Annotated in this window: 48 protein-coding genes and 1 tRNA gene (1 of these 49 running past the window's edge); 23 read left to right on the top strand and 26 right to left on the bottom strand. The window is 52.4% G+C overall.

All coding sequences use genetic code 11. The features are described from left to right. The 3 genes from KO503_RS09105 to KO503_RS09095 all read right to left on the bottom strand — a co-directional run. A protein-coding gene (locus KO503_RS09105; RefSeq protein ID WP_215991244.1) for a branched-chain amino acid ABC transporter permease crosses the window boundary here: on the bottom strand, positions 1–289 show its 5' end (the start). Its footprint begins 935 nt before the window's first position; 289 of the gene's 1224 nt are visible here — the first part of the coding sequence; its start codon is at positions 287–289; the stop codon falls past the left edge of the window. 3 nt (positions 290–292) lie between these two features. Beyond that, on the bottom strand, positions 293–1324 hold the full coding sequence (locus KO503_RS09100; protein ID WP_215991243.1) for a branched-chain amino acid ABC transporter permease: 1032 nt from the start codon (positions 1322–1324) through the stop codon (positions 293–295). Positions 1325–1507: 183 nt separating this feature from the next. Next, the gene (locus tag KO503_RS09095) at positions 1508–2851 is read right to left on the bottom strand and encodes a substrate-binding protein (RefSeq protein ID WP_215991242.1); all 1344 of its coding nucleotides are present in this window, start codon (positions 2849–2851) and stop codon (positions 1508–1510) included. A 271-nt stretch (positions 2852–3122) separates the two neighbouring features. Between KO503_RS09095 and KO503_RS09090 the strand changes: the two genes are divergently transcribed. The 8 genes from KO503_RS09090 (at position 3123) to KO503_RS09055 (ending at position 12379) form a co-directional block, all read left to right on the top strand. Then, positions 3123–4511 carry a short-chain fatty acyl-CoA regulator family protein gene (locus tag KO503_RS09090; protein ID WP_215991241.1) on the top strand — a complete coding sequence of 463 codons (1389 nt, stop codon included), beginning with the start codon at positions 3123–3125 and terminating at the stop codon, positions 4509–4511. 195 nt (positions 4512–4706) lie between these two features. Further along, positions 4707–5117 (top strand): response regulator transcription factor, encoded by a 411-nt coding sequence (locus KO503_RS09085; RefSeq protein ID WP_215991240.1) that lies wholly within the window; start codon positions 4707–4709, stop codon positions 5115–5117. After that, positions 5110–5436: a hypothetical protein gene (locus KO503_RS09080; RefSeq protein ID WP_215991239.1), complete on the top strand. Its 327-nt coding sequence runs from the start codon at positions 5110–5112 to the stop codon at positions 5434–5436. The genes KO503_RS09085 and KO503_RS09080 overlap by 8 nt, the downstream gene beginning before the upstream one ends. Continuing rightward, positions 5437–8142, top strand: a complete 2706-nt coding sequence (locus tag KO503_RS09075) for an ATP-binding protein (protein WP_215991238.1) — start codon at positions 5437–5439, stop codon at positions 8140–8142. Between the two features lie 163 nt (positions 8143–8305). Further along, the gene (locus KO503_RS09070; protein WP_215991237.1) at positions 8306–9451 is read left to right on the top strand and encodes a FliM/FliN family flagellar motor switch protein; all 1146 of its coding nucleotides are present in this window, start codon (positions 8306–8308) and stop codon (positions 9449–9451) included. Between the two features lie 256 nt (positions 9452–9707). Further along, a complete protein-coding gene (locus tag KO503_RS09065; protein WP_215991236.1) occupies positions 9708–9896 on the top strand; it encodes a hypothetical protein in 189 nt (62 codons plus the stop codon). A 36-nt stretch (positions 9897–9932) separates the two neighbouring features. After that, positions 9933–10160 (top strand): hypothetical protein, encoded by a 228-nt coding sequence (locus KO503_RS09060; RefSeq protein WP_215991235.1) that lies wholly within the window; start codon positions 9933–9935, stop codon positions 10158–10160. 113 nt (positions 10161–10273) lie between these two features. Next, the gene (locus KO503_RS09055) at positions 10274–12379 is read left to right on the top strand and encodes an enoyl-CoA hydratase-related protein (protein ID WP_215991234.1); all 2106 of its coding nucleotides are present in this window, start codon (positions 10274–10276) and stop codon (positions 12377–12379) included. Between the two features lie 569 nt (positions 12380–12948). On the opposite strand, the gene infC is transcribed toward KO503_RS09055, so the two are convergent. Next, complete coding sequence (gene infC / locus KO503_RS09050) at positions 12949–13494, bottom strand: translation initiation factor IF-3 (RefSeq protein WP_215943819.1); 546 nt, start codon at positions 13492–13494, stop codon at positions 12949–12951. Positions 13495–13696: 202 nt separating this feature from the next. Here infC and KO503_RS09045 point away from each other — a divergent pair, with 202 nt between their 5' ends. Next, a complete protein-coding gene (locus KO503_RS09045) occupies positions 13697–14524 on the top strand; it encodes a translation initiation factor 3 (RefSeq protein WP_215991233.1) in 828 nt (275 codons plus the stop codon). 163 nt (positions 14525–14687) lie between these two features. Here KO503_RS09045 and KO503_RS09040 read toward each other — a convergent pair whose 3' ends face one another. The 5 genes from KO503_RS09040 to KO503_RS09020 all read right to left on the bottom strand — a co-directional run bounded on the left by KO503_RS09040 (position 14688) and on the right by KO503_RS09020 (position 18768). Then, a complete protein-coding gene (locus KO503_RS09040; protein WP_215991232.1) occupies positions 14688–15521 on the bottom strand; it encodes a ferredoxin--NADP reductase in 834 nt (277 codons plus the stop codon). A gap of 111 nt (positions 15522–15632) precedes the next feature. After that, entirely contained in the window at positions 15633–16016 is a 384-nt protein-coding gene (locus KO503_RS09035) for a DUF934 domain-containing protein (protein WP_215991231.1), read from the bottom strand. Further along, the gene (locus tag KO503_RS09030) at positions 16013–16810 is read right to left on the bottom strand and encodes a phosphoadenylyl-sulfate reductase (RefSeq protein WP_215991230.1); all 798 of its coding nucleotides are present in this window, start codon (positions 16808–16810) and stop codon (positions 16013–16015) included. The genes KO503_RS09035 and KO503_RS09030 overlap by 4 nt, the downstream gene beginning before the upstream one ends. Further along, on the bottom strand, positions 16800–18470 hold the full coding sequence (locus KO503_RS09025) for a nitrite/sulfite reductase (protein WP_215991229.1): 1671 nt from the start codon (positions 18468–18470) through the stop codon (positions 16800–16802). Before KO503_RS09025 ends, KO503_RS09030 begins: the two co-directional genes overlap by 11 nt. A 1-nt stretch (position 18471) precedes the next feature. Beyond that, positions 18472–18768, bottom strand: a complete 297-nt coding sequence (locus tag KO503_RS09020; RefSeq protein WP_215991228.1) for a DUF2849 domain-containing protein — start codon at positions 18766–18768, stop codon at positions 18472–18474. A 142-nt stretch (positions 18769–18910) separates the two neighbouring features. On the opposite strand from KO503_RS09020, the gene KO503_RS09015 reads away from it, so the two are divergent. After that, positions 18911–19372, top strand: a complete 462-nt coding sequence (locus KO503_RS09015; protein WP_215991227.1) for an Lrp/AsnC family transcriptional regulator — start codon at positions 18911–18913, stop codon at positions 19370–19372. 23 nt (positions 19373–19395) lie between these two features. On the opposite strand, the gene trpE is transcribed toward KO503_RS09015, so the two are convergent. The 3 genes from trpE to KO503_RS09000 all read right to left on the bottom strand — a co-directional run bounded on the left by trpE (position 19396) and on the right by KO503_RS09000 (position 24064). Beyond that, a complete protein-coding gene (gene trpE / locus KO503_RS09010; RefSeq protein WP_215991226.1) occupies positions 19396–20910 on the bottom strand; it encodes an anthranilate synthase component I in 1515 nt (504 codons plus the stop codon). 32 nt (positions 20911–20942) lie between these two features. Beyond that, on the bottom strand, positions 20943–22793 hold the full coding sequence (locus KO503_RS09005; RefSeq protein WP_215991225.1) for a peptidyl-prolyl cis-trans isomerase: 1851 nt from the start codon (positions 22791–22793) through the stop codon (positions 20943–20945). A 74-nt stretch (positions 22794–22867) separates the two neighbouring features. After that, positions 22868–24064, bottom strand: a complete 1197-nt coding sequence (locus tag KO503_RS09000) for an aminotransferase (RefSeq protein ID WP_215991224.1) — start codon at positions 24062–24064, stop codon at positions 22868–22870. A 326-nt stretch (positions 24065–24390) separates the two neighbouring features. Between KO503_RS09000 and KO503_RS08995 the strand changes: the two genes are divergently transcribed. Further along, positions 24391–24669: a hypothetical protein gene (locus tag KO503_RS08995; protein WP_215991223.1), complete on the top strand. Its 279-nt coding sequence runs from the start codon at positions 24391–24393 to the stop codon at positions 24667–24669. Between the two features lie 120 nt (positions 24670–24789). Here KO503_RS08995 and gpt read toward each other — a convergent pair whose 3' ends face one another. Genes gpt through fabI form a run of 3 tightly spaced genes read right to left on the bottom strand, consistent with a single transcriptional unit; the run spans position 24790 to position 26728 of the window. Continuing rightward, positions 24790–25293 carry a xanthine phosphoribosyltransferase gene (gene gpt, locus KO503_RS08990; protein ID WP_215991222.1) on the bottom strand — a complete coding sequence of 168 codons (504 nt, stop codon included), beginning with the start codon at positions 25291–25293 and terminating at the stop codon, positions 24790–24792. 10 nt (positions 25294–25303) lie between these two features. Beyond that, on the bottom strand, positions 25304–25921 hold the full coding sequence (locus tag KO503_RS08985) for a LysE family translocator (protein ID WP_215991221.1): 618 nt from the start codon (positions 25919–25921) through the stop codon (positions 25304–25306). Between the two features lie 3 nt (positions 25922–25924). Then, positions 25925–26728 (bottom strand): enoyl-ACP reductase FabI, encoded by an 804-nt coding sequence (gene fabI / locus KO503_RS08980; protein WP_215991220.1) that lies wholly within the window; start codon positions 26726–26728, stop codon positions 25925–25927. A 251-nt stretch (positions 26729–26979) separates the two neighbouring features. Here fabI and pdxH point away from each other — a divergent pair, with 251 nt between their 5' ends. From pdxH to KO503_RS08945, 7 genes are all read left to right on the top strand, one after another. Further along, positions 26980–27588, top strand: a complete 609-nt coding sequence (pdxH, locus tag KO503_RS08975) for a pyridoxamine 5'-phosphate oxidase (protein WP_215991219.1) — start codon at positions 26980–26982, stop codon at positions 27586–27588. A gap of 176 nt (positions 27589–27764) precedes the next feature. Further along, positions 27765–28343: a cold-shock protein gene (locus KO503_RS08970; protein WP_215991218.1), complete on the top strand. Its 579-nt coding sequence runs from the start codon at positions 27765–27767 to the stop codon at positions 28341–28343. Next, on the top strand, positions 28333–28947 hold the full coding sequence (locus KO503_RS08965) for a DUF192 domain-containing protein (RefSeq protein ID WP_215991217.1): 615 nt from the start codon (positions 28333–28335) through the stop codon (positions 28945–28947). Before KO503_RS08970 ends, KO503_RS08965 begins: the two co-directional genes overlap by 11 nt. A gap of 41 nt (positions 28948–28988) precedes the next feature. Beyond that, positions 28989–29065: transfer RNA gene (locus tag KO503_RS08960), tRNA-Pro, on the top strand. A gap of 999 nt (positions 29066–30064) precedes the next feature. Then, positions 30065–33754: a vitamin B12-dependent ribonucleotide reductase gene (locus KO503_RS08955; protein WP_215991216.1), complete on the top strand. Its 3690-nt coding sequence runs from the start codon at positions 30065–30067 to the stop codon at positions 33752–33754. An 11-nt stretch (positions 33755–33765) separates the two neighbouring features. Continuing rightward, the gene (locus tag KO503_RS08950; protein ID WP_215991215.1) at positions 33766–34026 is read left to right on the top strand and encodes a hypothetical protein; all 261 of its coding nucleotides are present in this window, start codon (positions 33766–33768) and stop codon (positions 34024–34026) included. A gap of 812 nt (positions 34027–34838) precedes the next feature. Further along, complete coding sequence (locus KO503_RS08945) at positions 34839–35675, top strand: helix-turn-helix domain-containing protein (protein ID WP_215991214.1); 837 nt, start codon at positions 34839–34841, stop codon at positions 35673–35675. Positions 35676–35778: 103 nt separating this feature from the next. Here the strand turns inward: KO503_RS08945 and ilvN are convergent, their stop codons facing one another. Genes ilvN through KO503_RS08930 form a run of 3 tightly spaced genes read right to left on the bottom strand, consistent with a single transcriptional unit; the run spans position 35779 to position 38399 of the window. Further along, positions 35779–36345, bottom strand: a complete 567-nt coding sequence (gene ilvN / locus KO503_RS08940) for an acetolactate synthase small subunit (RefSeq protein ID WP_215991213.1) — start codon at positions 36343–36345, stop codon at positions 35779–35781. 12 nt (positions 36346–36357) lie between these two features. Then, positions 36358–36648, bottom strand: coding sequence for a hypothetical protein (locus tag KO503_RS08935; RefSeq protein WP_215991212.1), 291 nt, complete (start codon positions 36646–36648; stop codon positions 36358–36360). A gap of 2 nt (positions 36649–36650) precedes the next feature. Next, a complete protein-coding gene (locus tag KO503_RS08930; protein ID WP_215991211.1) occupies positions 36651–38399 on the bottom strand; it encodes an acetolactate synthase 3 large subunit in 1749 nt (582 codons plus the stop codon). A 629-nt stretch (positions 38400–39028) separates the two neighbouring features. On the opposite strand from KO503_RS08930, the gene KO503_RS08925 reads away from it, so the two are divergent. Further along, complete coding sequence (locus KO503_RS08925) at positions 39029–40918, top strand: PhoX family protein (RefSeq protein ID WP_215991210.1); 1890 nt, start codon at positions 39029–39031, stop codon at positions 40916–40918. Positions 40919–41049: 131 nt separating this feature from the next. On the opposite strand, the gene KO503_RS08920 is transcribed toward KO503_RS08925, so the two are convergent. Together KO503_RS08920 and KO503_RS08915 are read right to left on the bottom strand one after the other, a co-directional pair. After that, positions 41050–41697, bottom strand: coding sequence for a response regulator (locus tag KO503_RS08920; protein WP_215991209.1), 648 nt, complete (start codon positions 41695–41697; stop codon positions 41050–41052). Then, complete coding sequence (locus KO503_RS08915) at positions 41687–43132, bottom strand: cache domain-containing protein (RefSeq protein WP_215991208.1); 1446 nt, start codon at positions 43130–43132, stop codon at positions 41687–41689. Before KO503_RS08915 ends, KO503_RS08920 begins: the two co-directional genes overlap by 11 nt. A 309-nt stretch (positions 43133–43441) precedes the next feature. Between KO503_RS08915 and KO503_RS08910 the strand changes: the two genes are divergently transcribed. The 4 genes from KO503_RS08910 (at position 43442) to KO503_RS08895 (ending at position 48653) form a co-directional block, all read left to right on the top strand. Beyond that, entirely contained in the window at positions 43442–44536 is a 1095-nt protein-coding gene (locus KO503_RS08910) for a TRAP transporter substrate-binding protein (RefSeq protein WP_215991207.1), read from the top strand. A 162-nt stretch (positions 44537–44698) separates the two neighbouring features. Next, on the top strand, positions 44699–45628 hold the full coding sequence (locus KO503_RS08905) for a TRAP transporter small permease subunit (RefSeq protein WP_215991206.1): 930 nt from the start codon (positions 44699–44701) through the stop codon (positions 45626–45628). 49 nt (positions 45629–45677) lie between these two features. Then, on the top strand, positions 45678–48032 hold the full coding sequence (locus tag KO503_RS08900; protein WP_215991205.1) for a TRAP transporter large permease: 2355 nt from the start codon (positions 45678–45680) through the stop codon (positions 48030–48032). A 156-nt stretch (positions 48033–48188) separates the two neighbouring features. Then, a complete protein-coding gene (locus tag KO503_RS08895; protein WP_215991204.1) occupies positions 48189–48653 on the top strand; it encodes a hypothetical protein in 465 nt (154 codons plus the stop codon). A 15-nt stretch (positions 48654–48668) separates the two neighbouring features. Here KO503_RS08895 and KO503_RS08890 read toward each other — a convergent pair whose 3' ends face one another. The 6 genes from KO503_RS08890 to gpJ all read right to left on the bottom strand — a co-directional run. Then, positions 48669–49529, bottom strand: a complete 861-nt coding sequence (locus tag KO503_RS08890) for an arginyltransferase (protein WP_215991203.1) — start codon at positions 49527–49529, stop codon at positions 48669–48671. A gap of 150 nt (positions 49530–49679) precedes the next feature. After that, positions 49680–50168 carry an RDD family protein gene (locus KO503_RS08885; RefSeq protein ID WP_252731015.1) on the bottom strand — a complete coding sequence of 163 codons (489 nt, stop codon included), beginning with the start codon at positions 50166–50168 and terminating at the stop codon, positions 49680–49682. Between the two features lie 108 nt (positions 50169–50276). Beyond that, positions 50277–50720: a DUF2852 domain-containing protein gene (locus KO503_RS08880; RefSeq protein ID WP_215991202.1), complete on the bottom strand. Its 444-nt coding sequence runs from the start codon at positions 50718–50720 to the stop codon at positions 50277–50279. A 321-nt stretch (positions 50721–51041) separates the two neighbouring features. After that, positions 51042–52226, bottom strand: a complete 1185-nt coding sequence (locus KO503_RS08875; protein ID WP_215991201.1) for a hypothetical protein — start codon at positions 52224–52226, stop codon at positions 51042–51044. Positions 52227–52717: 491 nt separating this feature from the next. Continuing rightward, the gene (locus tag KO503_RS08870) at positions 52718–55114 is read right to left on the bottom strand and encodes a hypothetical protein (protein WP_215991200.1); all 2397 of its coding nucleotides are present in this window, start codon (positions 55112–55114) and stop codon (positions 52718–52720) included. A gap of 9 nt (positions 55115–55123) precedes the next feature. After that, the coding region (gene gpJ / locus KO503_RS08865; protein WP_215991199.1) for a TipJ family phage tail tip protein at positions 55124–57671 on the bottom strand (2548 nt) is incomplete at its 5' end.

Here is a 57671-nt window from a genome sequence, read left to right as displayed (position 1 = left end):
GGATCACGTTCATGGTCAGCAGTTTGAACATCCACACCGCCGCGTAAGACCCCATGCCCAAAAAGGCAGCGTGACCGAAAGATAGATAGCCTGTGAGGCCAAACAGGATGTTGAATCCAACGGCAAAGATGCCAAAGATCGCAACTTTTTGCATCAAGTCAGGGTAGCCGCCGTTGAACTGGTCAAGGCCAGAATCTGCCGCAAATGGTTGCATCAAGAAGGGGGTAAACAAAGTCAGCAAGATGACAATTAGCAAGAACTTTGAGTCAGTTTTGTTTAATCCAAGCATGGTTTACTCCTCCATCACGCCGCGTTTGCCCATCAAACCGCGGGGGCGGGTCAATAGAATGATGATGGCGACGACGTAGATTACGATTTGGTCGATGCCGGGAAGAATGGATTTCACTTCATTCATGGACGCGAAGCTTTCTAAGATGCCAAGCAAGAACCCTGCGGCCACAGCACCAGGCAATGACCCCATGCCGCCAACAACAACAACCACAAAGGACAGCACCAAAAAGTCCATCCCCATGTGATAGTTGGGCGACAAAATAGGCGCGTACATCACGCCAGCCATACCCGCGACAGCCGCCGCCAAGCCGAACATGATGGTAAACCGACGGTCGATATCGATACCCAGCAAGCCAACGGTTTCGCGGTCTGCCATGCCTGCACGCACAACCATCCCGAAGGTGGTGAAGCGCAGGAATGAAAACACAGCCCCGATCACAACCGCAGCAAACAAGAAATAAACCATGCGCCAGTAGGGATAGATGATCGCGTTCGGATCAAATCCAAACATCACGCCGAAATCGAATGAGCCTTTGAACACCTCAGGGGCAGGGGTGGAAATGGGGTTCGCACCGTAAAAGTATTTGATCACCTCTTGCAAAACGATGGCCAAACCAAAGGTCACAAGGATCTGATCTGCATGGGGGCGTTTGTAGAAATGCTTGATAAGCCCGCGTTCCATGATGAACCCAACAGCGATCATGACAGGAATGGAAAAGAGTATCGCAAGCGGCACAGCCCAGTCGATCATCGCGCTGCCAAATTCAGGGCCAAACCACGCCTCGACATAAGGTGTTTTGATGGTGGCAGGGTTGCCAAGAAAGTCGGTCTTTGTCGGGTCAATCGTTTCAAACGAGAGCGACAAAAGTCGTGACAGTGTCACCGCACAAAAAGCCCCGATCATAAAGATCGCGCCATGCGCAAAGTTGACCACGCCAAGCGTGCCAAAAATAAGTGTAAGCCCAAGCGCAATCAGCGCATAGGCCGAGCCTTTATCAAGCCCGTTTAGGATCTGCAGTAGGATGGCGTCCATCGTCCCCACCTGTTCATTTCTTCTGGCAAAATTCTGTCACATCCGCGCGGAGGCATGCCCCGTGCAGTGCGTGTGAAAAGGCCCAGATTTTGATTGAGTTGCTGTCGTTCGGTCGTTTCTTATTATGTTGGCTGGGCGCGCAGGGCGCGCGTCCAGCCGAAGCTTGGCATAATCCAAAACCCCTTATGCGCCTGGGTTACATGCGCCCAAAGCGCCCCCAGCAAACATCGGGTGATCTGCATCATAAGTCACTTGCGCCGCTGGTGTGACTTCCACAACTTCCAAGAGGTCGAACTCAGATGTTGGGTTTTCTTTACCGCGTACAACCAGAACGTCTTTGAAGCACTGGTGATCGTCTGCACGGTAGAGTGTCTTGCCGTTGCCCAAACCGTCGAATTCGAAACCTTCGAGAGCTTCTGCAACGGAACAGGGGTTGAACGATCCGCCACGTGCCACAGCATCTGCGTAAAGCAATGTCTGACAGTAAACGGTATGGGCCGCCTGAGAGGGTGGGAAACCGTATTTGGTGCCGAAGGATTTAACGAATGCTTTGGACGCATCGTCTTGCAAAGACCAATGCCAGTTCGTCGATCCGTGGATACCTGCCACGTTTTTACCAGCACCGCGTGCCATGAGGCGAGAGTAGAGCGGCACAACGATTTCGAAGTTTTTGCCGTTTACTTGCTTGTCGCGCAGGCCAAATTGTACCGCGTTTGTAAGCGAGTTGACCATGTCGCCGCCGTAGTGGTTCAAGACCAAAACATCTGCGCCAGAGTTCAGCACAGGCGCGATATAGGACGAGAAGTCACCAGCGCCAAGTGGCGTGCGCACTTTCTCTGCTGTTTTCCAGCCCATTGCTTCGGTCGCTGCTGCAATGGATTCTTCTTGGGTCCAGCCCCATGAATAATCAGCCGTCAGGTGGTACGCAGTGCGGTCTGTACCGTAGAGGTTTTTAAGCACAGGGGCCAATGCGGCCGCAGACATGTAGGCGTTAAAGAAGTGGCGGAAGCCATTGGCTTTTTTATCTTTGCCTGTTGTGTCGTTGGAGTGGGTGAGACCAGCCATAAAGATCACGCCAGCTTCTTGGCACAGCCCTTGAACAGCAATCGCCACACCAGAAGACGAGCCGCCAGTGATCATCACTGCGCCGTCTTTTTCGATCATGGATTTGGCAGAGGCACGCGCCGCGTCAGATTTCGTTTGCGTATCGCCAGTGACGTATTCGACTTTTTTGCCAAGAATGCCGTTCCCTTCCAGCGCTTTTGAGCTGAAGGTATTGAGCATACCGCCGTCGCCGCCGCCGTTGAGGTGCTCTACCGCAAGCTCATAGGCGCGCAATTCGTCTGCGCCCTCATCTGCGTAGGCGCCAGACTGTGGCACGTTAAAGCCAAGCGTGACCGTGCCGCCTGTTGGGTCATTGGTGAACGCTCGCGCGCCAGATGTGAAAATCGTGGGCAGGGCTAGGCCTGCGCCAGCAACGGCACTTGTCTTCAGCAAACCGCGCCGCGTTAGAAGTGAATTGGACATGGAAATCCTCCCTTAGGGTTTCAGTCCGCAAGATCTGCGCCTCCTCGCGCCGATGTTGCGTTTCCTGCCTCGCCCTTAACGATTGAGCTGTTAACAGGATGTCCAAGTATTGCGGGTGAAGTGAAAATGACTCAACAAGTGCTTTTGTTTAAAAGGTTTTTTTGTTAACAAATACACAAAGTACATAATTATATTGTAAAATGATTTTCGCGCGATTGCAGCATAGCCGTTTTGCGCTCGCAGAAAGCCATTGAAAGAACACGGGAATACTATGCCACGCTCAGCGCTAACAGGAACACGCATTCGTGAACGCAGGTCTTTGGAGGGTCTGAAACAGGCTGATTTGGCGCGCACTGTTGGCATTTCGCCAGCCTATCTTAACCTTATTGAACACAATCGGCGCAGAATCGGTGGCAAACTGCTTGTTGATTTGGCGCGTGAGCTCAAAGTCGAAGTTTCGGCCCTGACCGAAGGTGCGCAGGCTCCCTTGATTGATGGGTTGAAAAATGCCGTGGCAGAAAGCGGTGCTGTGCAATACCCGATTGAAACAGACCGTATCGAAGAATTCGCAGGGCGGTTTTCAGGTTGGGCTGGGCTTGTTGTGCAGCAACGCGAGCAAATCACCACATTGGAGCGCCGCGTCGAAGCCCTTAGTGACCGATTGGCGCATGACCCGTTCTTGTCTGACGCTTTGCACGAGGTGATTTCAACCGTGACAGCGATCCGGTCCACGGCTGGGATTTTGAACAATGGCGGCGACATTGATCCTGAATGGCAGGTGCGATTTCACCGCAATATGTATGAAGACAGTCAACGGTTGGCCATGGGGTCGCAAGCTTTGGTGCGCTATCTGGACACTGTCGGAAAGGTGGACGAGGCACCAAATGCACCACTGGACGAAGTCGAACGCTGGTTGGCCAGCACAGCTTATGCTTTGCCTGACCTTGATGTAGATACAGATGGCCATGGGGCGGCTGATGCAAACCTTGATGCAGACTTGGTTGGGGCGTCACAAAGCGATCTTTTGACCTCGCCTGCGGCCCGATCTATGGCCGCACGTTGGTTGACGCGTGCCCGTGCCGATGCTGCCATGATGCCGATTGAGACAGTCGAAGAAGTCTTGACCACCCGCGGTCCTGATCCGGCGGCCTTGGCGCAGCGGACAGGCGCTGATCTGGCCGCAGCCATGCGCAGACTTGCGACACTTCCTCCAGCCGAAGGCCGTGCCGATCTGGGGCTGGTGACCTGTGATGGCTCTGGAACCTTAACCTTTCGCAAACCCCTTGATGGTTTTGCGCCGCCGCGGTTTGGCGCGGCTTGTCCGCTTTGGCCTTTGTACCAAGCGCTGTTGCGCCCCTTAGCCCCTGTGCGGCGAGTGATCGAACAAATGGGCCAACCGCCACGTCAATTTCTGGCCTATGCTGTCTGCCAGCCTGTCGCTCAAGCTGGATTTGATGCGCCTGAGGTGGTTGAGGCCACGATGCTTTTTGTTCCTATGGATGCCGCAACGGCAGCTTTGCCAAACGGACACAGCTTGACGGCAGCGCAGGTTTCCGGCGATGTCGTTGAGGTCGGCACGAATTGCCGCGTTTGTGCCCGTGCGGGCTGTCCTGCGCGCCGTGAGCCGTCTCTTTTGGCGATGGAGCATTCCTCGTCATAAACCTGTTTGAAGGGCGCGCTCTAAGTGCAACAGGCTTTGACATGATGCGGTAAGCGCCCTAAGCAGGATGAAATACACATTGTTGTGACCCGATCTTTGGGAGAGGAAAGGGCTCAAGCGCTTAGATTTTAGCGTGAGGACAGGCGATTTTAAAAGATGGCTAATCTTTTAATCGTATAGGAGAGGGACAGTCAGATGAGCAAACGTGTCTTGCTGATCGAAGATGAACCAAACATTATTGAGGCGATAAGATTTATCTTGTCGCGCGACGGTTGGATTGTGGAAACGCATTCTGATGGGGCCACGGCTGTGGCGGCGGTGGGCAAAAAGCGCCCTGACATCGTCATCTTAGATGTGATGTTGCCCGGAAAATCAGGTTTTGATATTTTGCGCGAACTGCGCTGTGATGCCGATCATGCAAATTTGCCCATTTTGATGCTCACTGCACGTGGACAGAAAAAAGATCGCGATATGGCACAGGCCGCAGGTGTTTCGGCCTTTATGACAAAACCGTTTTCCAACTCCGATATGCTGGATGCCGTGAATGCTTTGGTGTCAGAGCAACGGGTGGATTTAACGGTTGCGGATGCGCCGCGCGATGAGTGAACATCGGCGTTCTCCGCTGTATTTGGCGCGTGCGTCTTATCGCAGGCGACGTTTGATTGATGCGCAAAGACTTTTGCCGATCTTTTTGTTTTTACTCTATTTAGTTCCGTTGCTTTGGGGCGGTGCAGGCAGCGACGAGCCTATCGGCGGCGGCGTGCGTGGTTATGTGCATATTTTTACCGTTTGGATTGGTGCCATTGTGGCTGCTGGGTTGATTGCACGGGCATTGATGCGGGATGACGCGCTTGACAGTGACACGGCGCAGGAAAATCCCGTTGAACCTGCGGGCAAAAGCCCTTTTGGTGACGGGTCGTCTTAGATGTTATCGTTTAACCTTCTTGTCTTGGCTTGCCTGAGCTACGCGTTGTTTTTGTTTGCTGTCGCGTTCTGGGCAGAAAAACGCGCCGAGCGGGGGCAGCTTGGATGGTTGCGCTCCCCTGTCATCTATACGCTGTCTTTGTCGATTTACTGCACAGCTTGGACGTTTTATGGCGCTGTCGGTTATGCCGCGCGTTCGGGGATTGAATTCGCGACGATCTACATGGGGCCGACCATGGTGATGATCGGCTGGTGGTGGATTTTACGCAAACTTGTGCGCATCGGGCGCACTCAGCGGATCACTTCGGTGGCGGATTTGATCTCATCGCGTTACGGCAAATCAACCACTTTGGGGGTATTGGTGACCGTTCTGGCTGTGGTCGGGACGACGCCCTATATTGCGCTGCAACTTCAATCCGTTGCCTTATCTTTTGCTGTGTTTGGTGTGGCCAATCCAGGTGGTCTTGTGGAGCCAGATCTGAATCACACAGCCTTATGGGTGGCCGCAGGCCTGGTCTTGTTCACCATATTATTTGGGACACGGAACCTGGATGCCAACGAGCGTCACCACGGCGTTGTGACTGCCATCGCGCTGGAAGCTGTGGTCAAGTTTTTGGGTCTTGTCGGGGTCGGTATTTTCGTTGTCTGGGGCATTGGTGACGGGGTGGGTGATATGTTGGCGCGGATCGATGCCTCGCCTGTATCTAAAGTCAACATCGATGGTACTCGGTTTATCACGTTGACGATCCTATCTGGTGCCGCGTTTTTGACCTTGCCACGCATGTTCCAAGTCTTGGTGGTTGAGAACGCCGAAGAGCGGCATTTGTTCACGGCAGGCTGGGCTTTTCCGCTGTATCTTTTTGGCATGTCTTTGTTTGTAATCCCCATCGCAGTGGTGGGGCTGGACGTGCTGCCTGCGACATCCAACCCTGATATGTTCGTTCTGACTTTGCCGTTGAAGTATGATCAGCAAGGTCTTGCAACAATTAGCTTTTTGGGTGGATTTTCATCGGCCACATCCATGGTTATTGTCGCTGCAATTGCGCTGTCAACCATGGTATCAAACCATATCGTGATGCCCATTTGGCTGTCGTTTCGCAAAGACGGTGCCACTGTCTCGGGCGATGTGCGGTCTGTCGTGTTGCTGTCACGTCGCTTGTCTATCGCGGGCGTTTTGGCGCTGGGATATTTCTATTTTCGCCTCTCTGGCGGGTCCGAAGCTTTGGCCGCGATTGGGATGATTTCGTTCACGGGGATCGCGCAGGTGTTGCCAGCCATGCTTGGAGGGATTTTCTGGCGCGGAGCCACGCGTACAGGGGCCATCGCAGGAATTTTGGTTGGCTTTGCGGTTTGGGCCTATACGATGTTTTTGCCGTCATTCGGCGAGGCAGCGGGCTATAGCGCAGATCTTTTGGCGCATGGGCCTTGGGGCGTAAATCTATTGCGCCCACAAGCCTTGTTTGGAGTGATCGGCGTTGATCCCGTTGTTCACGCCGTTGTCTGGTCCTTGGCCTTGAACACGGGGGTGTTTTTACTGGGGTCACTTGTATCATTTCCCCGTCCTGTTGAACGTTTGCAAGGGGCGCAATTCGTCAATGTGTTCGAGCACACGGGCTCCACGCGCAGCTGGGCACAAGGCACAGCCGAGGCCGAAGATTTATTGGTGATGGCGCAGCGCATTATTGGCGCGTCTGAAGCGCAGACCTTGTTTCATGTCGAGGCTGAAGCGCAAGGAAAGCAAGGCTACCTGCCAGATGCCACGCCGCAGTTTTTGGAACGGTTGGAACGCGAATTGGCTGGATCTGTGGGGGCGGCGACAGCCCATGCGATGTTGGGGCAAATCGCGGGCGGCATTGTTGTGTCAGTTGAGGATTTGATGGCCGTGGCTGATGAAACGGCGCAGATGTTGGAACATTCCAGCCAGCTTGAACTGCAATCCGAAGAACTGGCGCGTACGGCGCGTAAGTTGCGTGAAGCCAATGAAAAACTCACAGAGTTATCTATTCAAAAAGACGCATTTCTAAGTCAAATTTCGCATGAATTGCGCACGCCGATGACCTCTATTCGCGCCTTTTCGGAAATTCTGCGCGATGGTGGTCAGTCGAACGAGCCAATGGACCCGACAAGCCTGACTCGGTTTTCAGGCATTATCCACGACGAGGCGCGGCGATTGACGCGGCTGTTGGATGACCTGTTGGACCTGTCTGTTTTGGAAAATGGTCAGGTTTCGCTCAACTGGTCGCGCACCAATTTGCATGATGTGATCGAGCGGGCTTTAGACACTACGGCACAGGGGCTTGAGGGACAAGATTTGGGTATCGAACGTAATGCCATAAGCGAACATATTGCGATTGAAACAGATACTGATCGTCTGGCTCAGGTCTTTATCAATCTCATCGCAAACGCCCGCAAATACTGTGATGCCGATGTACCGGTTTTGCGTATCACGGCGCGACGTTTGGTCAATGATCATATCCAAATCGACTTTGTGGATAACGGTTCAGGCATTCCTAAGCACAAGCAGAACATGATTTTTGAGAAGTTTTCCAGATTGACGGATCAGGCAAAAGCGGGCGGCGCGGGCTTGGGGCTGGCGATTTGTCGCGAAATCGTGGCCAATTTGGGTGGCAGTATTTCCTATCTGCCAGGTCAAGGCGGGGCGGCCTTTCGCATTGATGTGCCACGGGTGCATCACAAAGGGCGTTGACCTTGGGCAAAGATGTTGCCGTTTTGTGTTAAAATGACGCGATGAAAATATAATACGCTTCAATCAACGATTTATTTACCTCGTCTGGTCAAAAGTGAAAGAAACCCATTCGGGGATCTTAAATTGAGCCAAGACCACTTCAACACGCTAAAGATGCAGCGCAATGTCTGACGATGATCTCATTTCCGCAATGCGTCGCAAGGCTGGCGTTGGGCGTCCTCCGCCTGAGGTCACATCTATGTCTTCTGCAAAAGCCTTGCGCTTGGCTGCAGCCAAAGCGGCTGAATACTGCACGGGCATGGTGATGCAGGTGACTGATGTGATGGAAAAACTTACATCGACCAGTCGCCTGCCAGATCAAATCTCTGACAATTCCCTCTTGGCCTTGCTTGAAGGACCTGAAAATGCTTACGGTTTGGCTGTGTTTAGCCTCGCTGTCACGACCTCTGTTGTGGAACAGATGACCACCGGCAACGTGCAAAAACACATGCCTGAAGAACGCAAACCCACCTCCACAGATTCCGTGATGTGTTTTGAGCTGATTGACCAAATGCTCGCACATTTCGAACATATCGTTCAAGAGGCTGCTGACCCACCAGACATTGAGGGTTATCGTACTGCCGCGCAATTGTCTGAGACGCGGTCCATTCCTATCGCCTTTGATGACATTCGCTACCGCATGTTCCATATGACCGTCGACTTGGGGCAGGGCCTGCGCAGCGGTGAAATTATGTTCATCTACCCTGCGTCTCGCCCAAAACCAAAACCTGAACTAGGGTCGCAATCGGATTGGCAAAGAGACTTCAAGACCTCGGTGATGAGGACTGAGGCCAATCTTGATACCGTGTTGCACCGTGTCTCATTGCCTTTGTTGGATGCGGCAAACTTGGGCGTTGGCATGACCATCCCAATCCCGCATAAGGCGTTGATGCGTGTTGAACTTGTCGCAGACGGGCGTCGCGTTTCATTTGGTCGGTTGGGGCAGGTGGACGGCCACCGCGCCATTCGTGTGGATATGGATGCACCTGCCAGTCTTGATGGTCATCATGACACGGGCGATGGCTTGAGTGGCCTTGGAAAGGCTGGCATGGGGGGCACGGATTTCCCTGCACTCGAGGCGGATGGCATGCCTGATAATTTAAAGGCTGACATGCAAAGTGCAGACGCTTTTCCTGCGATGAAAAGTATGTCCGATGATTTTCCATCGCTCGGCGACATGGGAGGCGATCTGCCGCCGCTTGGTGATATTGGCGATCTCGGGGATCTGTCTGATTTTTCCGCCTTGGGCGATTTACCCTCGATTGATTGACCTGCATCAAGGCAGTCCACGTCAGTTTGCGCGATCCTTTTGACGAAGGGGGCCGCTTATGATGGATAACGACAACATGCGTCCACGCCGTCGAGATGCTGTGTTTCGAGATCGGATCGCGTTTGGGTGTCCGATTTTATCACGATGATATGGATAAGACGCGCCATGAGGCTCTGTCTTATGTGCCCAGTACCTGTGCCGCCGCATGAACCCTTATGAAACGTTCACTTTAATCTGCACACCTCAGGAGGATCATATGTACACCAAAACCGATACTAAAATTGATCAAATCGTCGATGACCTTGTGGTCGATGATGTCGTTGCCAAGCAGCTGAAGACCAAATTGCACGAGCAGATCGACCCCAGATTTGGCGAGATCACGCAAGCGCAACCTCAAGATGATGACGATACCGGAGACGATTTGTGGGATAATATCCCAGTTTAGACGACAGCATATTTATAATATGAAAGGGAGGCCGACATGGCATTCGAAGCGCTTAAAATCCAAGCTTATATGATCCTTGACGAAATTGCAGCGCGTCCCGCGGATCGACATATCTTACAAGAGAGTTTGCGCGAAAAACTGTCTGAATTGCGCGCTATGGGCTTGCCCTTGCCGCAAGATCTTGTCGACTTGGAGCGCGTATTGAAGCAAAACGAGGCAGATGCCGCGTATCCAATTGCCTCTCAAGGTCGCACAAGCGATTGATCCAAATGGTAAATTTGGCACAGAGCCACTTGACTTTTCACTGAACTCAAAGGGGTCTTGCTTTTTGATGCCACTCTCCGCAAAGATGTAAAAAACCGACCCGCGGAGAGGATATGACCACATCCGATGCCAAGTCTGCCGCAGAGCAGACACAGCCCCCCTTAGTTGATACGCGCCACGATGGCGGCGTTGCCTATATCGTTCTTTGCAACCCACCTATGAACGCTCTGACACTTGATGTGCGGCGGTCATTGCTGAGCAGTTTGCAGATCGCGCAAGATGATCCAAATGTCAAAGTTATATGTTTGCGCGGGCAGGGGGCAGGGTTTTCAACAGGGTTGGTGGCCGCAGAATTGGCCGACCTTAAGGCCGGATCATTAGAGGCTACTCCATCTCTTGACGACCTGTGTCGCACCATCGAAAATAGCCCCAAACCCGTTGTCGCGGCCTTGCGTGGAGCGGTGCTTGAGGGCGGGCTGGCTTTGGCCTTGGCCGCGCATTATCGTGTGTGTGGCCCAAAAGCGCGACTTGGCGCTCCTGAAATCACCTTTGGCATGGTGCCAGGGGGCGGCGTGACCCAACGGTTGCCGCGTTTGATTGGGGCTGCCGCGGCTCTTGAAATGATGCTGTCTGGCAAATCCGTGGCGGGGCAACATGCACAATTACTTGGTATTTGTGATGAGCTTGTCGATATGCGCGACCTGCGTGGAGTGAATGCGTTCTGCCAAGCTTTGATCAATGATGATCTTGGTGTGCGGCGCACCTGTGATGTCATGACGGGGCTGTCTGATGGGGCAGCCTATATGGATGCCGTAACCAAACATCGCGCGCGTGCGGGCCAGTCCCATATCAAAGCTTTTGGCTACATTGTTGACTGTGTTGAAGCGGCTCTGTTGCTGCCGTTTGAAGCTGGCGTGTTTCGTGAAAACGCAGCGCGTTTGGATGCTTTGGGATCAAAGCAAGTGCGTGCGATGCGTCACGCCTATTTGGCCGAGCGCCGCGCTGCACGTCCCGCTGGCCTGAACCTTAACCAATCCCGCGCCGTGTCCACCATAGGCATCGCGGGGGTCTCAAACATGGCGCTGGCGATTGCGATGGCTGCACTTGATCATGGGTTTGAGGTTGTGGTGTTTGGCTCAGACGCCAATCAGGTGGCTTTGGCACAACGCAAAATCACGCGTTCATATGAACTGTCCGCGCAACAAGGACATATCACGCCAGAAATCCGTGATAAAACTTTAGGGCGATTTTCAGGGGCATCTGATCTGCAAAGCCTGTCGAAATGTGATCTGGTGATCGACGCTACATCTGGGACGATTGAACGGCGCGCTCAAATTTTGTCGCGGATCGAAGAATTCATCCCACAAGATGCCGTATTGGCGACCATTAACGATCATGGATTCGCTCGAATGGCGCAAGATCTGTCACATCCAGAGCGGTTTTTGGGGTTGCATTTCTTTGCCCCAGCCCAAGCGACCCGCGTGGTTGAAGTGGTGCGCACTGAAGGGCTTTCTGAGGTGGCTTTGGCCACGGCCCATGCGACTGTGCGTAAAATGGGTAAGGTGCCTGTTTGTCTGTCCGCACATGACGGTTTGATCGCCAATACGCTGGAAAAGGCCGCTTGGGATGCCGTTGATGTGCTGCTGCTGATGGGCGTTGCCCCGTCGCGCATTGATCAAGCGATGACACATTTTGGGATGCCTGTGGGGCCTTGCGCCAATATGGATGCGCTTGGTTTGGCGCATTTTAACGGTGTGGCTGTCAGCGTACTTAAAGAGGCTGGTCGAACTGGACGCGGTGGGAATGGCGGGTTTTACGATTATGTTTTGACCGACCAAACCCCGCAACGCAAAGACGATCACGCGGCTCTGGCCCTTATTGACGCGCTGCGTGAAGGGGCTGGGATCGATCGTGTGACTTTGAGTGATGCACAAATATGCGACCGCATTATTTTGGCGCAGGCCAACGCTGGCGCGCGTCTGTTGCAAACGGGCGTTGCCGCGCGGCCCGTTGATATCGACGCCGTTATGCTGTTGGGAAGAGGGTTTCCACGTTGGCAAGGCGGGCCGATGTTGACCGCAGATGTCATGCGTCCTTTGGTGGTGCAAAAGAAATTGCGTGAATTCACAGCAGAGGCGCCCGACATCTGGGAGCCCGCTCAGATGTGGGCAGACCTTATCAAAAATGGCGATGATCTTGAGAGCCTCAATTTGAGCTAAGGCTTTGGGTTTAGAGGCCGTTTAATCTGTCGCCACAGCGTAAAGCTATTGGGGTATGCGGTTTTCAAACACAACTTGATGCAGATCAAAGCTGTAGCCCACCTGACATCGTATTCAACCTTATGAGCGCAAAGCAACGATGATGACCCTTCGTCAGATGATGCTTTGCTTCCCTCCTGTGAGTGCAATGCGCATTTGCAACATTGTCCGCCTGTTGTGCGTGGGCTGACAATGATCTCGGCGTCGCAGAGTGTGTAATTCACTTGCGACGCCTTTTTTTTAGGGAATTGGGGTTGAGGTATATTGCTCGTCTTGATGCAATGCTAAGGCTTTTACTGCACAGTGTTGGTGGCTAGCTTGCGCCACGTTAGAGCGGTCATATCGCTAATTCATTACACTGAACTGGGCGATTCAGGGTGTTTTCATCGAGCTTCAGTCAAAATAATACCCCCGAAGCCTGACGCTTCGAGGGTAACCCTGCCAGACTTGGTCCTCTTTTAAAGAGGGCGTCTGATGGTGCCGCCCGATTGGTTCGGGCGTGCGACCGTTTTTATGTAGCTTTGGCTGCGTTATTTTGGCAGCGGACCGACCATCATAATCATCTGACGGCCTTCCATTTTTGGCATGCTTTCAACGCGACCAATTTCTTTCACGTCAGCAGCAACACGTTCCAAAAGTTGGCGTCCCAAATCTTGGTGCGCCATTTCACGACCACGAAAACGCAAAGTGACTTTAACTTTGTCGCCTGTGCCCAAGAATTTCAAAACATTGCGCATTTTGACTTGGTAGTCATGCACATCTGTTCCTGGACGGAATTTGACTTCCTTGATTTCGATGATCTTTTGGTTCTTGCGTGCTTCAGATTCACGTTTCTGCTGTTCATATTTGAACTTGCCAAAATCCATGATTTTACACACGGGCGGCGCCGCGTTCGGAGAGATTTCTACGAGGTCGAGCCCTGCTTGGGCTGCGAGATCCATCGCACGCGCTGGCGTGACGACTCCGACATTTTCACCCTCTGCACCGATCAGGCGCACCTCTGGGCAACGAATAGCTTCGTTCGTCCGAGGGCCGGTATCGCGTTGGGGCGGGGCATTGTGAGGTCTGCGGGCTATGATGAGCTCCTATAAGCTGTTAATAATATACATGCGAAAAGTAAGTGTTTTGTGCAGCGCTTACAACCTCAATTTAGGCAATGATGCGCTTGTTTCCCTTTATGGGGACTTTTGTGCCTTTTCACACCCTTTTCTTTGCAAATGCAGCATGTCATATGAGCTTGGTATGAAAGAATTAACCTGTTTTGGTAAGGACTAAAAAATGACCAATCGTTTTGTTACTGCGGCTGTCGCAACTGGCCTCGCGTTTAGCTTGGCTGCTTGTAAAGAAGAAGAAAAAGCGGCTGAGGCAACATCTGCTGTTGTCGAATCTGTAACGGAAACAACTGAATCGGCTGCCGATGCTGTAGCTGACTCTGCAGGCTCTATGATCGACGCTGCAAAAGACGCCGTTGAAGGTGCTGTAGATGACGCTGCTGATGCTGCGGCTGAGGCTGCTGCTATGGCAAGCGATGCTGCCGATGCTGCTGCTGACATGGCAAGCGACGCTGCTGATATGGCAACAGATGCTGCGACTGACGTTGTCGAAGGTGCGGCAGATATGGCCACTGACGCGACGGATGCAGCCACTGAGATGGCAAGCGATGCTGCTGACGCGGCAACAGGTGCTGCGACTGACGTTGTTGAAAGCGCGACAGACATGGCCACTGACGCGACGGATGCAGCCACTGACATGGCTAGCGACGCTGCTGACATGGCAACAGATGCTGCAACTGACAGCGTTGAAGGTGCAGCAGACATGGCAACAGATACAACTGAAGCCGCGACAGAGGCTGCTGATGCGACAACTGAAATGGCCACAGAAGCAACGGAAGCTGCTGAGTCTGTGACCGAGTTTGACGCGACAGCGGCAAGTGACGCCTTGCAAGTTGAAGGCTTTGACCTTGAAAAAGCCAAAGGTTACATTGCCTTGGCTCCAATCGGTGACGAAGCAAAAGCAACTGTAACCACGGCTCTTGAGCAAGCGCAAAACAACCCTGTCTTGTTGAACGCTGTACTGGAAAAAGCGCGTACGCTTCTCGGTCTCTAAGCCTTTTCTATAGACATTCTTTTAAGTCGCGCGGTCTCAGATTGCGCGGCTTTTTTTATGGCGCGAGATTATGACGGGTCAACCGCAACTATGCGCATGGCCTCAACGAAAAACCCCCGCCGCTAAGGGCAGGGGTTTGATCGAGGGGAAAGGGGCGAGCCCTTTAATCGACAAAGGCCTTTTCGACCACATATTCTTTCGGCTCAGAATTGGCCCCTTCGCGCAGACCAAAGCCATCCAAAATCGCCATGATGTCTTTGTTGAACGCCAAGTTGCCACAAACCATGCCGCGATCTGTTTCTGGGTTCAGCGGTGCCACGCCCAAGTCTTCGAACACTTTGCCCGAGGTCAGATTGTCCGTGACGCGGCCCATGTGATGGAACTCTTCGCGGGTGGTGGTCGGGTAATAGCGCAGCTTGCCAGCTTCGATTTCTGAGAGAATTTCATCAGATTTGATGTGCTCGACCAACTTGCGTCCATATTCCAGCTCACCAACTTCGCGACAGGTGTGCATCAAAATGACTTCTTCGTATTTTTCATACACCTCAGGTTCGCGCATCAAAGACGCGAATGGCGCGACGCCAGTACCTGTGGCAAACATCCACAAGCGTTTGCCTGGCAAAATCGCATCGGTCACCAGCGTACCAACAGGTTTAGGACGCAAAATGATCTCATCGCCCACCTTGATATGCTGCAAACGCGAGGTCAGCGGGCCATCGGGCACCTTGATCGAATAGAACTCAAGCTCTTCATCCCAAGATGGGGAGGCAATGGAATAAGCACGCAAAAGCGGTTTTTGCTTGCCAGTGTTCGGATCAGGGTCGCCCATCAGGCCAATCATCACGAATTCACCAGACCGGAACCGCAAAGTTTGCGGGCGCTCGACTTTGAACGAAAACAAACGGTCCGTCCAATGGGTGACAGCGGTCACTTTTGCTGCGTTTGGCAAGGTTGGAACCGTTTTGGGTTTTTCTGTTACAGCTGTTTGGTCTGTCATTTGATCACTCAATGCCCGCGGGTATCGGGCCCTTTATAATGGGTTTTTCCCATATAACTTTGATTTAGGTCAGAGGAAAGGCGTCAAGTCGCTACTGCTTTGACCGTCTCGTTAACCTGATTTTGCAGCGGCGCGCACGCGGGCTTGATAATCATGCGCCTGCCAATCAGCTCGGGCCAACCATTGATCCACAGGTTGGCGTGCTGCCAAATCATCGGATATGGACACCTCGTCAAATCCAGACCGACGCGCCATGGCGTATTGGTCCGCAATCACATGGCCATTGGCACGCAAGCGCCCCGTAAAGCCTGCAAGGCGCAACAATTTGGCCAAAGTGAAGCCGCGCCCATCAGAAAAGGCCGGGAAATCAATACGAATGGCTGCCGCACCTGAGAATTGCGCCAAGGTCGACGGGTCGGTGTCAGAGGGCAAATCCAGCCACTCACCAGTGAAATCTTCAGCCACAAAGCCGCTGTCTTGTACAATCACGCTCATGCTGCGTCTCCTTTTTCGGTGCCTGCCGCATTGTCCGTTACTGGCAACGGGCCACGCACCATTTTGCCATCCACGAAGTGAATGCCACATTCAATTTTTTCCTGACCACGCCAACGCCCCGCACGGGGATCTTCGCCGTCTTTCACTGGTGATGTGCAAGGCGCACAGCCAATTGATGGATAGCCTTTGGCCACAAGCGGGTGACGGGGCAGACGGTTGTTGATCATATAGTCTTTGACATCCTCAGGCGCCCAATGGGCCAAGGGATTGATTTTAATACGTGTATCAAGCTCGTTCTCGAAGAAATCCAGTGCAGCACGTGTGCCTGCTTGAAACCGTTTGCGCCCTGTGATCCACGCGTCATAACCGTCCATCGCCTCTTGTAAGGGCACGGTTTTGCGCAGGCTACAGCAGGCGTCGGTGTCGCGTTGATTGAGAGTCCCGTCAGGGTCAACCTTGGCAACCGTCGCGGGGTTTGGCTGAATGCGTCTCACATCGCGCAAGTCGAGTTTTTCGATCAGCTCAAGTTGATAATCAATCGTCTCTTGAAACAACATCTGCGTGTCGATGAACACAATAGGCGTGGTGGGCTTGATCACCGAAATCATATGCAAAAGCACAACAGATTCCGCCCCAAAGGATGATACCAACGCAATACGGCCCAGCTCTGCATCGCGCAAAGCCAGTTCCAACACGGATGTTGCAGAATGGTTTTTGTAGCGCGCATTCAAGCGCGCCACACGTTCATCCACCGTGCCGAATTCTTCCCTTAGGCGCGTGGCCTCATGCGGCATCTGCTTTATCCTCTTTGACGGGATAAAGCGCCTCTTTGAATGGCGGCATGCCCAAGCGGCGATAGGTCGCCAAAAAGGTTTCCTCGGCATCAAGGCGCAAATCCAAATAGGCGTAGACCAAACGCTCGATTGCAGGAATGATCTCGTCATAGGCGAAGCCTGGCCCCGTGCGATCGCCAATCACCGTGGTTTCAGTGCCGTCACCGCCAAGGGTGATTTGGTAGTTTTCAACGCCAGCACGATCCAAGCCCAAAATGCCGATGTGACCCACATGGTGGTGGCCACAGGCGTTAATGCAGCCTGAGATTTTGATTTTCAACTCGCCGATGTCTTGTTCCAGTTTCAATTCTTCAAACCGCGTGGCGATGCCCTGTGCGACAGGGATAGAACGTGCCGTTGCCAGTGCGCAATAATCCATGCCGGGGCAGGCGATGATATCTGAAATCAAACCGGCATTGGCTGTCGCCAGATCATTGGCTTTCAACACTGCGTGCAGTGCAGGCAGGTTCGATTTGTGCACATGTGGCAAGATCACATTTTGCTCGTGAGAGATGCGCAATTCATCATGTGCATAGTCGCGTGCCAGCTGCGCCAAAGACCGCATTTGATCTGCAGAGGCATCGCCTGGTGTTGTGCCTGGTTTTTTCAAAGACACTGTTACAATTGCATAATCTGCGTTCTTATGTGCGGCCAAGTTGGTGTCTGCCCAAGCGCGAAACACTGGGTCGTTTTCATAGGCACGAGTGTAGGATTCCATGGGCTTATCGACAAAAATGGGCGACACAAAGAATTGTTCGATTTGTGCAAGCATGTCCATGTCTACGCCGCCGAATGTCGGCTTGATTTGCGCAAAACGTTCTTCTACACGGGCACGGATATCGTCCAAGCCGTTCTCATGAACCGTAATCTTGATACGTGCTTTGTATTTGTTGTCACGACGGCCTAACAAATTCCAAACGGACACTGTCGCCTCGATGTAGGGCAGCAAATCTGCGAAGGGCACAAAGTCGGACAAGGTTTTGCCAACCATCGGCGTGCGACCTAAGCCACCACCCACGATGACTTCAGCCCCCTTAACGCCGTTTTGTTCTTTCAAAACGATACCAATGTCATGGGCGCGCACAACCGCGCGATCATGCGATGCGCCCGTTACGGCAACCTTGAACTTGCGTGGCAAGAACTGGAATTCTGGATGATCTGTTGACCATTGGCGAATAAGCTCGGCCACAGGGCGCGGGTCAAAGGATTCATCAGCAGCTGCCCCAGCAAAGTGGTCGGCTGTCACGTTGCGAATGGTGTTGCCAGAGGTCTGAATGGCGTGCATTTCAACATCGGCCAAAGCTTCAAGAATGGCAGGCACATCTGGCAGTTTTGGCCAGTTGTACTGGATATTTTGACGCGTGGTAAAGTGGCCGTAACCTTTGTCGAATTTTTCAGCGATCATCGCCAGCTGATCCATTTGATCAGGATTCAACGTGCCATATGGGATCGCAACGCGCAGCATGTAGGCGTGCAATTGCAAGTACAAGCCGTTCATCAAACGCAAAGGGCGAAACTCTTCTTCTGTCAAAGAGCCATCAATGCGGCGGGCCACTTGGCCAGAAAACTGAGATACGCGTTCGCGCACAAAAGCCTCGTCAAAATCGTTGTAAGAGTACATCTTAAAGCTCCGCCTGTTTGCCGTGATTGTGATTAGAAGGTCCGGTACGACGGAAATCTTCACGGAAATGGGTTGGTTCTGGACCGTTTTCGCCCGCAACAGCATCAACAAGATAGGCGCCAACGGCAAACCCGTCTTTGGCTGCAAAGGCGAGGCGTTCTTCTGCGACCTCTTGCGTGTCAAAGAGTGCAGCATCGCTCAGAGCGCGCACCCATGTGTCAGAGGCTGACAAATAGATAACATCGCCTTCAAGCAGGGCGTTTGCGGTGACAATCTTGGGCGTAAAAGGGCGGGCCATGTGCGATCCAGACTTGTGTAATTTCTCTTCTTATTTAGAACATTATCCTATGAAACTACTATAGGGTCTGGGGAATAAGGATATTTGTTCCATTCCGTGGGCTGCACAGGGTGCTGGTTCCGCAAATAAGGAGAAAACCGAAATGGCAGTCCAATTGGATGTAATGGATCGGAAAATTTTGGGCGAGTTGCAGGTCGATGCAAGTCAATCTTTGGACGAAATTGCTCGAAAAGTGGGGTCTTCCAAGACGCCAGTGTGGAATCGCATCCGAAAAATGCGCGAAAACGGCGTCATTGGGCAGCAAACTGTGATCCTTGATCCCGATGCGCTTGGGCTTGAGGCCTGTTTCTTTGTTTTGGTGAAAACCAATGCCCATGAAGCGGGTTGGCAGGAAAAATTCTTGCAAGTGCTAAAACGCCGTCCTGAAGTGTTGGAAGCGCACCGTTTGGCAGGGGAGATTGACTATATTCTCAAAGTACGCGTTTCAAACGCAAAGGCCTATGACGCGTTTTATCAAGCCCTGATCAAAGAGGTGAACATCTACAACGTCACTGCACTTCTTTCGATGGAACAAATTAAATCAACCACCGAATTGCCAGTTTAGGCACGGTGGCGTCTGTGCGGCGCTTAGGAATTGCCCGCCTTGGAGAACATGCCTGCGTCCCGTGCCGCCATGCGTAGGGCGTTGGATTTGTTAACTGTTTCCTCAAACTCAAGTTGGGGATCGCTGTCATAAACCACGCCACCGCCCGCTTGGATGTAGAGCTTTTTGTCTTTCAACACACCCGTGCGCAGCGCGATGCAGATGTCCATATCGCCGCCCGATGAGAAATAGCCAACACCGCCGCCATAGATACCACGTTTCTCGGGCTCAAGCTCGTCAATGATTTCCATCGCGCGCACCTTCGGGGCGCCAGACACAGTGCCTGCGGGCAAGCCTGCCAGCAAAGCGGACAGCGCATCTTGGTCGTCGGACAGCTCACCCACAACGTTGGACACGATGTGCATAACATGGCTATAGCGCTCGATTGTGAACTCTTCAGTGGGATGCACTGTGCCGATTTTTGAGACCTTGCCAGTGTCGTTGCGCCCCAGATCCAGCAACATCAAATGTTCGGCCAGTTCCTTTTGATCCGCCAAAAGATCCAACTCAAGTGCAGTATCTTCCGCAGGGGTGGCGCCGCGTTTACGGGTGCCTGCGATGGGGCGAATGGTGACTGTGCTGTCTTTGACCTGCACCAAAATTTCGGGCGAAGCGCCGATAATTTGAAAGCCGCCAAAGTTAAAAAAGAACATATAGGGTGACGGATTGGTACGGCGCAAAGATCGATAGAGCGAAAAGGGCGGCAGTGGAAAGTCTTGGGTCCAACGCTGCGAAGGGACAACTTGAAAAATATCGCCCGCTTTGATGTAGTCTTTCGCCTTATCAACGGCTTGTTTATAGCCCTCACGGGTGAAATTCGATACCCCTTCTGGGGCCTCGTAGCTTTCCCCTAGATCGTGGGATGTGCCCTCAGGCGCGCGTTCCAAATCACGTAGCGCGTCCATGACACGTTCCGCCGCTTGGGCGTAAGCGGCACGGGACGACTGGCCGGATTTGACCCAAGCAGGGGATACAACCGTGACTTCGCCTTTGACGCCATCAAGCACAGCCACAACAGTGGGGCGCATCATCAGCGCGTCAGGGGTGCCAATAGGATCAGGGTTCACATTGGGCAAGTGTTCGACATGGCGGATCATGTCGTAGCCAAGATAGCCAAATAGGCCCGCAGAGGGCGAGGGCAACTCAGCAGGCAAATCAATTTTGCTTTCGGCAATCAAGGCCCGCAATGAGGTCAGAGGATCGGAGGTTTCAGATGTAAAAGCCGTAGAATCAAAACGCGCATCGCGGTTGATTTGCGCTGTCGTGCCATCACATTTCCACACCAGATCGGGCTTCATGCCGATGATGGAATGACGCCCCCGCACTTCGCCGCCAGTGACGGATTCAAGGATAAAACTATCCGAACGCGCGCCTGCGAGTTTGAGCATAATCGACACAGGCGTGTCCAAATCAGCGGCCACTTTGGCGTAGACCACTTGGTTTTCACCCGCCGAATAAGCGGCATCAAAGGCGTCAAACGCAGGGATGATTTTTGCCATTTGGAATGACCTTTTACTTTGATTTTAGTGTCTTACGGCAGTTGAACGTGGATCGCATCAACCGCAGTTTGGTTGATGGAAATCCCTTCACGAGTGCGCAGTGCACTTGAGAAAGCAGTGACCACATCTTGGGCAGCGCCTTGTGCCGCAGAGGCGATGTAGCTGTCGGCGATGGCTGTGTTATCCGCAGTGTCCTCTGGCGGTAACACGGCATCAATGAGAGCGATGACAACGCGTCCGTCGCCTTCGATTAGGGTTGTTGCCCCCGCAGCCAAACCTGGTTCAAACACAACATCAATAAAGCCTTCTGGCATGGTCGAGATGAAGTCTTGGCGCGTGATGGTTTCGAATGTTTCAACAGGCAAGCCTAAGTCCGCGAGCGGTGTGCCTGAGGCGACTTGGCTTTCCAAATCTTGTGCACGCACAAGCATTTGACGGGCTGTTTCTGCGACTTCCCAATCGGCGACGACTTGGTCACGCACGTCTTCAAGCGGGGTCAGCGTGGCAGGGGTCACAGAATCAAGGCGCATGGCAAAGATACCGCCATCAGACAGCTCAACAATTTCGGGGAAATCGCCCACTTCGGCGGCGCGTACTGCTGCGACGAAAGCAGAATAAGACGCGATCCCGTCTTCTGATGTGGCAGTCCAGCCCAGTTGGCCTTGTTCCATGCGGGTTTCAGCGGCGACTTCTTCTAGGGTCGCACCTGAGGCCAAGAGATCGTCAAGATCTTCGATCATGTCGGAAATATCGCGGCGGGCTGCGTCTGAGGCCATTTCGACCGACAGATCTGCGCGAGCCTCTTCGAACGAAATTTCAGATGCCTCCAAGATGCCGTTTACACGGAAAATGGCTGGACCGATATCAGTCATGATCACATCAGAAACGCCGGACACCTCAAGGGCAAAGACAGCATCGCCGGCAGATCCAAGATCGCTTTGGGCGACATCGCCCATGTCTGCGTCAATGATATCCAAGCCGCGTGCAATGATTTCATCTTCATACGTGGTTTCGCCCGCTTGTAGGCGCGCAGTGGCCGCTGCGGCATCCTCGGCGGAGCCAAAAACCAAGCGTTCGACCAAGCGGCGTTCTGCCTGCACAAATTGCGCGATATTATCGTCGTATATCTGGCGTAGGCTGGCCTCATCCAGATCAACCTCGTTGCTGATCATGGCAGGGGTCAGCCAGACATAGGTGATATTGCGTGTTTCGGGCGCGGTATAGGCGTCAGGATTGGCGTCATATTGTGCCTTGATATCCGCTTCTGTTGGCACAGGAACGCCTGTGGACAGTGCCTCGCCGCCCATGGTCGCGACTGAAATTGTGCGGCGTTCGCCGATCCATTCCACAACGACATCGCCGTAAATCTCGGGCATGGTGACGCCTGTGGTCAAAGCGCCTTGCAACAAAGCACGGGCCAGATCTTCGCGCAGGCCTTCTTCAAAAGATGATGGGTTTTCACCGATTCCGTTCAACGAGGCTCTGTATGTGTCGGAATCAAATGTGCCGTCCAAGCCTTGGAATGCAGGGATGGACAAAAGCTGGCTGCGTACAGCCGCGTCACCAACAGACAGGCCAAGGCGTGCTGTTTCGCCGTCAAGTGCGGCTTGGTTGAACAATTGATTCAACACGCGGGCAGGGATGCCGATTTGCTCGGCTTGCTCAATCGACATCTGCTGACCGATCTGCTGCTCTAGGCGGCTGATCTCGTTCGTCAAGGCATTGGCGTAAGTGTTCACGTCGATATCGCGGTCACCGACAGAGCCGACATTACTGATCGATCCACCAAAGTTGGCCGTGCCAAATCCGCCAAGGCCCACGATCAAAAGACCGAGGATACCCCAAACAACCATTTTCTTGCCGGAACCGTTTTTGCTCGCCATGTCGATCTGTCTCCCATCAAACTGCGAAATGTCTAGGGGGTTCGGCGGCGGCTCGCAAGGCAGATCGGGCCAGATTAGGGCTCAATCTGTGCCAGACGATCAAAAAGCTGCGAGATTTGCGCGAGATCAGCATTGGCAAAGGCGATCCGCAGGTGTTTTTCGCCGTCTCGATGCCCCTTTGACATAAACATCGTTCCGGGCAAGACCAAGAGTGCCGCGGTTTTGACCAACCAAGGGGCAAGCTCGGACGAGGGCATATCAAACGGGTGCTCGACATAAGCAAAATAGGCGCCACAGCCCCGCAAATGCCAGCCTTTGTTTGACAGCGTTTTAAAACCGTCTTCGATGGCCGCACGTCGCGCAAGAATTTCATCACGCTCAGACGCGACCCAATCAGATAGGTTTTGCATCGCCCAAAGTGCTGTTTTTTGCGCCAACTGATTTGCGCAGATGGTGACGGTGTCTAGATACTTTTCAACCTGCGCCAAACGTGCAGGGCTAGCAACGATTGCGCCCACACGGTGCCCCATCATCCGGTAAACCTTGGAAAAGGAATAAAGCTGCACAACTGTGTCGCGCCAATCGGGTTGCTGGAACAGATAATGCGGCACGCCGTCACGCGCGTCAAAATCGCGGTAGGTTTCATCAATGACCAAGGCGATCCGGCGCGCTTTGGCGAGCGCGTAAAACTGCGTGACCAGTTCGGCTGGATATTCAACACCGCCGGGGTTGTTGGGGCTAACCAAAACGATGGCGCGGGTGCGCGGGGTGATCAGTTTCGCCGCCGATTCCAAATCTGGCAACAGGTCTGGTCCTGTCATCAAGGGGGCCACAGATACACCATTCATATCGGCCCACATTTTGTGATTGAAATACCAAGGTGTGGGCAAGATGATCTCGTCACCTGCCGCGCAGAGCGTCGACATCACGGCGGTAAACGCTTGGTTGCATCCTGATGTGATGGCCACGTCTTCGGCTTTGATCTGGCCGTGGTATTTGCTGCTCCACTGATTGGCGATCTCACTGCGCAGCGCTTTCAGGCCCAAAACGTCGCCATAATGATGGGCTGTGTCGTCCTCGACAGCAATGCGCGCCATTTCTCGGCGCAGTGCAAGGGGCGGGGCCTGTGTCGGGGCGGCTTGTGAAAGGTTGATCAAGGGCTTGTCTGCGGAAAATGAAACCCCTTCAAGCCAAGTCGATGCTTCCATGATTGGCGGCGCCATCGTGTTTTGCATTGCGGTTGAAAGTGGCAGAGGGGTCGACGATGACATGGCGATGTCCTTTTGTGGCAGATCATAATGGTTTTACAGCGGCAGTGACCTACAGCTAACCTTCCTGATGCGGGTTTTCAATCACCTCAGGATTGTGCGAATTGCCGCATGAAAATCAATTCCTTTCGCGCCTCTTTTCTTTGCAATTGCAGCGGGATGCGGCGCAATTTTTATCGTGTTGCTGGTTTGAGCGCTTTGAAGTGCTCCGCGTTGCACGACGTTAACTTTTCGATGGGGTGTTTGAGGGATAGTTGATCTGTCGTCGCCACCTATGTTGAGGCTGCGACCAATCATAACAATACTTCACCAAGTTAATGAGGTTCAATATGCTTACAAATCAGTTGGTTGAGAAATTAGAATGCGCTCTGGCCTGCGCACAGGTGCAAAATATCACCTTGATGGCGACCCTGTTGGATGAGGTCCGCGACGGGTCATATGACATCATGCCACGACAAAGTGCGTTTCTTATGCGCGCTGCTTGTGCAGCGGTCGAACATGTCGCTAGCGCCTTTGATGCATTGTCGAGCGCACAGACAGCACGGTCTGCAATCCAACAGGCTAAAGAGGCTGCTTTGTTGGGCGGATCTGATTTGAATGCAGCTTGACGTATGTCAAGTTGACGTGAGCACTGGTTCGCGGTGCTGCTGAAACTGGCGTTGCTGAATGCCTAGGGGATTAAAACGCCCAAGAAGGGCGCTTTGATCTGTGTAAAATTTGCCCCTGAATCAGTCTTTGCCACGGTAGGGCTGAACGTATTGCAGCGCCATATCCCATGGGAAAAAGATCCATGTGTCTTGCGAGACTTCGGTGATAAAGGTGTCGACCTGAGGCCGACCTTGCGGTTTTGCATAAACCGTCGCGAAATGCGCCTGCGGATACAGTTCGCGAACCAGCTCAAGTGTTTTGCCGCTGTCCACAAGGTCATCGATAACCAAGATCCCCGTGCCATCGCCCATCATATCTTTATCAGGTGCTTTGAGCACTTCGGCCGCGCCTTGGTTTTGGTGATCATAGGATTTGACAGAAATCGTATCGACGGTGCGAATGTCCAACTCGCGTGCGATGATCATTGCAGGGGCCATGCCACCACGGGTGATCGCGACGACAGCACGCCATGCGCCTGCGTCGGGGCCTTTACCATCCAAGCGCCATGCCAAAGCGCGGCTGTCGCGGTGAATTTGATCCCAGCTGATGTGAAACCCTTTTTCGTGTGGCAAACGGTCTGTCATGTCATGGTCCTTAGCTGAGAACGAGTTTGGCGCTGAGGGCCGCCAGTAGGCCGCCAAAAACGCGATCGATGGTTGTTTTTAGAGTTAGATAGGTGCGGCGCGTGCGCTCAAGCGAAAAGATTCGCGACACGATGATATTCCAACCGCAATCGTTAAAAAAGATTATAGAAAGAACGACGGGATAGACCCAAAGTGGGGGGTGCGCAGGCACGAGCGTCAAAAAAATCGTTCCAAAGAATAAAGCCGGTTTCGGATTGGCCAATTGCGTGGTGATGCCAAGCCAGATCAAAGCAAGCCCCGACAAGCCCTCATAGCCTTCCGGCATTTCTGTGGTCATTGGCTCAGGCGCATGTTTCCAGATTTTATAGGCCAAATATCCAAGATACAGACCGCCACAAATTTTGAGCACGGTCAAAAGAACCGGTGCGACTTGGAACAAAATTGCCAGTCCGAAAAGGGCTGCCAGCGCCCAAAAACATGCGCCAAGCCCGATGCCTATGGCAAGATATGCGCCTTTAAGCATGCCTTCGCGCAGGGCTGTGCGCGCCGCTAATAAAACAGCTGGCCCCGGCGAAATCGCCGCGGCCAGATGCACAAAGTAAAACGCGACAAGCGCCGCCAATGTCATGGTCTAGCCCTTGGTGATGTCAGGCGCGTCAACGGCTTTCATGCCGACAACGTGGTACCCTGCATCAACGTGGTGTGTTTCGCCTGTGACACCCGCGCCCAGATCGGACAAGAGGTACAAAGCTGAACCGCCCACATCGTCGATGGTCACATTGCGACGCAGCGGTGAATTGTACTCATTCCATTTCATAATGTAGCGGAAATCGCCAATGCCGGAGGCCGCCAAAGTCTTGATCGGACCCGCAGAGATGGAGTTGACGCGAATACCGTCTTTGCCAAGATCTTCGGCCAAGTAGCGCACGGAGGCTTCCAAAGCGGCTTTGGCCACGCCCATAACATTGTAATGCGGCATAACGCGCTCGGCACCGTAATAGGTCATGGTCAACATAGAGCCGCCATCTGTCATCAACTTGGCTGCGCGCTGCGCGACGGCCGTGAAGGAATAGACAGAAATATCCATTGTCAGGTTAAAGTTGTCGCGGGTGGTGTCAACGTAACGCCCACGCAATTCGCCTTTGTCGGAAAAACCGATGGCATGCACGATAAAATCGATCTTGCCCCATTTTTCTTCTATCTGGGCAAAAAGCGCATCCACTGAGGCACCATCAGACACATCGCAAGGCACCACAAAGTCAGAGCCAAGTTTTTCCGCCAAAGGATCAACGCGTTTTTTGAGTTGCTCGCCTTGGTATGAAAAGCATAGCTCAGCGCCATGCTCGGCCAGTGCTTTGGCAATGCCCCAAGCGATTGATTTGTCGTTGGCGAGGCCCATGATCAGACCGCGTTTTCCGTCCATAAGTTTTGTCATGGTCGGTTCTCCCACCTATATGCTGCGTTTGTGCTGCGTTTGTGCTGCGTTGGGTATAGGCTTTATGCGGTTTGGCCCGCGCTATCAAGCCTGTGGTTTTGACATGCGACTGACATACATATGTGTCGTACACTATATATGTGTCGCAGCGCCCCGTGATATGCGGCGAAGTCCCCTGCGGTTGATCCGTCCCCTTGTTGAGGCGCGGGGGACGCGATATTCCACTTATGTCATGCAAAGGAGATCAGTTCATGGACGTCAAACGCAGTGGTATTTTCAAAGGCGATAACCCGTTCGAGATCGCGCGTACTTGGCTCGCTGAGGCCACGGCAACTGAAGTGAATGATCCCAACGCCATCGCTTTGTCGACCGTTGACACAGAGGGTATGCCCAATGCGCGTATGGTGCTGCTCAAAGCGATCGAAGAGGATGCTTTCGTGTTTTTCACAAATTATGAAAGCGCCAAAGCGGGTGAAATAGAAACCGCAGGCAAAGCCGCTTTTGTAATGCACTGGAAAAGTTTGCAGCGCCAAATTCGGGTGCGCGGGAACATTATGCGCGAAAGTGACGAGGCTTCTGATCTCTACTACAAATCGCGTGCACTTGGCAGTCGCATTGGCGCTTGGGCCTCCGCGCAGTCGCGCCCTTTGGTGTCCAAGGCTTCTCTTATGGAAGCTGTTGCCAAACAAGGCTTGAAACATGGACCAAACCCCAAGCGCCCGCCGTTCTGGGGTGGCTATCGTGTCGTGCCAACAGAAATCGAGTTTTGGGCGGCTGGGGACTTTCGACTTCATGACCGATTCCGTTGGACGCGAGCGACAGAGGCTGATTCGTGGTCCGTCTCAATGCTTAACCCTTAGGCTTACGTAAGGTAATTTTGATATTCGGGTCAGTAATGTTACCATAACAACAAAAAGACATGTCCTTCACACCTTGATACTGCGTGCAGTTTGTCGCACCTTAACCTCGGGATGAGGGGCAGGTGCCCCAAAATATTTGAAGAGCGGATGTTGCGCCTTCAAAAGAGATGGGAAATATGAGCGACAACAATTTAGAAAGAATGGTGGCCGGACAGGTGAAATGGTTCGACCCCGCAAGAGGTTTTGGTTTTGTCGTCGCAGATGACGGCGGCCCCGATATTTTGCTACATGCCAATGTCCTTAGGGTCTTTGGTCAAAGCACTGTTGCCGATGCAGCCAATATTCGGCTGACTGTGCAAGAAACAGATCGGGGCATTCAAGCCATAGAAGTTCTATCGATCGAGCCACCTTTGGCATCCGTTGGACCGTCACTGGAAGACCTTGAACATCTGGAAGGCGCGGATCTGGACACGCCGCTTGAACCGGCACGGGTCAAGTGGTTCGATAAGGGTAAGGGATTCGGATTCGCCAATGTCTTTGGCAAATCTGATGATATTTTTGTTCACGTCGAAGTTTTACGTCGTTCTGGACTTGCCGATCTTATGCCTGGTGAAGCTGTCGCGCTGCGGGTTATTGATGGGCGCAGAGGTCGCATGGCGGCACAGGTGATCGCCTGGGATGTGGCGGCGCGTGATGATGCTGGGGTAGGGTATGCCGATGATACCCCGTTGGAGTTGTACACTGATGCAGAGTAATTCATATTTATATTTAAGGGCTGCACAATGTGCGGCCCTTTTTTCTAAGTGTTCAGGCCTGTCTGCGCGTAAGTGGTTTGATCAGCAGCCTGTAACGCAAAGGTCTGCATCCAAGCCACTGAAAGCCTACCTGTCCCTCGTCGCTGCGGCTTTGGCGGTGAGCGCGGCCAGCACAGAGCGGGCCGAGGCATTGACATGCGCTGCGGACCACGTTGTCATCGAAACGCAAAGCGGGTCTCATAGCTTTTCCGTTGATGTGGCCGATGACGCAGCAGAACGCGCCCGTGGGTTGATGTTCGTTGAGGCGATGGATGAGGATGCAGGGATGTTATTCGTCTATCCAGATCCGCGGCCTGTGAGCTTTTGGATGAAGAACACATTGATTCCCCTCGATATGATTTTCACAGATCAGAGCGGTGTCATTGTCTCGATCCATGAAAATGCAATTCCTCATGATGAAACTGCAATTTTTGGTGGAGAGGCCATTTTTTCTGTTTTGGAGATAAATGCCGGTGTTTCTAAGGCTAAAAGCATCGAAATTGGCGACGTGCTTTTGCACCCAGCTTACGATTTTTTCACTTCTTTGCCTTGTGATGCGAAATAGGGGTTTTCATCCCCAATCACTGCCATTATAGAACTCTCAGTCGGGGCGTAGCGCAGCCTGGTAGCGCGACGGTTTTGGGTACCGTAGGCCGCAAGTTCGAATCTTGCCGTCCCGACCATTTACTAAATATACGATATGCAAAGCGCATTAAGCCTCTAGGGGTTTGAGGCGTTTTTTGCGTTTAAAGAACTTGGTCACACGACATGTTGTGGTCGTGCGCGGCATGTCATCTGTGTGGTCGTCGTAGAATCGTTACGTTTCGATTCTTTGATTCGTCAAAAAGATCAGTCAATTTTGGGGTATGTGTATTTGGTTTTAAAATTCTTAAATATGAACTGAATTTTCGAGGATAAGTGCTGTGTTTTCCCTTAATTTTAGGAATTTCAGGGTCTTGTAACGTCGACCTCACCAAATGCTGCTACTACATGTTGTATGCGCATAGTTTGTGCAGCATAGGGTTGTTTTGATCCCAACCGTCCTTTTTTTATCCCCCGCACTTATCCACAAGCTCTCAGCCAATTGGTTAAACAGCGTCGGCAAAGCCCTAGAAATAAAAGAGATTTGTATTAACGATAAAGGATACGAATCGATGTGCCCTGTGGGTGAAATCCGTCAATAAGAAAGAGGTTGCCTAAGTGCTAATTTTGGCGTTGACCGAACGGGGTATAACGCTGCACATTGTGCTGGTCGGTTGGCGAGATACTACATTTAGTGGCTCAATGGCGATCAGGGACAAGAGGCGATCAAGGCGATCAACAAGGGACGATCAAACGTATCTTTGAAATAAGAACTCTAGGCAGGGCCGGACACGATACGGCGTTACCGAAATGAGAGACGATCAAAGATTTAGACGTGTTGGGCGACACTCGCACATAATATCCAAGGGCTTTGCCTTTGACTGGATTTGTAATCTTCACAAGTCCAGCGTGGAAACGGTTTGCCGATTTTTGCGATGTTTTCCTGACGCTGTTTGGCCTGAGTGATCTTGATCGATGGCAAGGCGAGCTGATTGTTTCAGCTCAAAGGTATGAAATTCAGGGTCAAAAGGCCCGCCGCACCAGCGTCACAAGGCTCTGGTGACGCGTAAAACAGTAAGTTGAATACGGGGCAGTTATCCATGAAGATCGAACGCAAATTCACTAAGTCTGGATCAGATGCATATGCCGATATGGCGTTTCAAAAGACGTCTTCGGAAATCCGAAATCCAGATGGCACTGTTGTGTTCAAACTTGATGAATGTGAAATCCCCGCCAATTGGAGCCAAGTGGCTTCAGATGTGATCGCGCAAAAATACTTTCGCAAAGCGGGCGTGCCAGCAGCGTTGAAGCGGATCAAGGAAAAGGGCGTCCCGTCGTTTTTGTGGAAATCCGCACCTGATGATGCAGCCCTCGCGAAGTTGCCCGAATCTGAGCGCTTTGGAGGGGAGACCTCTGCCAAGCAGGTGTTCGACCGTTTGGCGGGTGCTTGGACGTATTGGGGCTGGAAGGGGGGCTATTTCACCTCTGAAGACGACGCACGCGCTTACTTTGACGAAATGCGCTTTATGTTGGCGGGCCAAATGGCTGCGCCGAATTCGCCGCAGTGGTTTAACACAGGTCTGCATTGGGCTTACGGTATCGATGGACCGGGCCAAGGCCACCACTATGTGGACTTTGAAACCGGTGTTTTGACCCAATCCACATCCGCTTATGAGCACCCACAGCCGCACGCTTGTTTCATCCAATCGGTATCCGACGATTTGGTTGGTGATGGTGGCATCATGGATCTTTGGGTGCGTGAAGCGCGCTTGTTTAAATACGGTTCTGGTACAGGCACAAATTTTTCGTCCTTGCGCGGCTCTGACGAGGCGCTCTCAGGTGGTGGCAAATCCTCTGGCCTTATGGGGTTCTTGAAAATCGGTGACCGTGCGGCTGGCGCGATCAAATCAGGCGGCACAACGCGTCGTGCGGCCAAGATGGTGATCTGTGATATGGATCACCCTGATGTGGAAGAATTCATCAACTGGAAAGTCATCGAAGAACAAAAAGTGGCCTCCATTGTTGCTGGCTCAAAAATGCACGAGCGCCAGTTGAACGAGATTTTCGACGCCATCGGCACATGGGATGGTGCTGAAGAAGATGCCTTTACCCCTGCGAAAAACTCTGCGTTAAAAGCGGCGATCAAAGAGGCCAAGAAAGTCTGCATCCCAGAGACTTATGTCAAACGCGTCCTAGATTATGCCAAACAAGGCTACGCCAAAATCGAATTCCCAACATATGATACAGATTGGGATTCCGAAGCCTACGCCTCTGTGTCTGGGCAAAATTCGAACAACTCCGTGCGCGTGACCGATGCGTTTTTGAAAGCTGTGAAAGAGGACGCTGACTGGGAATTGATCCGCCGCACGGATGGCTCTGTTGCCAAAACCGTGCGCGCACGTGATTTGTGGCAAGACGTCGGCCACGCCGCTTGGGCCTGTGCTGACCCAGGTATCCAATTCCACGACACAGTGAACGCATGGCACACCTGTCCAGAGGACGGTGCTATTCGTGGATCAAACCCGTGTTCTGAGTACATGTTCTTGGATGACACGGCCTGTAACTTGGCCTCAATGAACTTGCTGACCTTTCTAAAAGGCGGCGTTTTCGATGCAGAAAGCTACATGCATGCCACTCGCCTGTGGACTTTGACGCTGGAAATTTCTGTGATGATGGCGCAATTCCCATCAAAAGAGATCGCGCAGCGGTCCTATGATTTCCGCACCTTGGGCCTTGGCTATGCCAACATCGGCGGTTTGTTGATGAACATGGGCTTTGGTTACGATTCAGATGAAGGGCGTGCGTTGACTGGCGCTTTGACGGCGATCATGACGGGTGTCTCTTATGCGACATCTGCTGAGATTGCGGGCGAGCTTGGTGCCTTTTCCAAATTTGAGAAAAACCGCGCGCACATGCTGCGGGTCATCCGTAACCACCGCACAGCGGCCTACGGAAAATCCACAGGGTATGAAGGTTTGGATATCAAACCTGTGCCATTGGATCACGCCAATTGCCCCGACGCGTCTTTGATTGAGCTGGCCAAGATGTCTTGGGACGAGGCCTTGGAACTCGGCGAGAAAAACGGCTTCCGCAACGCGCAGGTGTCAGTGATTGCCCCAACAGGTACCATTGGTTTGGTGATGGATTGTGACACCACAGGCATCGAGCCAGATTTTGCCTTGGTGAAATTCAAAAAGCTTGCTGGTGGTGGATACTTTAAAATCATCAACCGTTCTGTGCCTGCCGCTTTGGCCAAACAGGGCTATAAACCTGCTGAGATCGAAGAAATCGTATCCTACGCTGTGGGGCACGGGTCCATCGGCAACGCACCGGGGATCAATCACACGTCTTTGATTGGTCACGGGTTTGGCAAAGAGCAGATCAACAAGATCGAAGCTGCACTGCCGTCTGCCTTTGATATTCGTTTCGTGTTCAACCAGTGGACTTTGGGTGAAGATTTCTGCACGGGCACGCTGGGTATTCCCGCTGAAAAGCTTAACGATCCGTCTTTTGATTTGCTGCGCTCTTTGGGCTTTAGCAAAGCTGAAATCGATGCAGCCAATGACCATGTTTGCGGCACGATGACCCTAGAAGGCGCGCCACATCTGAAAAAAGAACATTACAGCATCTTTGATTGTGCCAATGCCTGCGGAAAAAAAGGTCAGCGTTATCTGTCTGTTGAAAGCCACATCACAATGATGGCGGCAGCGCAGTCCTTTATCTCTGGCGCAATTTCCAAAACCATCAACATGGCCAACGACGGCACGATCGAAGATTGTCTGGCCGCATATGAGTTGTCATGGTCATTGGGCATCAAAGCCAATGCGCTTTACCGTGACGGATCAAAGCTGTCGCAACCATTGGCCGCCGCTTTGATCGAAGACGACGAGGAAGCCGAAGAAATTCTCGCCTCAGGATCAACTCAAGAAAAAGCGCAGGTGCTGGCTGAAAAGATCATCGAAAAAGTGATCATCAAAGAGGTTGCTCGTGGCCGTGAAAAACTGCCATCGCGCCGCAAAGGCTACACGCAGAAATCTATCGTTGGCGGGCACAAAGTGTACCTGCGCACCGGTGAATACCAAGACGGCAACTTGGGTGAAATCTTTATCGATATGCACAAAGAGGGCGCGGGTTTCCGTGCGATGATGAACAACTTCGCTATCGCGGTCTCTGTTGGCCTGCAATATGGCGTGCCGCTCGAAGAGTTCGTGGATGCCTTTACCTTTACCAAATTCGAACCCGCTGGCATGGTGCAGGGCAACGACAGCATCAAAAATGCAACATCGATTTTGGATTACATCTTCCGTGAATTGGCTGTGTCCTACTTGGATCGCACCGATTTGGCCCATGTGAAACCCGAAGGTCATGCTTTCGACGATCTGGGCCGTGGCGAAGAAGAGGGCGTGTCCAATGTACGCTCTCCATCTGAAAATGCCTCTGCCAAATCGATTGAGGTGCTCAAGCAGATTTCCTCTACGGGATACTTGCGCAAACGCATGCCGCAGGAATTGGTCGTGCTGCAAGGTGGAAGCGGGGGCGTGGCGCTTGATGGGGCCGCAGATACTCAAATGGCGATGCAGGCTTTGACGCAAAACGCGACACCGGCCGCAAGTCCAGCCGTATCATCGGGGGCTGTGTCTAGTAGCGCGACATCACTTGATCTGCGCTCCAAAGCGAAAATGCAGGGCTATGAAGGCGATCCATGCGGCGAATGTGGCAATTACACACTCGTGCGCAATGGCACTTGTATGAAATGTAACACCTGCGGCGGCACTTCGGGCTGTAGCTAAGGAATAAGATGATGAATTTGGTTTTTGATATCGCTGGACAGCACTGTGTGGCCGATCATGTGCAAATGCGTGGCAACACCATCGAGGCAAACTTTGCCGCTGGTGTCGAGGCGACGTTGGCGGATGCCTTTGCGGGCAGCCACACCGTGTCGATCATGGGCATCCCTGCGCTGTCAGTGACGTATTCTGTGCAAGACTTTCAGTCCGACGGCATTGATGGCTGTACGGCGGTCTTTTCAGTGAACAGCAGCGCGGGGCGCGTGCTGCATTGATATGAAATTTGCGGTGCCCCTTTATCGGGGCGCTGCAAGGGTGGGGGCTGCGGTCTTTTTAAAGGATTGTCCTCATCCAAGGGTCACGTGACCCCAGTTTCCGGAGCGGATGCGTTCGCTCCCGGCGTTGATCAGGCCGCAGGCAAAAACACTATAGGGCAGCAATCAATGATGAGCCTGATCAGCGAACCTTAGGGGGGCCAATGGGTCCCCCTTTTTTTTGTTTTGCCAATGGCGGCAGTCTGCACGGCGATCGCGCTAAGCGGAAAATGCGCGTATTTGTGGTTGGGCGCTGGCCAATAGAGACTTCGAAATATCTGGGGCGTTTTGGGATTCGACAAGTTTGAGGTTTGTACAGCTGCGAAAATCGCCAAATGTTATCATTTTGAAGCTGACCAAATCGCCAACCTCAAGCCTCTGTGCATCATTGATATCTATGTCTGTTGCAGACGCATACGCCAGCTTTTGGCTATCGTCACACCAGACTATGGCTTTTTTCTTTTCAGAGTCATACCAAAGTATCAATCCATACATTCACTGTGTTCCAATACGCTAAACCAAAGAGGTCACTCAATATTTTGTTTCAACGAAATTCTCATGTGTGAGCGGGTCATTAAATGCCCTAAAATGTGTCTTTCCGCTACGACACATGACGCTGATGAGCGTCAAATTGACCTATTTTGTGTGTCATTCTTGATTATTGTCGATATTACCTTAGGTTAACCTTGAGGAAACAGACTTTTTTAGCCCCAAAAATCCATGACCGGTATCTGTTCGCGGTCCGGAATACGTTTGGATAGTGGAGGCATGGTATGCCTGACGACACACATAGAAAACGTGCGAAAACATCAGGTCCGCGTGCCGATCCTGTGCAGCTGCGTGCAGTATTTGGAACAAACCTGCGTCAGCTCAGTGCCAGCGCGCCATCGATTGCGGAGCTCTGTCGCGATCTTGGGATAAATCGGACTCAGTTTAATAGGTATTTGCAGGGGGAAGCCTTTCCGCGCCCAGATGTACTGGATCAAATTTGTCGGTATTTCGGTGTCGATGCTCGGATATTGCTTGAACCCTTGAAAGCGGAATTTGATAGGGGCGGGGCGGCCGGAGGTCCGTTACATGTCGATGGCTATGGCCACGGCGGACTGAACCGTAAAGTGGCTGCACCTGCCATAGATGTCACGAGGATGCCACTTGGACCTTGCTTGCTGTATTGGCGGTCTTTTCTCAAAAAAGACTATCTGTCAGTCAATTTGGCCACTAGCGTCGTGCGACCCGATGGCAAAATTGGTATGACGTCGATCATGCCGCGTAATATTGCGCAGGCTTTAGGTTTGTCTGTGCGTCTCAAAGACCGCCGTCGCATCGGCGAAATGTATCAACATCCTACGGGTGTTTCTTTTGCGCTCAGGACCCAAGGTACGGGGCTTCGGCAATTCGCCTTCATGGAATACAGCTATATGGGCAATACGGACATATATACGGGCGAATGCATGAACACATTGCGATTTGGGCATTTGGGGCAGATTTCAGATCTCATTTTGCTGGAGCGGCTTACGCCTACGCGTGCCGCGATGATCGCGGCGCGGCGTCAAATTGGGTATAAACATATCACGGATATGAAGCCCATCGTGCAGGGGTATTTTACGTAAACTGATGTTTAAAGTTTACGCTTGAAGGTCAGACAAAGGGCGCAACACCTGTGAGATGTGCGCCCTTTTCGTGTGCTTTTACGCTTTTAGAGATGGCGTGACTTTATGCATTGCCGCCGCGTCCGAGGGCAGCCACACCCGTGCGCGCGATCTCGATTAAGCCCAATGGGCGCATCAAATCCGCAAAGGCATCGATTTTCTCAGAAGTGCCCGTCATTTCAAACACAAAGCTCGACAAGGTGCTGTCGACCACATTTGCCCGAAAAATTTCCGCCAAACGCAGTGCTTCGATCCGCTTGTCGCCGGTGCCGCTGACTTTGAATAAGGCCAGTTCACGTTCAACAGATGCACCCTCGACAGTCAAATCATGTACTTCATGCACGGGCACGATACGGCCCAATTGGGCTTTGATTTGCACGATCACGTTGGGTGTACCTGTGGTGACGATGGTGATGCGCGAGCGATGACCTGCTTGGTCGACTTCGGCCACAGTAAGGCTTTCGATATTGTATCCACGGCCCGAAAACAGACCGATCACACGCGCTAAAACACCCGGTTCGTTTTCAACCAAAACGGCCAAGGTGTGTTTCTCGATGATCTCGCCGTTTGGATCACGTAGGTCATAGGCGGAATGGCTTGTAGAGCCCTTTTTGATATGAAGTGCAGACATGTTGCGTCTCCCTTACCCAGCACAATTTAGTGTGGCGTCAAATATGTTGATCTCACCGCGTTTGGTGAGGGTGCGGACGGCGCAGCCCGACGCGGATTCTATGGCCGCGCGTGCGCTCTCTTCGAGCACTGCAAAGTTGAGCCGTCCAGTGTGGTAATTGCGGGCAACGGCTGTTGTGCCGTCCTGCGTGACCTGAAATGTAAATCCGCCACGCGTCACTTCGACAGGCTCTCCAGACGACATGCAGCCTGTTAGAGTGAGTGTCGCGAGGGCGGCAGCCAAAGTGATACGGGGCAGGGCCATCATCAAACCAAAACCGCGCCGTCGGATTTGATCGCATCCGCAGTGGAGGCATCGCCGAGCAGCATTTCGTTGTGTGGCTTACCTGATGGGATCATCGGGAAACAGTTTTCATGTTTTTCGACCAAACAATCCATAATCACCGGACCGTCATATTTGATCATTTCCATCAACGCGTCGTCCAAATCTTTAACATCAGACACTTGAATACCTTTGGCGCCAAAGGCTTCGGCCAATTTTACGAAATCAGGCAGGCTTTCAGACCAAGAGTTGGAATAACGCTCGCCGTGCAGCAGTTCTTGCCACTGGCGGACCATGCCCAGACGTTCATTGTTCATGATGAATTGTTTCACGGGCAGGTTGTATTGCATCGCCGTGCCCATTTCTTGCATGTTCATCAACCAAGAGGCTTCGCCAGCGACATTGATCACAAGGCTGTCAGGATGCGCCATTTGAACGCCGATGGAGGCAGGGAAGCCATAGCCCATCGTGCCCAAGCCACCAGATGTCATCCAACGATTAGGGTCTTCAAAGTTCAAATATTGCGCCGCCCACATTTGGTGCTGGCCCACTTCTGTGGTGATGTAGCGGTCCATGCCTTTGGTCAGCTCTTCAAGACGTTGCAACGCATATTGCGGCTTAATGATTGAACCGGTTTGCGTGTAAGACAGGCAACGCACTTCGCGCCATTCATTAATCTGTTTGGTCCATTTGCCGATGTTTTGTGTTTTGCGTCCGCGTGATTTCCACACTTTAAGCGCGTCTTCCAAAACATGGGCCACATCGCCAAGGATTGGCAGGTCCACTTGGATCACCTTGTTCAAAGATGAAGGATCGATATCAACGTGGATTTTTTTCGAATTCGGCGAAAAGGCGTCCAAACGACCGGTGATGCGGTCATCAAAGCGCGCTCCGATATTGATCATCAGATCACAGTCGTGCATCGCCATGTTGGCTTCATACAGTCCGTGCATGCCCAGCATGCCCAGCCAATGTTTGCCAGAGGCAGGATAACAGCCAAGACCCATCAGTGTCGATGTGATCGGAAAGCCTGTCGCCTCAACAAGTTCGCGCAGCAATTGTGAAGCTGCCGGACCAGAGTTGACCACACCGCCACCGGTATAAAATACAGGGCGCTCGGCTTTCTCGATCATCGCAACCAGATCGTTGATATCTTCGATGGGGGCCTTTTTCTTAGGCTGGTAATGATTGACGCGGGCCTTGGCGGGGCTGACATAAGCGCCATCCGCGAACTGCACGTCTTTTGGCAGGTCGATCAAAACCGGACCAGGGCGACCTGAGGTGGCTACATGAAATGCTTGGTGAATGGTGTCAGACAAAGCATCCGTGTCTTTCACCAACCAGTTGTGTTTGGTGCAAGGACGCGTGATGCCCACGGTATCGGCCTCTTGGAAACCGTCGGTGCCGATCATAAAAGTAGGCACCTGACCTGAGAAAACCACCAAAGGAATGGAGTCGAGCAAGGCGTCCGTCAAACCGGTCACAGCATTTGTGGCACCAGGACCAGATGTCACCAGCGCAACGCCAACTTTACCAGTGGAACGTGCATAGCCTTCGGCGGCATGAATCGCTGCTTGTTCGTGGCGTACAAGTACGTGTTTGATGTCGTTTTGCTGAAAAATAGCATCGTATACCGGAAGCACAGCGCCCCCGGGATAGCCAAAGATTGTGTCCACACCCTGATCTCTCAGGGCTTGAACTACCATTTCCGCTCCGGTCATTTGCCGTGTCATCGTATTCTCCGTATTCCGCGTCTTAACGTTGCGTGCGTTATTCTTAGTTGTTTGTCATCGTCAATAAAGTGTCTGGTCTGTGGGGCTGGGATCGTGCCCGTATGTGTATGGGTTGAAAGCGGGTCTAAGGCATCAAGCGCCCAGATTAAACCCAGATAAACCCCAAAGGCATCCCATAAAAAAACCCCCGAAATTCGGGGGCGCATGGGAACCGATATGGTCAACCGTTACCGGCCCATGCGCATACTTCCCACGACGACTAGAAGAAGATTGTCCATCTTACTCACTCCAAATTGACTTTAGCTGACATTAGGAGGCCTTTTCCAAGGCGTCAACCGCGAAATGCGCAGAAAAGGTGTATTTAGGGGTGAATTTTTGAAATAATATTGCGCAAATTGTCAGTTTTTGGGTTTATTCGCAATTTTTGGTGGGGTGCTATCAATGATTGTCTGGTCGGTCTCAGTGAAACTGCGGTCACTTGGGCTGATTTTCGCGTTCATCCTCTTTGTCTGAGCATTTCATATCTTTGTTTCACAGCCGTCACAGGCGCGTCACGCAGGACAGGCAAGTAAACAGCGATGTTTGCGCGAGTGCGTAGACCTGTCTTGGATAGCAAAAGAGAATAAGCCATGAAAAAGACCGATATTACTGACCTGTCTTGGGATGAGTTTGACGAGTTGCGCGACCCACGTGCAGACAATAATGGTTTTGACGCCGTTGTCGCGCGCGCCGTGTCGCGCCGCGGTTTCTTGGGCGGCGCTTTGGCGTTCGGTTCCGGCGCAGCTGTTTTCGGCTCTGGGCTTTTCTCAAGCACGACGGCCGCATCGGCGCACAACCATGCCAAATTCGCCTTCAAACCGATCGACATCGCAACAGATGACTTGGTGCATGTTCCGAGTGGGTATGAGACAAAGGTGCTTGTGCGTTGGGGGGATGCTTTGTGGTCTGAGGCCAAAGGTGCATATTCCGCTCAAACGGGCGTCTCTGTCGAGATGTCCGATAAAGTGTTTGGCGAAAACACAGACGGTATGGAGCTTTACGAGGTGGATGGCGCGACGCTGATCACTGTGAACTCTGAATACGTAAACCCGAAAATCAACTTGCCATCAGAATCTGAAGGCACGCCGCGCAACGCAGATGAAGTGACACTGTTGAAAAACCTTCAGGGTGTGACCGTGATGGAAGTGGCAGATCATGGCAATGGCTTCGAAGTTGTCGTCGATTCCAAGTACAACCGCCGCATCACGCATGAGACAGAAATGAAGATGGCGGGACCGCTGGCTGGATCTGACTTGGTTAAAACCAATGCCGATCCTGAGGGCATGACTGTCAAAGGCACCATGAACAATTGTGGGTCTGGCAAAACGCTTTGGAACACCTATTTGACCTGCGAAGAAAACTTTAACGGGTACTTCGGTGCAACAGGCGAGCACGCCACGACAATGGGTGAATCGCGTTATGGCATCGGTGGCGAAGGTCGCTACGCCTACGAGACGTTCGACCCGCGTTTCGATCTGACACAAGAGCCCAATGAGCCAAACCGCCACGGGTTTGTCACCGAGATCAACCCAGCCGACCCAACATCCATGCCGGTCAAGCGCACCGCTTTGGGCCGCTTTAAGCATGAGAATGCTGAAATGGTCCACGCATCTGACGGTCGTGTGGTTGTCTACATGGGGGACGACGAGCGTGGTGAGTTCTTGTACAAATATGTGTCCACAAACACATGGGTCGAGGGCACATCACCCGAAGGTATCTTGGACGATGGTATGCTTTATGCGGCCCGCTTTAACGATGACCAAACCGGCGAATGGGTGGCTTTGACACCTGAAGCCACAGGCATGTCAGCTGATGAAATCTTGTGTTTCACTCGTATGGCAGCCTCTGCCGCGCAGGCCACTACTATGGATCGCCCTGAATGGGTGGCTGCCAATCCGCTGAAAGTCGAAGCCTATTGCGCATTGACCAACAACAAAGACCGCGGCGTAAAACCAAACGCAGGTGGTGACGATATGTCTGCCAACGCAGCCAACCCGCGCGATACCAACAACTACGGTCAAATCGTGCGCTGGACGCCAAGCGATGAAAACCACGCCTCTGACACGTTCACATGGGATCTTTATGTGATGGCAGGAAACCCAGACGTTTACGACAACACCTACGCTGGGTCTGAGAACGTCAACGCTGGCAACATGTTCAATTCGCCAGACGGTATGGCGTTTTCTTCTGATGGGATGTTGTGGATCCAAACAGACGGCGATTACAGCAACGAAGGCGAATTTGAAGGCATGGGCAACAATCAGATGTTGGTTGGCGATCCTGAAACCGGCGAAATCGCACGCTTTATGACGGTGCCTTATGGTGCAGAAGTCACAGGGCTTTGCTGGTCTGCTGATAAAAAGACCGGTTTTGTCGGTGTGCAACACCCTGCAGGCACATGGCCTGACATGGGGGACGGCGACAAGCCACGTTCATCTGTTGTGGCCTTCTGGCGCAAAGATGGCGCAACAATCGGTTAAAGGCCACGATGGTTTAAGACCCAAGACCTTTTTAGCATGATTTGGGTGTGGCTTCGGCTGCACCCTTTTTCATTTAAGGCTGGGTTAGCGGGCAGGGAGGTTGGCGTAGGAATAAGCCCGACTGGTCGGTTCTAAAAGCGTCCTGAGCCTTGCAAAACACCATGCTCCATCGCGTAGCGCGTCAGGCCTGCGGTCGATGAAATGCCTAGTTTGCGTTTGATGTTCTTGCGGTGCGTTTCGACCGTTCTGACCGAAATATCCAGTGCGCAGGCCACGTCTTTGTTGGACTTGCCTTGTGCCAATTCCAGCAGCACGGTTTGTTCGCGCTCCGTCAACGGTTCGCGACCGTCTTGGATTTTGGGATCAATTGCCCGCCGCGCGCCGCTGCACAGATAGGTTTTGCCTGCCATCACCGCGTCAATTGCGTCTTTTAAATCTTCTGTTGGCACGTCTTTAAGCACATAGCCAACAGCCCCATGATTGAGCGCTGCCGAGATATATTCGGGGCTGTCATGCATCGTGAGAATCAAAATGCGCGTGTCGGGGCGTTGTTCCAGCAAAATCTCTGTCGCCGTCAGTCCGCCCATTTGCGGCATATTGAGGTCAAGTAAAATCACATCTGGCGATAGGTTTAGCGCATGTTCCACAGCCTCGACCCCATTGGTCAAAGTGCCAACAACTTCAATATCATCAAATGTTTCCAGCAAGGCACAGATGCCTTCGGCCACCATAGGGTGATCATCCACGATCAGCACGCGGGTGGGGGCGTTACTTGTCATTATTGTCCCCCTTCAAGGTGACTTTTGGGCTGCGTTTTACTGGCTTTGCGGGGGGCAAGATATGCTTGAGTGGCACGGTGGCGTCAATCAATGTTCCAGGGGACAGTTGGGTGATGGTCAATGTGCCGTCCAGATGTTCCATGCGCTCTTGCATATTGCGCAATCCGATACCAAGACCCTTTTTGCCATTTGCAATGTCAATCCCGCTTCCGTTGTCGCGCACAATCATCGTCGCACCTGTCCTGTGTCCGCGTACGCTGATATGCACTTCCGTCGCCCCAGAATGACGTTCGATATTGGTGAGGGCTTCTTGGGCGATGCGAAAGAGGGCGGTTTTGGCCTCTTCGTCCAGGCGATTGCGAAACACCACGGTTTCCAATGAGGTCGTGATACCTGTGCGGCTCTCGAATTCTTCGGCAACGGATTTGAGCGCCGAGCCAAGCCCCAGATCGTCCAGCACGCCAGGGCGTAAATCGCGCGAGATGCGCCGCACCTCAGAAATAGCGCCGCCTAGCATATCAACGCTTTTTTCCAAACTTTCTTTGGCGCGCGTATCGCCTTTTTGCAGCCTGCGCCAAGCCAAATCCATGGCAAACCGCGCCCCGATCAAAATCTGCGAAATCCCGTCATGAAGTTCGCGGGCCACGCGAATGCGCTCTTCTTCTTGGGTGTCAAAAATGCGCTGAGTTAATTCTTTGAGCTTGGCGTCGGCCAATCTGCGTTCGCGCACGGTGATGAAAATACCAGATAAAAACACCAGTAAAACAGCCGTCAAAGCAATGGCGCCAATATATAAGAACGTCTTTTGCACACGTTGTTCGACTTCGGCCCGCGCAGCCGCCACGGAATCAAGCACATCATCGACGAAAACCCCCGTGCCAATCGCCCACTGCCAATCTTGCAGGCCGATCACATAGGCCATCATTTGCGCCTCTTTACCCGTTGAGGGCTTGGTGAACATATAAGAATGATGACCGCCGCCGTTGCGCGCCAAACGGATCAACTCGTCGACAATTGGTGTGCCTTGGCTATCGGTCAGGCCCGCCCAATTGCGTGTGATCAGGTCGGTGCGCCGAGGGGCCACAAGGTTGGTGCCATCGTAATCGAAGACAAAGAAATAGCCCTCGCGTCCAAAGGTCATCGCCGAGAGAATCTGCGTCACCTTCAGTTTGGCCTCTGTGTCATTGGGGCCAGCAGGGTTGTATTCGGTTGTAATCGAGGCGCGCGCCAGTTGCAGGTAGTTTTGCAATTCTTCTTGTTTTGCCGAAACCAGTTGGTTTTCTAGCTCTGATATTTCGCGTTCTGCCATTTCACGCGCCTGATGTGCGACCAGCACAGAAATGGCCCCGACCGCGAGTAAAAGCGGTATCGTGGCCAGCAAAAACAGCTTTTGCGCATAGCTCAAAGGTAACAGGGGCGTCAGGCGTTTTAACATCAGTGGGGCCTTATCTGGTCGAATCGCAGGATAGGCGCAAGCGCTTTGCCGTCAATGCATGTGAAGAAGACGTTTGTCTATGACACAAAATATATGCGATTTGTCCGAAAAAGCCGACAAAACCAGCAGGTCTACGTAGACTTGGGTATTTATCCAGTTGGTAAGGAAAGGTATCGTTTTTGTGAGTTTGGCCTTTTATTGCGTGAGGTCGGTTTCGAATCTCGGCGTCCATGGGCGCCGTGTTTGTAATTGTAGCGCCGTAAATAGGGCTACGAACTTGTCATAGATTTAACGGGAGGAAACTATTCTATGGATCGTCGTTCTTTTTTGAAAACATCCGCACTTGGTGGTGCATCCGCTGCCGCAGCAGCCACATTGGCAGCACCTGCTTACGCTCAAGGTAAACGTACTTTGACGATGGTCACAACTTGGCCACGCGGCCTTGCTGGTGTTTGGGATTCTGTTGAGCGTTTCGCAACATCCGTCACAGAGATGACAGATGGCCAGTTGACCATCGAGCCAAAAGCAGCAGGCGAACTTGTTGGCGGTCTTGAAGTATTTGACGCGGTGACATCCGGTCAAGCCGACATGTACCACGGCGCTGACTACTACTTTACTGGTCAGCACCCTGCATGGGCGTATTTCACAACCGTTCCTTTCGGTATGACAGCGCCAGAAATGATGGTGTGGTACTACGGCATGGGTGGCATGCAAATGCACCACGAGCTTGGCGAAATTTTTGGCTTGAAATCTTTCATCGCCGGTCAAACCGGTGGTCAAGGTGGCGGTTGGTTCCGCAAAGAAATGAAATCAGCAGCTGATTTTCAGGGTTTGAAATTCCGTATGCCTGGTCTTGGCGGCGAAGCTTTGGCGAAACTCGGCGCATCTGTTGTGACCATGGCGGGTGGCGAAATCTACCAAGCTTTGTCCACTGGCGCGCTTGACGGCACTGAGTGGATCGGTCCTTGGTCTGATGAAAAACTCGGCTTGCAAGAAGTGTGTGACTTCTACTACCCAGCGGGCTTCCACGAGCCAGGTGCAGCTTTGTCAGTTGCAACCAACTTGGAGCTTTTCAACGAGTTGACGCCAGCGCAGCAAAAAGCGATCGAAGTGGCGTCTGGTGATGCGCATCAGCACAACTACTCTTTGTTTATGGCGAACAACGGTCCAGCGCTTGAGCGTTTGATCTCTGGCGGCACTCAAATCATGTCTTTCTCTGATGATGTTTGGGATGCTTACGGTGCAGGCTCTAAAGAGGTGCTTGACGGTTACATGGACGACACAATGTTTGCGGATATCCGCAACTCTGCTGAAGCCGCGATGGCTGCGACATCTGGCTGGGCTGGTCGGTCTGACGGTGTTTACACATCACAACGTGACCGCGTTTTGTCTAACCTTAAGTAAGCTAAATAACAGCTTGATATGATTGGAATGTGCGCTATTTTGCGCGCATTCCTTTTGACTGGCCTTTATGGCTGGCTTTTTTTACTGGGATGACCTTTTTTGCACTGCGCTTGTTCTGCGCGTGATGCCAAAAAGGTCTGGGGATTCAGGAGACATTCAAACATGCAAGAAGACGCCGCAACATCGGTCCTCGGGGCTGTCATTGGCGGGATTTGGTGGTTGATCAGCAGTATTGGCATGGGCTTTTGGCACATGGCCTATGCGATCTCGCATCCAAGCCTTTGGCTGGATTGGTCGAACAAAGAAAGCCTTTTGCGCTTTGTTTATTACGGCGGTTCCACCGAACTGTTTTTCGTATTTTTTAATCTGTTCCTCATCGTCACAATCATCGGATTTTTCAAACGCGATTTTTTGTGGGGCGTGGTGCGCCTGTTCGAGGGCTTTACCAACGGGGTCGGACGACTGGCCGCTTGGGCGGGCCTTTTGATGGTGCTGCAACAGATTATGATCGTGTTCTTGCAATCAATTTTCCGTATCGGTGAAATTTCGGTCGCGCCCTTTGGGACAGGCTTTACCCAGTCTGTGACATGGTGGTCTGAAAGCATCAAATTCGAGAACGCCATCGTTGTGGCGCTTTGTGTGTCCTACGCTTTCGTGCAGGGCAGTCACGTGCGCGTGGATTTGGTGTATGCGGGCGTGTCTCACCGTGTGAAGCGCGCGATCGATATGTTCGGGTCGCTGATGTTCATGATCCCTGTGGCGGTGCTGACATGGATGTACGCATGGTATTTCTTGTGGCGTCACCTTATCACGCCAAAGGTATCGGCCTCTGACAAGTTGGAACTGATGCTGCGCAAAGCGCGGATCGTGAAATGGAATGTGGAAACCGTGTCCTTTACCGGCGATGGCTTCAATGCATATTTCATGTTTAAAATCCTGATCCTATCCTTCCTTGTTCTTATCTTTGTTCAAGCAATAGCCTTTTTCTACCGCTCGTTCCTTGAGTTCGTTGAGGGCGAAGAAAGCGCTGGGAAGTACTTGGACAAAGACACGCTTGGTGCAGGCGAAGAAGCCTTTGAGGGGACGCATTGATCATGACCTACTCCACACATATCAATCTTTGCACTAAGGGGCTCGGCTCATGATTTTCGGACTTGATGGCGTAGAAATTGGCCTCATTATCGTTTTCCTCAGTCTGTTTGCTGGGATTTTGACAGGCTTTCCGGTGGCTTTTGCCATCGGCGGCGCGGGGCTTTTGTCCTTTGGTATTATCGCTGCGCTCGATAGCGCCGGTATTTTGATCCACGAGGCGATCGACACAGGGTCGCAGGCCTATAAGGATCTGACGGCTTCGGGGATAAACCCTGTTAACATATCGCATTTCAGGTATCCTGATCTGCCCACCTACGCTCAGCCCTTGTTTGAAGGCGGTTGGGAACGGGCGATGGATCGCAACCTGTCCTTTATCGTCAACCGCATGAACGAACGTGTGTTCGCGGGGGCATCTATCGAGACTCTTTTGGCTGTTTTGATGTTCGTGATGATGGGCATCGTGTTGGAACGTTCCAAGATTGCCAACGATTTGCTGACCACAATGGCGCGTGTTTTTGGCCCGTTGCCCGGCGGTTTGGCTGTGTCTGTTGTGATCGTGGGCGCGTTCTTGGCGGCCTCTACTGGTATCGTGGGCGCGACGGTTGTGACCATGGGTCTGTTGTCTTTGCCGACCATGCTTAAACATAACTACTCGCCTGAATTGGCGACCGGTGTGATTGCAGCGTCAGGCACTTTGGGGCAGATCATCCCGCCCTCTATCGTTATCGTGTTGCTCGGCACGCTTGCTGGCGATCTGTATTCTGCCGCGCAAGAGGCACGCGCGCAGTCCTTTGGCTGTACGGATGCTTTGACCTATTTGGGCAAACCTGCGGTTGTTTCTGTTGGGACATTGTTCCAAGCGGCGATTTTGCCGGGCGTTATGCTGGCAGGCTTCTATGCGCTTTACGCCTTTGGCTACGCGCTTTTTAATCCGTCCAAAGCGCCACCCGTTCACTTTGAATCAGCCTCATCTGAGCCGATCACACGTCGCGAAGGCATTTTGTGGTTCATCGCGATGCCTGTGTTTGTCATTGGTATGGCGATCATGTCCGGCCAGTTTGGTCTTGCAGGATCGCAAGCCATCCAAGTGAACCAGTTTACGGACATTGGCGACCGTGCCAGCCTGCGCACCAATGTAAACGAGACTTGCCAAGCGGCGATGATCACTTTGCATGGTCAAGAGGCTTGGGACGTGGCGGTTGCAGAGCAACTGGCGATTAACAACAGTGGCAGCTCGCAAGAAAGCGTGCGCCGTACAGATGCTGAAATGCTCGATTTGACCGCACAGGCCGTTGCTGATGCGCCATTGATCGGCAAAGGCATCTTGGTTGTAATGGTGATGTTATCCATCGCATTGGGCTTTGGCCGTGGCGTGTCCCTGTCATCTGACGCACGTCCTTTGGTTGTCGGCGCTGTTGGCGTGGTTGCGGTTTTGGCGCTGGACATGTTGTTTGTCGGCCCTCTGACCTCACCTGGCACGGCGTTCATGATCTATCTTATTCCGTTCGCATTGATTGCGTTTGGTATGAAAACGGCTGTGGTCAACTTGGCACGCAATGAATTGTTCCGCGTTGTCTTCCCACCGCTAATTTTGATCGTGGCCGTGCTTGGTTCGATCTTGGGTGGGGTGACCAATCCGACACCGGCTGCGGGTCTTGGGGCAGGGGGCGCGCTGTTGCTGGCCGCCTACCGCAAGCTGCGCGATCAACAACAAGTGTCTAAGATCATCATCGGCGGTGCCTTTGCTGTGGTTGTGATGATCTTGGTTGGCGCGAACTTTGATCTGCGGATCACGCGGGACGATGTGCCGTTTGAAGACTGGGTCGCTTATCTCGTTGCGCTTGGCTGTTACTACTTTGCTTTCTTTGGCATCTTGTACTCTTGCTACGTTTTGCTTGGGGACGGCACGCTGAAAGTTGTGGTGCGCGAAACGGCCAAGGTGACCTCTATGGTGTTCACCATTTTGATCGGATCGCAACTGTTGAACCTTGTGGTGATTTCCTTTGGGGGCGAACATTACATCCAGCAATTCCTACGTAGCTTTGACAATGAATTCACTGTCTTCTTGCTGGTCATGGCTGTGCTGTTTGTTCTGGGGTTCGTGCTCGATTTCCTTGAAATCATCTACATTGTTGTGCCCATCGTCGGACCTGTGATTTACGGCGGCACGATGGACCCGAAATGGGTGACGATTATGATCGCCGTGAACTTGCAAACCTCGTTCTTGACGCCGCCCTTTGGTTTCGCGCTGTTCTACCTGCGCGGTGTTGCACCACCCTCTGTCACCACGGGGCATATCTATCGCGGGATCATTCCGTTCGTGTTGATCCAAGTCGCTGGGCTGGCTGCGTTGTGGTTGTTCCCTGATGTGGTCACGATCATTCCGAACCTTTTGGCACGGTAGATTTTAGACTGATGTATTAAGAAAGGCCTCGCAATTTGCGGGGCCTTTTTTTTATAGGCGTGACTTTATATTTGACTAAAATAATCAGGTATTGATTTTTGATCTGCATCCTGTAATCTTATACAAATACTAAGGTATTAACTTGAGGAGTCGCCTGTGACCCAATTCGACCCGCGTCTTGCTGGCGCTGCCCCTGTCTCTCGTGTGGAAGCCGTGGATGGGCAGACCTTGTTCTTGATCACAGCGCTCAGAGCCTTTGGAACGGCGAGGGAAATAGACCTTTGGGAAAACTATGCCGCGCTGACAGATGTTGAACGTGCAGATACTGCACGGTCAGCTTTTGCCACTCTCATGGAGTTTGTAACGCGCAACGCACGACGCCCCTTAATGACACATGGCGGGGCCTGTAGCTGTATTGGCGCTGATGAGGCGAGTTTCGCGCAATTTGTCCGTTTGGCGGCAGAGGGCGACGCAGAAGACGCTATGCTTATGGGGATGCTGCTATTGCGTGCGGATGTGGTGCCCGTGGCCGTTGGGCTTGCCCAGCAGTTGGGGCTATTGGTCGGGGGAAACATCGGTCAGGCCGTTTTCAACAGGCCCAACCGGGCGGCATATCACTGAAGATCAGTGAAAAATTTACAACTCAGTGATCGTTGATGGCATATCCAAATCATCAGCTTCGCGGTTAGGTAAGCTGATGTTGGCGACCTGCTCTGCGATGGGTTGGGTGTCCTCATCTGCTGCGGGTGCCTCAAAAGTGTCGGGATCATCGACATTGACCCAAGCGCCATCTCGATAGACTTCGAGGGCTGAAAAGCGCGCTTTATAGCCCATTTTTTTCGACCCAGGCACCCAATACCCCAGATAGACGTAAGGCAGGCCAGCATCGCGGGCGATTTCGATATGGTCCAAAATGACGAAGGTGCCAAGGCTGTCTTTGGTCAATTCCGGTTTGTAAAATGAATAGACCATCGATAGGCCGTCATCCAGTAAATCGGTCAAACAGGTCGCGGCCAAAGCGCGGGTGTTTGTCTCTGTCGCAGGAGCATAATATTCGATCAAACGTGTGCGGATTGGCGTTTCTTCGATCATCGCGGCGAATTCGAACACGTCCATGTCGGCCATGCCACCATCCGCATGACGGGCTTCCAAATATTCGCGGAACATTTCGTATTGCGCCTCAGTTGCCCAAGGTGATGTGGCTGCGCGTTTGAGGTAGGCGTTTTTCTTGGCCGCGCGTTTTTGACTTTTGGTTGGTACGAAGTCTTTGACACGAATGCGCGCAGACATGCAGGCATTGCAGTCCACACAGGTGGGCCGGTAGAGCACGTTTTGCGAGCGGCGGAACCCTTGTTTGGACAAGCTGTCATTGAGTTGAACAGAGCCTTCGCCTTGCAAGGCCGTGAACAGTTTGCGCTCCATCCGACCATCAAGATACGGGCAAGCCTGCGGCGTGGTCACGTAAAACTGCGGAGCATGTGGAAGCGAGTGACGCATAACTGGGAAACGGACCGTTCTTTTGGGGTGGGTTTATTGTACCAAACCTCTGTGCCCCTGCAAGAGTGCAAGAGTTCAAATGCGATGCAAACTGCGCGAAAGGGCGCATATTTGCGCCCTTTGGTTAACATTCGACAGGTTTCGGTTTGGTTAAAACTGTGACGGCCGGTTGATCGCTGCCGTGCCTAAGATCACATCCGACAGACCTTGATTGCGGGCCGTGGTTAACATCAAAACCACTGAGACCACTTGCGGCAGTCCCATTGAGGACCAAACCGTAAAAAGACCGGTGTGTAAAACGGCCATGCCAAGATCAAAACGTTCGCCCTTTGCTGTGCGAAATTCGATCCCCATCATTCGCATCCCTATGGTGGCAGAGGCACGGGCCAGTGTCACGACGCGGTAGGCAAAGCTGACCACCGCCACCAAAAACGGAAAGAAAAAGATCCCCGTAAAGGCCGTAAATGGCACGATCAAAGCGGCCAAAACCACAACCACCACAAGGTCGATTACAAAGGCGATCAAGCGCTTTGTCGGCAGGTTTTCATAAAAACCGCTCTGATTGTGGGGATCGGGAAGGCCCCAAAGGGCGGTGTCGTCGTGGTGCATCGTTTCTGCCTCGTGCAAAATAAGGGTCATGGGAGTGTGTCATTAAATCGGGGTTTGAAAAGCAACGCGGACAGGGCGATATAGGGTGTGCCTTGGGTAGAAGGGCACACCCGTGCCGATTGCCGCTGAGCTTATGACTTACGCGTCTGAAGTGACGCTTTTGTCGGTTTCAGCCAGCTCGCTCGCCTTTTTGCTTTGATCATTCATGAACTGGTCAAACTCAGATTTGTCTTTTGCAGCGCGCAGACGTTCAAGAAAGGCTTCAAAGCTGCCTTGCTCGTCTTCCAAACGGCGCAGCGTTTCGGCTTTGTAAGAGTCAAACGCTGTGTTGCCAGAAGATTTAAAAGCGGCGTGGCGGGTATGGCGGTGGCTGCGTGGGCCACAAGAGGATTTGTTAAACATACGTTTGCTCCAGATCATGTAAAAGAGAAGGGCGAGGCCAACAGGCCAAAAGAAGATAAAGCCGAGCACCATGGCCGCGATCCAGGCGCCTTTACCTTTGTCATCGAGCCAGTTTTCTGCACGTGCGAACCAACCGAGTGGGCGGGCAGGGGCAGTTTCAAAATCAGCGGCATGTGTCATTGGGTGTCTTTCTTTGTTATGTTTGTATGTTTGAAAGTATGTAAATTCCTTTCACATTACTAAGATTGGGTTTGAACAATCATTTTGCAAGGCATTATGTGAATGTTTATTACATTAATTTTATTTCCTTTTGTTTTCATAGTGTTGGCATTTGTGAACCGATGGCGCGGGTGTAGCGCGACACGGATTTAGCGCGACACGGATTCTTGCAGTGTGTAGCGCGACAGGGATTCTTGCAGTGAATGACACGCAAAGTTGCAGCAAACACGTTTTTGGGTGAGGGGCTTTAATCAGGCATTAAACACTTGATTGTGCTTGCGCCTAGTATTGGGGATCGGCCAAAGATCCATCGTATCTCTTATTCGCCACAAGCATAGGGTAAAGTTCTGCATACCGTTGGAGCATAGGTGTCTCGTGAATGGTGAAAGGCTGCTTGAAATGCGCTTGAAGTATGACGTTTTGATCTAGAGACGTCCCTTGTACATGGTACATTGCCATTTCGCACTTGATAAAGAAGTCCCCACAATCTTCATGAGTTCTGGCTAAAGGAAGCATCTGGTTATTCCAGGCTGTGTTAGCCATCATTCTCATCCTAATGTAAAAAGGCGGATGAGACCGTTTAGATTGAACAGAACCAAAGTCCTTTTCTATCGCGGAAAGCGACAACATAGAGGATGCAACTAAAAGAAAAAGAAAGAATTGCTCATCATAGCTACTTGAGGGGGCGAGGCCCCAAGCCCCACCCTTTGCGTTGAGTGCGGATAGGTATCTTAGCGTGGCAACCGCAGCAAAGGCGTCAGCATCCATCTCAAGTGTTCGTAAGGTCAGTGCCCAATCACTATCCGTCTTTTCGGAGGCAGTTTCTTCAAACATTGCAATAGTACTTTGCTGGGGAGAAATGATGGCAAAATGGCCATGTAAAATATGCCCAGCTTCATGATTAATCAGCCAAAACAACATCAAAATCTGTGAGAAATCTAGGCGATCTTTTAGATCGTCACTTACATCTAGTTCCAATAGCAATCTCAAATAATCCATGTTCTCTGTAAGATCAGAGAAGTCTGGCCGCCCAGCGAGCAAACTACTGTGTTGCGGTTCAAAATTCCAATATTCCTGCAGGTTGTCGCTCAGAAGCGCCCGTTTAACTTGGAGCGACGCAGCATTCATGTCTGCTATCCAAACCGCGATGCAAAAATCGTCTTTGTTAAGCTGTATAGCTTGCGCGCGGAACTGATGTATTTGCTCTTCTTCTGCCTGAGTACTAGCTACAAAACAAATGTAGACTTTTCCCTTGTTGATAGCACGATTCAACGCCAACATCTGACCAACCACAACTTTGAAAAATGATGCTGCGGCCATTCTCCAATTGCGTTCATCAACGTTCATGTCATTTAAAATGATATCTGCTGGCACACGTAGATCACGGTTAATTGCATTTCTTACTAGGTGATGAAATTCGTCCGGAATATACAAATGGTGTTGGTCAAATGCATATGTTTCAGACATGGGCTTTTCCTCAAGACAGTTTAGAGCATTGGTAAGTTCTAAATAACTTTATTTATCCACGATAAACATAAAAATTCTAGGGTTTTACTAATGGAAAATGCAAATGAAATTTCATATTTGACTTACCCTGCAACCTGCAAAACACGGTTTTTGGTTAAGTTTCGGCTGTGAATGTGATTTGCCATAACAGTCAATGAACCGTGGATTTGCACTTTCTGATGGTAGTTGGGCAAAGTGATAGCATTCCTCCATTTAAGACTATTTGCAGGATTTAAATGTGCGTAATGGGCTTTACCATTCTCATCACCAGATGATCTGATAAACTACAGATATGCATCCTCAAGCTGGCTGCTAGGCAGTTTTTTTGATATATTTTCACACTTGGGAAATATGGTTGCGTTAAGCCTGCTTTTGTTGTGTCGTTTTAAGCGGCCTTAAATACCCAGCCCACTACTCAGCATTTCGCTGACACGGCATAGTTGGTATTAGCGTCACCCCAAAACCCTGTTTTTGTGTAGCGTTCCGTCACGGACATGCAGCGCAAATTGAGCAGCCAACGCGCCATATGCGAACTTATAGAACGCAGCGTTCGGATGGTTGTGCTGGATCAGTCCAGTACCGTCACCGTCGATGGTCGCGTCAGCTCGGAACATAGAGTTTGGCAAAGTCGCTTCTGTGAAGTTACCAGAGGCCCACGCGAGGTCGTAGTATCGGTATTGCATCGCTTGCAAGTCCCAGAGCATTGCCCCTGCGTCAGTACATGCCTGACCGATACGGAAGTTTTGTTCATCGTAAGTGCGCCATCCGTAATGCTTCACGCCACTGCCTGTGCGATCCATTTTCACCAGACGCTCACTGTTGGCGGGCCAAATGACACGTTCTTCGTCAACGGTGGTATTTTGGATTTTGACAGAATAGGTGCCAGTGTATGAGATTGTCTCATTCACCGTTACAACACCAGTCGCCCAGTCTATTGACGCGATTGTGTAGACACCGGCAGCATCACCGGAGAAAACAGTCAACTCGTCGCCAATAGCAAATGTGTACCCGTAAGTATTGATGGCAAGCAGTGCAATAGTGCCAGCGGCAGCGTCGAATGTGTGCGTATGAGTAGCGCTGTAGGTTGTGTTGCTGGTCGGCCAAGATGACTTATAGCCGTCAGGGAATTGTTGAGGGTCTCCACCACCAGAAAGGAAGTCTGTGTGCGGGTGGAAAGTATTTGTGATGATCGGCATAGCGTTGCGGTCAACACCGCGAATGGCCGCAATCAGTTCGATATAGTCATCATACACACTTTCCATAGTGGCAGCACCCGAACTGCTGGAAATACCGCCGCTGTTCATATTGTTGAACCCGACGATTAGATCGTAGTCGCCAGCAGTGGTGTTTGTTAGCTGGTCCATAAACTGATCAACGGTTTCTCCGCCAACAGCGTTTACCTCCGCCGAGAACTCGACGTTACGCATGTAACCAAACGTCTCGTTCAGACAGTCCCGCAAAATCCGAGAAGGTGCTGACGCCCCGCCATCATCCGCACCAGCACCAGTGTCGATGGATGAGCCCAAACCAAGAATTTTTAGCTCCAAAGGCGCGTCTTGTGTTCTGATACCCTCAGACCATGTGAAGAAGTTGTTAGGGTTTCGTTCACTTGTAGCCCAATCGGCATCACCCGACGATGGTCCGTTGATCTTCTCCATCAGCTCCATGGCTTCTGTTTCAAAAGCCCCAGACGAACCTGAATTTGCCTCAACAATAGTCAGACGAGTGTCCAATGCTGCTACGCCATCCGCGATTTCTTTCAGATCACCAAGGGTTATACCAGACGCCAACAAGACCCAAGGATTGCCGCCACTTGCATCATACCGCACTAAATGCAATCGGCCTTGTTCAATGTCACCTGCAGCCAAAAGCCCACCATCCGCATGACGAATTGTAGAAGCACCAATCCCATTTACATTGAGCGTCGGGCTTGTAATCGTGTTGGTCTCCGCAGCCCTAAAGATCAGGATGGACCCGTTGACACGAGCAAAGTCTGTCGTCACCTCAATGGCATTCGCCGTGCCCCCAACTACGCTCGGGATCAACGACGAATTATTTGCCTTTGAGATATATTGATCTGCAATGTTCAAAAGCTTGAACGCGTTTGAGGGCGCACCGGACCAGACAAGATCATAGGTCCAACCTGACTTGATCGCGCCTACACCCGGATTGCCGCCAGTTTGCAATTTCAGGTTATACGTTCCGCCGCCGTTCACTTGGATCGTCACACCAGCCGTTGTATTTGTGGCTGTCGCGGTGAAGCGCAAGCTCAATCCAGCTACCAAGTTTGGAACGTCTGTATTCGTCAGGGTGATTGCGTTGTCTGTGCCGCCCACTGCGCAATGGAAAGACAGAGCGGAGCGCACGGTTTTATCGAGCTTCAAATCATCTGCCGTTGCGCGATCAACTGCTTCTTGTTCCAATGCCGATTGATCGGCCTTCGATGTCAGAGCTGCGACTGAGGGCTGGCTTTCGACAAATACAGCCACGCTGCCTGTATCGTGTAGATAGACATCATAGGCCACATTTGGGTCGGCATTGTCGACTTTGAATCGCTGCCCTTCGGACGTATTGGCGATCCCTGCTGCTGATGTTGCATAGGGAATGGCCTCAGCATAGGTGCCATCCTCAAGCACTGATAGGCGCGTGCCTTGATCTGAAGATGTCGCCTCGAGCACCGCTGCGCGATCTTGCAAAGGTGTAATCTGCTCAGCAAACGCGTCTGATCCCGCAACCTGCGCGGCCAAATCAGAGACCTTTTGGCGCGCAGTTGATCCATCTTTGTTGACAAGTACCTCATCGCAGAGAGTAACGCTGTCGAGATTGTTTGTGCCTACTCCATTGGCCATGTCGTTCTCCTAAATAATTGTGATTTCAAAAGGGCCAGACACCGGCCCCGGCAGACCGTCCGCGTTCTGCGGCTCGATCCAGATGTAATGGGTGCCTCGATCGAGGCAGCCTGAGGTTTCCAAGTAGGCCACCACGCTATCAAGCGATCCGTCGAAGTCAGTGGAAGCCAAGAACTCAACCGTGTCGTTGCCGGACACAGCTTGAATGCGGTCGCTGTAAGTGCCGTCCATTGTGATGGCCGTTCCCGCACGGGTCGAGCCGCCCGTGAGGCGCGGCGTGAGTGTGCCTGCTGAGGTGCCCGCGACAGTGAACCCAAAACGATAATACTTGCCCGTCGTGGCGGTAATTGCCTGTTTAATGGCATCCGATGAGCCCGCCGTATGCGTGGCGACACCGCCTGCAATGGCCCAGCCCGCATCCAAATCCCACGCGGCCGCATTGGTCATCGCACCGCCTGAGACAAGGTTCTCGCGGGTGGTATCGCCAAGCGTTGTGGAAATCGTCGATTGCGGCTCAACCGCCAAAGGCTGGCCTGTTGCATCCGTTTCGCGGTCCAACGTGGCAGATGTCGAGCGGTAAATTTGCAAGGCCGTTGTCGCCGCATCATCACCGGTCGCGATCTGAATCAAAGCGCCGCCCAAAAGCGTGGTCACAGTGATCGCAGCCTCATCAAGTGCGGTCGGAATATCCGCATCGCCCGCGCCTACGGTCATCGCGATGGCCGTAGAATAGGGGCCAAAGATGCCCGTGGCTGACACGCCACGCGCTCGCAATTCTATCGCATCGCCCGTTGTATACCCCTCAATTTGGCCACCACCGGAGCCTGCTGACAGGGTGACTGTGGTCCAAGCTCCGCCGCTCAAACGGTGGTCAATTTCATAAGAGGCGGTTGAGATCGCGCCAGAACCGGGCGCAATCAAGAAGGTGATGAGATCAGCGGTATCTGTGCCTGCAAACCCCGACGTAATCGATGTGAAGCGCGGCGCGGAGGGCTGCAATAGATTGTCGTCAATCTCGGCCCCAACGCGGCTGGACCACGCGGGGATCTCGGTGGCGTCCAGCGCGACATCAATTTGCGGCGCGGCATCGACTTGGCGCAAAATAGAACATCCGTCAGCCGTGCGTTCGATGCCAGTGATGATCCGCTGATGGGCGGTGAATGTTGCAGGACCGATTTGGATCACAGCGCGCAGATCAGGCACAGGGCCGCTGCCCATTAATGTCAAAACAGAAACCTCATCGCTGGCGTGCTGCACCAGACGCACAACGGAGGTGCCGATTGTGTCCTCATCATCCTCAAAGTGGCGAAACCGCACCGCGTAATCTGTGTCCGGTTCCATGCCAACAAGCTCATCGATCACCAGCAGATTGCCCGAAACCTGCAACACGCGCGCGTCCAGATGATCGCGCGACAGGCTGTAGTCGTTGACCATGACATGATCGCCCCGCGTGGTGACGCGCAGCGCGCCGTCTTGGGTGGCCTCAAATGTGTCGGGGCGGTGGATGATTTCCAGCTGACGCCGCCGCGCCTCGCGCCAGACTTCCGCCGCATAGACCTTGCCCGGCATGGCAATCGCCTCGACCTCTTCGATGTCGCCCACAAAGCCTGGCCATGGGATTTCGCGCTGGGTTTCTTTGTAGTCATTGCCCGCATCTTTGAAGGTCACGACAAAGGCATCGGGCGGGGTCACATAAGAGCGCGATCCAGAAAAGGCCCAAGCATTGCGCGGCGAGATATGATCGACAATCAGCGCGTCCTCAGTTGGCTGATCCACCACAACGCCCCAGTGCAAACCGTCATGGTTGCGCGTGGCGCGTCCGGCTGCGCAAATCTCGGCCAAGACATCGCCCAGCAAAGTGGTCGTGGATGAGAGCGCCGCATTGTAGGTCAGGCCTTTGGCGGCGCAAAATTCATGCCAGTTTTGAATCTGCTCTAAATCCAGCTCCGCATCGGCCACGGCACGCGGGTTCTCAGGCGCTTGCAAAACGTGGCGATAAAGGCTGGCAGGGTTCTGGGTGGCGCGGTTGATCCATGTTTCGGTGGGCGCATCCCAATCCAAACAGACACGGCTGGCAAGGACGGAGAGATTATCCAACGCGCCATTGAGCTGGTGCGTGGCTTTGATCCGCAAAGCCACCAGCGCAAGAGGCCGCGTGACATTGAGCGGATACTCAGGGCGCAGCGTTTGAAGCGCGGCCCAATTGGTGCGCTGTTGCTTTTTGCTGTCATCTGTCTCGTCCGTCATCATCGTGGCGCGGACTTGCCACTGCGCGCGGCTGGAAAAGGTCCAAGAATGCTGACGGTAGAACCCTTCGGCCTTCTTGGCGCTGATCTCTAACGTCTCAACCTCTTGCCATTCGGTCGCCTCAACCAAGCGCTGCTCAAGGCGCACGGTCACGGAATGTGTGCGCTTTTGCCCGTCATCGTTGAAGCGCACCAAGCCTGCGGGAAACGACAGAATAACAGTTGCCCCGCTGGCATCTTTACCCGTGGTGCGCACGACAGGGGTTTCAACCGGGTCTTCATCGTCGATAGTCTTGTCCCGCTTACGTTCC

The sequence above is a fragment of the Pacificibacter marinus genome, assembly GCF_018860505.1.
Taxonomy (GTDB): domain Bacteria; phylum Pseudomonadota; class Alphaproteobacteria; order Rhodobacterales; family Rhodobacteraceae; genus Celeribacter; species Celeribacter marinus_B.
The sequence above is the reverse complement of the archived record's forward strand: the minus strand, read 5'-3'. Positions and strand labels throughout refer to the sequence as shown.

Excerpts from the sequence above, each read along its gene's own strand:
- KO503_RS08880 (WP_215991202.1), bottom strand. The coding sequence starts at position 50,720 with ATGACACATGCCGCTGATTTTGAAACTGCCCCTGCCCGCCCACTCGGT.
- KO503_RS08875 (WP_215991201.1), bottom strand. The coding sequence starts at position 52,226 with ATGTCTGAAACATATGCATTTGACCAACACCATTTGTATATTCCGGAC.
- KO503_RS09055 (WP_215991234.1), top strand. The coding sequence starts at position 10,274 with ATGACCACATCCGATGCCAAGTCTGCCGCAGAGCAGACACAGCCCCCC.
- KO503_RS09045 (WP_215991233.1), top strand. The coding sequence starts at position 13,697 with ATGACCAATCGTTTTGTTACTGCGGCTGTCGCAACTGGCCTCGCGTTT.
- KO503_RS08995 (WP_215991223.1), top strand. The coding sequence starts at position 24,391 with ATGCTTACAAATCAGTTGGTTGAGAAATTAGAATGCGCTCTGGCCTGC.
- pdxH (WP_215991219.1), top strand. The coding sequence starts at position 26,980 with ATGGACGTCAAACGCAGTGGTATTTTCAAAGGCGATAACCCGTTCGAG.
- KO503_RS08930 (WP_215991211.1), bottom strand. The coding sequence starts at position 38,399 with ATGACACGGCAAATGACCGGAGCGGAAATGGTAGTTCAAGCCCTGAGA.
- KO503_RS08870 (WP_215991200.1), bottom strand. The coding sequence starts at position 55,114 with ATGGCCAATGGAGTAGGCACAAACAATCTCGACAGCGTTACTCTCTGC.
- KO503_RS09035 (WP_215991231.1), bottom strand. The coding sequence starts at position 16,016 with ATGAGCGTGATTGTACAAGACAGCGGCTTTGTGGCTGAAGATTTCACT.
- KO503_RS09090 (WP_215991241.1), top strand. The coding sequence starts at position 3,123 with ATGCCACGCTCAGCGCTAACAGGAACACGCATTCGTGAACGCAGGTCT.
- KO503_RS09060 (WP_215991235.1), top strand. The coding sequence starts at position 9,933 with ATGGCATTCGAAGCGCTTAAAATCCAAGCTTATATGATCCTTGACGAA.
- KO503_RS08905 (WP_215991206.1), top strand. The coding sequence starts at position 44,699 with ATGCAAGAAGACGCCGCAACATCGGTCCTCGGGGCTGTCATTGGCGGG.
- KO503_RS08890 (WP_215991203.1), bottom strand. The coding sequence starts at position 49,529 with ATGCGTCACTCGCTTCCACATGCTCCGCAGTTTTACGTGACCACGCCG.
- ilvN (WP_215991213.1), bottom strand. The coding sequence starts at position 36,345 with ATGTCTGCACTTCATATCAAAAAGGGCTCTACAAGCCATTCCGCCTAT.
- KO503_RS09030 (WP_215991230.1), bottom strand. The coding sequence starts at position 16,810 with ATGCCGCATGAGGCCACGCGCCTAAGGGAAGAATTCGGCACGGTGGAT.
- KO503_RS08925 (WP_215991210.1), top strand. The coding sequence starts at position 39,029 with ATGAAAAAGACCGATATTACTGACCTGTCTTGGGATGAGTTTGACGAG.
- KO503_RS08920 (WP_215991209.1), bottom strand. The coding sequence starts at position 41,697 with ATGACAAGTAACGCCCCCACCCGCGTGCTGATCGTGGATGATCACCCT.
- KO503_RS08955 (WP_215991216.1), top strand. The coding sequence starts at position 30,065 with ATGAAGATCGAACGCAAATTCACTAAGTCTGGATCAGATGCATATGCC.
- KO503_RS08965 (WP_215991217.1), top strand. The coding sequence starts at position 28,333 with ATGCAGAGTAATTCATATTTATATTTAAGGGCTGCACAATGTGCGGCC.
- KO503_RS09085 (WP_215991240.1), top strand. The coding sequence starts at position 4,707 with ATGAGCAAACGTGTCTTGCTGATCGAAGATGAACCAAACATTATTGAG.
- KO503_RS08900 (WP_215991205.1), top strand. The coding sequence starts at position 45,678 with ATGATTTTCGGACTTGATGGCGTAGAAATTGGCCTCATTATCGTTTTC.
- KO503_RS08970 (WP_215991218.1), top strand. The coding sequence starts at position 27,765 with ATGAGCGACAACAATTTAGAAAGAATGGTGGCCGGACAGGTGAAATGG.
- KO503_RS08945 (WP_215991214.1), top strand. The coding sequence starts at position 34,839 with ATGCCTGACGACACACATAGAAAACGTGCGAAAACATCAGGTCCGCGT.
- KO503_RS09095 (WP_215991242.1), bottom strand. The coding sequence starts at position 2,851 with ATGTCCAATTCACTTCTAACGCGGCGCGGTTTGCTGAAGACAAGTGCC.
- KO503_RS09020 (WP_215991228.1), bottom strand. The coding sequence starts at position 18,768 with ATGGCCCGCCCTTTTACGCCCAAGATTGTCACCGCAAACGCCCTGCTT.
- KO503_RS09040 (WP_215991232.1), bottom strand. The coding sequence starts at position 15,521 with ATGACAGACCAAACAGCTGTAACAGAAAAACCCAAAACGGTTCCAACC.
- KO503_RS08885 (WP_252731015.1), bottom strand. The coding sequence starts at position 50,168 with ATGACCCTTATTTTGCACGAGGCAGAAACGATGCACCACGACGACACC.
- KO503_RS08910 (WP_215991207.1), top strand. The coding sequence starts at position 43,442 with ATGGATCGTCGTTCTTTTTTGAAAACATCCGCACTTGGTGGTGCATCC.
- KO503_RS08950 (WP_215991215.1), top strand. The coding sequence starts at position 33,766 with ATGAATTTGGTTTTTGATATCGCTGGACAGCACTGTGTGGCCGATCAT.
- KO503_RS09005 (WP_215991225.1), bottom strand. The coding sequence starts at position 22,793 with ATGGCGAGCAAAAACGGTTCCGGCAAGAAAATGGTTGTTTGGGGTATC.
- KO503_RS09100 (WP_215991243.1), bottom strand. The coding sequence starts at position 1,324 with ATGGACGCCATCCTACTGCAGATCCTAAACGGGCTTGATAAAGGCTCG.
- trpE (WP_215991226.1), bottom strand. The coding sequence starts at position 20,910 with ATGGCAAAAATCATCCCTGCGTTTGACGCCTTTGATGCCGCTTATTCG.
- KO503_RS09075 (WP_215991238.1), top strand. The coding sequence starts at position 5,437 with ATGTTATCGTTTAACCTTCTTGTCTTGGCTTGCCTGAGCTACGCGTTG.
- KO503_RS08935 (WP_215991212.1), bottom strand. The coding sequence starts at position 36,648 with ATGGCCCTGCCCCGTATCACTTTGGCTGCCGCCCTCGCGACACTCACT.
- KO503_RS09015 (WP_215991227.1), top strand. The coding sequence starts at position 18,911 with ATGGCAGTCCAATTGGATGTAATGGATCGGAAAATTTTGGGCGAGTTG.
- fabI (WP_215991220.1), bottom strand. The coding sequence starts at position 26,728 with ATGACAAAACTTATGGACGGAAAACGCGGTCTGATCATGGGCCTCGCC.
- KO503_RS09025 (WP_215991229.1), bottom strand. The coding sequence starts at position 18,470 with ATGTACTCTTACAACGATTTTGACGAGGCTTTTGTGCGCGAACGCGTA.
- KO503_RS08915 (WP_215991208.1), bottom strand. The coding sequence starts at position 43,132 with ATGTTAAAACGCCTGACGCCCCTGTTACCTTTGAGCTATGCGCAAAAG.
- KO503_RS09000 (WP_215991224.1), bottom strand. The coding sequence starts at position 24,064 with ATGTCATCGTCGACCCCTCTGCCACTTTCAACCGCAATGCAAAACACG.
- KO503_RS09065 (WP_215991236.1), top strand. The coding sequence starts at position 9,708 with ATGTACACCAAAACCGATACTAAAATTGATCAAATCGTCGATGACCTT.
- KO503_RS09070 (WP_215991237.1), top strand. The coding sequence starts at position 8,306 with ATGTCTGACGATGATCTCATTTCCGCAATGCGTCGCAAGGCTGGCGTT.
- gpt (WP_215991222.1), bottom strand. The coding sequence starts at position 25,293 with ATGACAGACCGTTTGCCACACGAAAAAGGGTTTCACATCAGCTGGGAT.
- KO503_RS08985 (WP_215991221.1), bottom strand. The coding sequence starts at position 25,921 with ATGACATTGGCGGCGCTTGTCGCGTTTTACTTTGTGCATCTGGCCGCG.
- KO503_RS09080 (WP_215991239.1), top strand. The coding sequence starts at position 5,110 with ATGAGTGAACATCGGCGTTCTCCGCTGTATTTGGCGCGTGCGTCTTAT.